At 44.4% G+C, this 57,671-nt stretch carries 53 protein-coding genes (1 of these 53 only partly in view); 28 read left to right on the top strand and 25 right to left on the bottom strand.

What is annotated here, in order from left to right:
- Positions 1-84 precede the first annotated feature (84 nt).
- Both VRU48_RS16965 and VRU48_RS16960 read right to left on the bottom strand, forming a co-directional pair.
- Positions 85-2,493, bottom strand: coding sequence for a M1 family metallopeptidase (locus tag VRU48_RS16965; RefSeq protein ID WP_330109109.1), 2,409 nt, complete (start codon positions 2,491-2,493; stop codon positions 85-87).
- An 11-nt stretch (positions 2,494-2,504) separates the two neighbouring features.
- The gene (locus VRU48_RS16960) at positions 2,505-3,089 is read right to left on the bottom strand and encodes a HupE/UreJ family protein (protein ID WP_330109108.1); all 585 of its coding nucleotides are present in this window, start codon (positions 3,087-3,089) and stop codon (positions 2,505-2,507) included.
- Between the two features lie 127 nt (positions 3,090-3,216).
- Here VRU48_RS16960 and VRU48_RS16955 point away from each other — a divergent pair, with 127 nt between their 5' ends.
- On the top strand, positions 3,217-3,696 hold the full coding sequence (locus VRU48_RS16955) for a DUF6702 family protein (RefSeq protein ID WP_330109107.1): 480 nt from the start codon (positions 3,217-3,219) through the stop codon (positions 3,694-3,696).
- Positions 3,697-3,768: 72 nt separating this feature from the next.
- Here the strand turns inward: VRU48_RS16955 and VRU48_RS16950 are convergent, their stop codons facing one another.
- Positions 3,769-6,204, bottom strand: coding sequence for a TonB-dependent receptor (locus VRU48_RS16950; RefSeq protein ID WP_330109106.1), 2,436 nt, complete (start codon positions 6,202-6,204; stop codon positions 3,769-3,771).
- Positions 6,205-6,598: 394 nt separating this feature from the next.
- On the opposite strand from VRU48_RS16950, the gene VRU48_RS16945 reads away from it, so the two are divergent.
- The 7 genes from VRU48_RS16945 (at position 6,599) to VRU48_RS16915 (ending at position 12,874) form a co-directional block, all read left to right on the top strand.
- A complete protein-coding gene (locus tag VRU48_RS16945; protein ID WP_330109105.1) occupies positions 6,599-7,909 on the top strand; it encodes a polysaccharide deacetylase family protein in 1,311 nt (436 codons plus the stop codon).
- Positions 7,910-8,165: 256 nt separating this feature from the next.
- A complete protein-coding gene (gene upp, locus VRU48_RS16940; RefSeq protein ID WP_330109104.1) occupies positions 8,166-8,810 on the top strand; it encodes a uracil phosphoribosyltransferase in 645 nt (214 codons plus the stop codon).
- A gap of 11 nt (positions 8,811-8,821) precedes the next feature.
- Positions 8,822-9,139, top strand: coding sequence for a low molecular weight protein tyrosine phosphatase family protein (locus VRU48_RS16935; RefSeq protein ID WP_330109103.1), 318 nt, complete (start codon positions 8,822-8,824; stop codon positions 9,137-9,139).
- Between the two features lie 69 nt (positions 9,140-9,208).
- Entirely contained in the window at positions 9,209-9,907 is a 699-nt protein-coding gene (locus VRU48_RS16930) for a YjjG family noncanonical pyrimidine nucleotidase (protein WP_330109102.1), read from the top strand.
- A gap of 63 nt (positions 9,908-9,970) precedes the next feature.
- On the top strand, positions 9,971-10,966 hold the full coding sequence (locus VRU48_RS16925) for a proline and serine-rich protein 1 family protein (RefSeq protein WP_330109101.1): 996 nt from the start codon (positions 9,971-9,973) through the stop codon (positions 10,964-10,966).
- 15 nt (positions 10,967-10,981) lie between these two features.
- Positions 10,982-11,506 carry a DinB family protein gene (locus tag VRU48_RS16920; protein WP_330109100.1) on the top strand — a complete coding sequence of 175 codons (525 nt, stop codon included), beginning with the start codon at positions 10,982-10,984 and terminating at the stop codon, positions 11,504-11,506.
- A 39-nt stretch (positions 11,507-11,545) separates the two neighbouring features.
- Positions 11,546-12,874: a flippase gene (locus VRU48_RS16915; protein ID WP_330109099.1), complete on the top strand. Its 1,329-nt coding sequence runs from the start codon at positions 11,546-11,548 to the stop codon at positions 12,872-12,874.
- Here the strand turns inward: VRU48_RS16915 and VRU48_RS16910 are convergent.
- The gene (locus VRU48_RS16910; protein ID WP_330109098.1) at positions 12,871-13,560 is read right to left on the bottom strand and encodes an FkbM family methyltransferase; all 690 of its coding nucleotides are present in this window, start codon (positions 13,558-13,560) and stop codon (positions 12,871-12,873) included. The genes VRU48_RS16915 and VRU48_RS16910 overlap by 4 nt on opposite strands.
- Before the next feature lie 212 nt (positions 13,561-13,772).
- Between VRU48_RS16910 and VRU48_RS16905 the strand changes: the two genes are divergently transcribed.
- The 5 genes from VRU48_RS16905 (at position 13,773) to VRU48_RS16885 (ending at position 22,373) form a co-directional block, all read left to right on the top strand.
- Positions 13,773-17,879, top strand: coding sequence for a DUF8696 domain-containing protein (locus tag VRU48_RS16905; protein WP_330109097.1), 4,107 nt, complete (start codon positions 13,773-13,775; stop codon positions 17,877-17,879).
- 67 nt (positions 17,880-17,946) lie between these two features.
- Positions 17,947-18,849, top strand: coding sequence for a glycosyltransferase family protein (locus VRU48_RS16900; RefSeq protein ID WP_330109096.1), 903 nt, complete (start codon positions 17,947-17,949; stop codon positions 18,847-18,849).
- 122 nt (positions 18,850-18,971) lie between these two features.
- On the top strand, positions 18,972-20,426 hold the full coding sequence (locus tag VRU48_RS16895) for an alpha-L-fucosidase (protein ID WP_330109095.1): 1,455 nt from the start codon (positions 18,972-18,974) through the stop codon (positions 20,424-20,426).
- Between the two features lie 157 nt (positions 20,427-20,583).
- Complete coding sequence (locus tag VRU48_RS16890) at positions 20,584-20,955, top strand: BlaI/MecI/CopY family transcriptional regulator (RefSeq protein WP_330109094.1); 372 nt, start codon at positions 20,584-20,586, stop codon at positions 20,953-20,955.
- Positions 20,952-22,373, top strand: coding sequence for a M56 family metallopeptidase (locus tag VRU48_RS16885; RefSeq protein ID WP_330109093.1), 1,422 nt, complete (start codon positions 20,952-20,954; stop codon positions 22,371-22,373). The genes VRU48_RS16890 and VRU48_RS16885 overlap by 4 nt, the downstream gene beginning before the upstream one ends.
- Positions 22,374-22,460: 87 nt before the next feature.
- Here VRU48_RS16885 and VRU48_RS16880 read toward each other — a convergent pair whose 3' ends face one another.
- Both VRU48_RS16880 and VRU48_RS16875 read right to left on the bottom strand, forming a co-directional pair.
- Positions 22,461-23,216, bottom strand: coding sequence for a class I SAM-dependent methyltransferase (locus VRU48_RS16880; RefSeq protein WP_330109092.1), 756 nt, complete (start codon positions 23,214-23,216; stop codon positions 22,461-22,463).
- Between the two features lie 87 nt (positions 23,217-23,303).
- Positions 23,304-26,501, bottom strand: coding sequence for a S41 family peptidase (locus tag VRU48_RS16875; protein ID WP_330109091.1), 3,198 nt, complete (start codon positions 26,499-26,501; stop codon positions 23,304-23,306).
- Between the two features lie 68 nt (positions 26,502-26,569).
- On the opposite strand from VRU48_RS16875, the gene VRU48_RS16870 reads away from it, so the two are divergent.
- Positions 26,570-27,850, top strand: coding sequence for a glycosyltransferase (locus VRU48_RS16870; protein WP_330109090.1), 1,281 nt, complete (start codon positions 26,570-26,572; stop codon positions 27,848-27,850).
- Positions 27,851-27,860: 10 nt separating this feature from the next.
- The gene (locus VRU48_RS16865) at positions 27,861-28,610 is read left to right on the top strand and encodes a glycosyltransferase family 2 protein (protein WP_330109089.1); all 750 of its coding nucleotides are present in this window, start codon (positions 27,861-27,863) and stop codon (positions 28,608-28,610) included.
- 115 nt (positions 28,611-28,725) lie between these two features.
- Here the strand turns inward: VRU48_RS16865 and VRU48_RS16860 are convergent, their stop codons facing one another.
- Together VRU48_RS16860 and VRU48_RS16855 are read right to left on the bottom strand one after the other, a co-directional pair.
- Entirely contained in the window at positions 28,726-29,301 is a 576-nt protein-coding gene (locus tag VRU48_RS16860; protein ID WP_330109088.1) for a thioredoxin family protein, read from the bottom strand.
- A gap of 78 nt (positions 29,302-29,379) precedes the next feature.
- Positions 29,380-30,570: a serine hydrolase domain-containing protein gene (locus VRU48_RS16855; protein WP_330109087.1), complete on the bottom strand. Its 1,191-nt coding sequence runs from the start codon at positions 30,568-30,570 to the stop codon at positions 29,380-29,382.
- 159 nt (positions 30,571-30,729) lie between these two features.
- On the opposite strand from VRU48_RS16855, the gene VRU48_RS16850 reads away from it, so the two are divergent.
- Genes VRU48_RS16850 through VRU48_RS16840 form a run of 3 tightly spaced genes read left to right on the top strand, consistent with a single transcriptional unit; the run spans position 30,730 to position 33,328 of the window.
- A complete protein-coding gene (locus VRU48_RS16850; protein WP_330109086.1) occupies positions 30,730-31,392 on the top strand; it encodes a phosphatase PAP2 family protein in 663 nt (220 codons plus the stop codon).
- Positions 31,383-31,796 carry a GtrA family protein gene (locus VRU48_RS16845; protein ID WP_330109085.1) on the top strand — a complete coding sequence of 138 codons (414 nt, stop codon included), beginning with the start codon at positions 31,383-31,385 and terminating at the stop codon, positions 31,794-31,796. Before VRU48_RS16850 ends, VRU48_RS16845 begins: the two co-directional genes overlap by 10 nt.
- Positions 31,793-33,328 carry an ArnT family glycosyltransferase gene (locus VRU48_RS16840; protein WP_330109084.1) on the top strand — a complete coding sequence of 512 codons (1,536 nt, stop codon included), beginning with the start codon at positions 31,793-31,795 and terminating at the stop codon, positions 33,326-33,328. Before VRU48_RS16845 ends, VRU48_RS16840 begins: the two co-directional genes overlap by 4 nt.
- On the opposite strand, the gene VRU48_RS16835 is transcribed toward VRU48_RS16840, so the two are convergent.
- The 6 genes from VRU48_RS16835 to VRU48_RS16810 all read right to left on the bottom strand — a co-directional run bounded on the left by VRU48_RS16835 (position 33,325) and on the right by VRU48_RS16810 (position 40,282).
- Positions 33,325-34,209 (bottom strand): lysophospholipid acyltransferase family protein, encoded by an 885-nt coding sequence (locus tag VRU48_RS16835; RefSeq protein ID WP_330109083.1) that lies wholly within the window; start codon positions 34,207-34,209, stop codon positions 33,325-33,327. The genes VRU48_RS16840 and VRU48_RS16835 overlap by 4 nt on opposite strands.
- 289 nt (positions 34,210-34,498) lie before the next feature.
- Complete coding sequence (locus VRU48_RS16830; RefSeq protein WP_330109082.1) at positions 34,499-35,371, bottom strand: lysophospholipid acyltransferase family protein; 873 nt, start codon at positions 35,369-35,371, stop codon at positions 34,499-34,501.
- Positions 35,372-35,638: 267 nt separating this feature from the next.
- Positions 35,639-36,511, bottom strand: coding sequence for a lysophospholipid acyltransferase family protein (locus VRU48_RS16825; protein WP_330109081.1), 873 nt, complete (start codon positions 36,509-36,511; stop codon positions 35,639-35,641).
- 149 nt (positions 36,512-36,660) lie between these two features.
- A complete protein-coding gene (typA, locus tag VRU48_RS16820) occupies positions 36,661-38,469 on the bottom strand; it encodes a translational GTPase TypA (protein ID WP_330109080.1) in 1,809 nt (602 codons plus the stop codon).
- Between the two features lie 144 nt (positions 38,470-38,613).
- A complete protein-coding gene (locus VRU48_RS16815; RefSeq protein ID WP_330109079.1) occupies positions 38,614-39,342 on the bottom strand; it encodes a porin family protein in 729 nt (242 codons plus the stop codon).
- A gap of 130 nt (positions 39,343-39,472) precedes the next feature.
- Positions 39,473-40,282 (bottom strand): alpha/beta hydrolase, encoded by an 810-nt coding sequence (locus tag VRU48_RS16810; protein ID WP_330109078.1) that lies wholly within the window; start codon positions 40,280-40,282, stop codon positions 39,473-39,475.
- Between the two features lie 173 nt (positions 40,283-40,455).
- On the opposite strand from VRU48_RS16810, the gene VRU48_RS16805 reads away from it, so the two are divergent.
- The 9 genes from VRU48_RS16805 to VRU48_RS16765 all read left to right on the top strand — a co-directional run bounded on the left by VRU48_RS16805 (position 40,456) and on the right by VRU48_RS16765 (position 48,155).
- Complete coding sequence (locus VRU48_RS16805; RefSeq protein ID WP_330109077.1) at positions 40,456-41,160, top strand: esterase family protein; 705 nt, start codon at positions 40,456-40,458, stop codon at positions 41,158-41,160.
- A gap of 90 nt (positions 41,161-41,250) precedes the next feature.
- On the top strand, positions 41,251-42,318 hold the full coding sequence (locus tag VRU48_RS16800) for an ATP-grasp domain-containing protein (protein WP_330109076.1): 1,068 nt from the start codon (positions 41,251-41,253) through the stop codon (positions 42,316-42,318).
- A 27-nt stretch (positions 42,319-42,345) separates the two neighbouring features.
- Positions 42,346-43,452 carry a carboxylate-amine ligase gene (locus VRU48_RS16795; protein ID WP_330109075.1) on the top strand — a complete coding sequence of 369 codons (1,107 nt, stop codon included), beginning with the start codon at positions 42,346-42,348 and terminating at the stop codon, positions 43,450-43,452.
- Between the two features lie 3 nt (positions 43,453-43,455).
- The gene (locus tag VRU48_RS16790; RefSeq protein ID WP_330109074.1) at positions 43,456-44,289 is read left to right on the top strand and encodes a type 1 glutamine amidotransferase; all 834 of its coding nucleotides are present in this window, start codon (positions 43,456-43,458) and stop codon (positions 44,287-44,289) included.
- A 110-nt stretch (positions 44,290-44,399) separates the two neighbouring features.
- Positions 44,400-45,587, top strand: coding sequence for a hypothetical protein (locus tag VRU48_RS16785; RefSeq protein ID WP_330109073.1), 1,188 nt, complete (start codon positions 44,400-44,402; stop codon positions 45,585-45,587).
- 198 nt (positions 45,588-45,785) lie between these two features.
- Positions 45,786-45,947 (top strand): FeoB-associated Cys-rich membrane protein, encoded by a 162-nt coding sequence (locus VRU48_RS16780; RefSeq protein WP_330109072.1) that lies wholly within the window; start codon positions 45,786-45,788, stop codon positions 45,945-45,947.
- Between the two features lie 5 nt (positions 45,948-45,952).
- A complete protein-coding gene (locus VRU48_RS16775; protein WP_330109071.1) occupies positions 45,953-46,540 on the top strand; it encodes a Crp/Fnr family transcriptional regulator in 588 nt (195 codons plus the stop codon).
- A gap of 130 nt (positions 46,541-46,670) precedes the next feature.
- Positions 46,671-47,201, top strand: coding sequence for a YceI family protein (locus VRU48_RS16770; RefSeq protein ID WP_330109070.1), 531 nt, complete (start codon positions 46,671-46,673; stop codon positions 47,199-47,201).
- Between the two features lie 75 nt (positions 47,202-47,276).
- Positions 47,277-48,155, top strand: coding sequence for a pirin family protein (locus tag VRU48_RS16765; RefSeq protein ID WP_330109069.1), 879 nt, complete (start codon positions 47,277-47,279; stop codon positions 48,153-48,155).
- 80 nt (positions 48,156-48,235) lie between these two features.
- On the opposite strand, the gene VRU48_RS16760 is transcribed toward VRU48_RS16765, so the two are convergent.
- From VRU48_RS16760 to porV, 4 genes are read right to left on the bottom strand one after another with little or no spacing between them, the layout of a single operon-like run.
- Positions 48,236-48,421 (bottom strand): hypothetical protein, encoded by a 186-nt coding sequence (locus VRU48_RS16760; RefSeq protein WP_330109068.1) that lies wholly within the window; start codon positions 48,419-48,421, stop codon positions 48,236-48,238.
- 51 nt (positions 48,422-48,472) lie between these two features.
- Positions 48,473-49,093 carry a hypothetical protein gene (locus VRU48_RS16755; protein ID WP_330109067.1) on the bottom strand — a complete coding sequence of 207 codons (621 nt, stop codon included), beginning with the start codon at positions 49,091-49,093 and terminating at the stop codon, positions 48,473-48,475.
- A gap of 2 nt (positions 49,094-49,095) precedes the next feature.
- Positions 49,096-49,575, bottom strand: a complete 480-nt coding sequence (gene ispF / locus VRU48_RS16750; RefSeq protein ID WP_330109066.1) for a 2-C-methyl-D-erythritol 2,4-cyclodiphosphate synthase — start codon at positions 49,573-49,575, stop codon at positions 49,096-49,098.
- Positions 49,575-50,756, bottom strand: coding sequence for a type IX secretion system outer membrane channel protein PorV (gene porV, locus VRU48_RS16745; protein ID WP_330109065.1), 1,182 nt, complete (start codon positions 50,754-50,756; stop codon positions 49,575-49,577). Before porV ends, ispF begins: the two co-directional genes overlap by 1 nt.
- A 407-nt stretch (positions 50,757-51,163) precedes the next feature.
- Here porV and VRU48_RS16740 point away from each other — a divergent pair, with 407 nt between their 5' ends.
- Positions 51,164-52,729 (top strand): SUMF1/EgtB/PvdO family nonheme iron enzyme, encoded by a 1,566-nt coding sequence (locus VRU48_RS16740; RefSeq protein WP_330109064.1) that lies wholly within the window; start codon positions 51,164-51,166, stop codon positions 52,727-52,729.
- Positions 52,730-52,820: 91 nt separating this feature from the next.
- On the opposite strand, the gene VRU48_RS16735 is transcribed toward VRU48_RS16740, so the two are convergent.
- The 7 genes in view from VRU48_RS16735 to VRU48_RS16705 are tightly spaced (at most 46 nt apart) and all read right to left on the bottom strand, a layout consistent with a single transcriptional unit that may run on beyond the window.
- A complete protein-coding gene (locus VRU48_RS16735; RefSeq protein WP_330109063.1) occupies positions 52,821-53,321 on the bottom strand; it encodes an acetyl-CoA carboxylase biotin carboxyl carrier protein subunit in 501 nt (166 codons plus the stop codon).
- Between the two features lie 2 nt (positions 53,322-53,323).
- A complete protein-coding gene (locus tag VRU48_RS16730) occupies positions 53,324-54,130 on the bottom strand; it encodes a DUF4159 domain-containing protein (RefSeq protein ID WP_330109062.1) in 807 nt (268 codons plus the stop codon).
- Positions 54,127-54,828 (bottom strand): 16S rRNA (uracil(1498)-N(3))-methyltransferase, encoded by a 702-nt coding sequence (locus VRU48_RS16725; protein ID WP_330109061.1) that lies wholly within the window; start codon positions 54,826-54,828, stop codon positions 54,127-54,129. The genes VRU48_RS16730 and VRU48_RS16725 overlap by 4 nt, the downstream gene beginning before the upstream one ends.
- 11 nt (positions 54,829-54,839) lie before the next feature.
- Positions 54,840-56,153 (bottom strand): hemolysin family protein, encoded by a 1,314-nt coding sequence (locus VRU48_RS16720; RefSeq protein ID WP_330109060.1) that lies wholly within the window; start codon positions 56,151-56,153, stop codon positions 54,840-54,842.
- Positions 56,153-56,704 (bottom strand): inorganic diphosphatase, encoded by a 552-nt coding sequence (locus VRU48_RS16715; RefSeq protein ID WP_330109059.1) that lies wholly within the window; start codon positions 56,702-56,704, stop codon positions 56,153-56,155. The genes VRU48_RS16720 and VRU48_RS16715 overlap by 1 nt, the downstream gene beginning before the upstream one ends.
- A complete protein-coding gene (locus tag VRU48_RS16710) occupies positions 56,701-57,369 on the bottom strand; it encodes a DedA family protein (protein WP_330109058.1) in 669 nt (222 codons plus the stop codon). The genes VRU48_RS16715 and VRU48_RS16710 overlap by 4 nt, the downstream gene beginning before the upstream one ends.
- Positions 57,370-57,415: 46 nt before the next feature.
- On the bottom strand, positions 57,416-57,671 hold the 3' end of the coding sequence (locus VRU48_RS16705; RefSeq protein ID WP_330109057.1) for an NADH-quinone oxidoreductase subunit N. Its footprint extends 1,115 nt past the window's final position; 256 of the gene's 1,371 nt are visible here — the last part of the coding sequence; its start codon lies off the right edge, out of view; its stop codon occupies positions 57,416-57,418.

Below are 57,671 nucleotides of genomic sequence, written 5' to 3'. Positions count from 1 at the left end.
GACACTGATTGGAAAATGATTCAACCCCATAAAAAAGGCTGTACAAATTTCTTTGTACAGCCTTTTAGTCTTTGCTAAACGCAATTATTTGCTTTTCTTTTCGAGTTGCATTGGGTTTGAGCCAACAGATTGTCCCCTAGCTGGCGCCGCATTGGCCGATCTTACTTTAAACAACTGGAATTTTGACGGCTGTGCGCCCGAACCCCAAGTGTTGTTGCTTTCGTCGATATCCGCAGTTTCGCGCATCGGATCTAGTTTAATCGAAGCCACTTCTTTATCGTATACATAGAATTTAGAAGCTTTTTGCTCGTTTAAGCGCCAAATTTGCGCTGGAATCCTATCTACAAACTTAGAGCCATCCTTAAAGGTAAACTCTACGATAATCGGCATCACCAAGCCTCCTTTGTTGCCAAAGTTCAGTTCATAGAAAAACTTGTTGGCATATTTGGCTTTTTCTTCGGCTGTAAATTCTTCCATTGGCAAACGCGCAGGCTGTGCTGTTTTAGGTGCCAAAGTGGTATCAATTTCTACCAAGCCCCTGTCGTATTTCCAGTAGAAATCTCTAGCGGCCAAATCCTTATCGGTATAAAACTTGATCTTGTTGTCTTCGCGGTTTCTGATCTTAGAAATATCTTCGAATGCATTTACAGCTGGTTTTTCGATTCTGTTGCCCCTGTTGGCACCCATCATACGGCCACCTGCAGGTGCATTTCCGCTTGGATAATCTGCTTTGGCATACCTTACGCTATCCAATGAGATATCGCAGGCATCGGTACCAAAAAACCAGCCTCTCCAAAACCAATCCAGATCTTCGCCACTGGCATCTTCCATGGTTCTGAACAAATCGGCAGGCGTAGGGTGTTTAAATGCCCATCTTCTCGAATATTCCTTGAAAGCGTAATCGAACAGCTCACGACCCATGATGGTTTCGCGCAGGATATTCAATGCCGTTGCCGGTTTAGAATAAGCATTTGGTCCAAAGTTGACGATGTTCTCCGAATTAGACATGATTGGCTCCAATTGATCTTTTGGCAACTTCATGTAAGGCACAATGGTATAAGCCGGTCCTTTTTTGCTCGGAAATTTATTGTCCCAAAGTTCTTCGGTCAGGTATTCTACAAAAGAGTTCAAACCTTCGTCCATCCAGGTCCATTGACGCTCATCGCTGTTTACGATCATTGGGAAGAAATTATGCCCAACCTCATGGATTACTACGCCCAACATCCCGTTTTTGGTGCTTTCGCTATAAGTCCCGTCGGCATCTGTACGACCATAGTTGAAACAAATCATCGGATATTCCATGCCATTGGCGGCTTCAACGCTTTGCGCAACCGGATATGGGTAAGGAATGGTAAAATCTGAATAAGTTTTAATGGTATGGGCTACTGCTCTGGTCGAGAACTTGCTGTACAAACCATAGGCTTCTTTGCCATAAAAGCTCATGCACATGACGTTTCGACCGGCAATAGGTTGAGCCATGGCATCCCAAACAAATTTACGGGAGGCTGTCCAGGCAAAATCACGGACATTGTTAGCTTGGAAAACCCAAGTTTTTTTGGCTTCCGATTTTTTGGCTTCAGCCGCCTTAGCTTCCGCCAAGGTTACCACTTCTACAGGAGCAGTAGTGCTGGTTTTGGCTTTGTTGTACCTGGCCAACTGGGCTGGACTAAGCACCGCGCTGTAGTTGATACATTCGCCGGTACCGCCCACAATGTGATCAGACGGCACAGTCATTTGTACTTTAAAATCGCCAAAAGTTAAGGCAAACTCTCCCCTGCCGGTAAACTGGTGGTTTTGCCAGCCCTGAAAATCGCTGTATACGCACAGGCGAGGATACCATTGCGTCATGGTAAACAAGTAGTTGCCGTCTTCTGGGAAGAATTCGTAGCCTCCACGACCACCACCTGCAATACGATCGGTTATTTTATATTTCCAATCGATATTGAACACGTATTGCTGACCCGATTTTAAAGCCGGGATTTCGATACGCATCATGGTTTTGTTGATGGTATAGTTTAATTTTTTACCGGTAGCATCGGTAATCTTGGCAATAGAAATACCATAACCATTATCAACCGGAGTTGTTGGCGTGGTCATTTTTTCCAGCTGTACATTTGAAGTACCTGCCGGCATTCTGGTACTGCTCTGGTAATTGGCATTGCGCAAATTGTTGTGCTCGTTCTCGTCCAACTGGATCCAGATGTAGGTCAGTACATCGGGCGAGTTGTTGTGGTAAGTAATGGTTTCACTACCGGTTAGGGTCAGCTTTTTCTCATCCAATTCGCACTTGATGTTGTAATCGGCACGTTGCTGCCAATACTTTACGCCTGGTGCACCGCTGGCGGTACGCTGTTCGTTAGGCGTATTTAAAATGGTGCCCAGCTGCTCGAACTTGTTGCCGTGGTTGCTACCCGGATTGTTCAAGATGTTTTGGGCAAAAGCCGCTTGGCCTAGGAGCGCCATTGAAAAGAAGATTTTGTAAAATTTGTTCATTCTTCTATAGTTTAGTTAGGAATTCTTTCTAAAGCCATTTGTAAAGCCAGGCTAAATACGGCTGCCGATAAAAATATAACCCATTCCCTGCGCTTGATCTTCAAAAAAGACAAGGCAAACCAGGTAAGGGCCAAAATAATAATTACAAAAAACACCTGCCCTACTTCCAAACCCAGGTTAAAGCCAAAGAGGCCCCAACCCATATTTTGGTCTTTGGCCAACATCATCCGCACCGAATTGGCGAAACCCATGCCATGGATCAAGCCAAAGAACAATGCAAGATAATAATTTGTATTGACTGCCTTGGCAGAAAAGTCTTTTTTAAAGAGGTTGCTCAGCGCAGTAATAAAAATGGTACACGGAATAAGAAATTCTACCCATTTGCTCGAAAACCTGACCACATCCAACACGCTCAGCAACAGGGTAAGCGAATGGCCAATGGTAAATGCGGTAACCAAAATCAGCACCTGCTTAAGATTACGGGCCGTATAAACCGCCACCAGGGCCAAGATAAAAAGCTGATGGTCTAGCGCATCGAGGCTTACGATATGCGACCAGCCTAGTTTAAAGTAGAACAGAAAATCGGCTAAGGGCATTAGAATGTTAGGGATTTATTCAAAAGAGCTTGTTAACTTTGTTTCAGAGTCTAAATTAGATTCTTTTTTATATTTAAACGAAACATTGTTGCAAATGCAGGCCTTCTATTCAAAATTGTTACTTGTTTTGTTCTTTTTTCTTCCGGCCGGACTGAAAAAGAGCGACAAACATCCTTTGCACGTGAGCACCACCGAGATTAATTTCAACGCGAAAGAGAAAAGCCTGGAAATAACCTGCCGCATTTTTACCGACGATTTCGAAAACGTTTTGGCCAAGCAGTTTAAAGCCAAAACCGATCTTTCAAAGCCAGCCATGCACAAAGCCATGGACGAGCTCATCAAGAAATACATGAACCTGAACCTACAGTATATTTTAAATGGCAAAGCTGCAAAAGCTAGCTATGTAGGCTTTGAAAAGGATAACGAAGCCACCAACGTGTACCTGGAAATCGACAACGTGAGTGCCTTAAATACGCTAACCGTAAACAACACCATTCTCTACGACCTCTTCGACGATCAGATGAGCATTCTGCACGTAGAAAAAGGGGGCGTTAGAAAAAGTACACGCAACAATTACCCCAACCGCGAACTGAGCGTGAGTTTTTAGCGAATAGGCCATGGTCCATGGATGATAGTCCATAGACGAATAGACTATAGTCCATGGACTATGGACCAGCCCCTAGTTATTAATCAAATCATCGTTGTTTACGCCTTTTTTCTTCGACAGGTTTTCTTTCAGCTTGCCAAAATTGTAGGTAAAGCCAAAATAGATGACCCGATATGGCGTAGTTGTAGTAGATAAGGTTCGGAAATTAGCATCTTCGGTATAGGATTTAGCGGTAAACCATTTGTTGAAAAAGCGATTGAAATTAACCGAAGCGGTCAGTTTTTTATCGAACAGCTCGGCACCAATATTAACCTGGTAGTAAGGGAAGGCGTTTACGGTGTTGATCAACGTATAGGCCGGCTTGCCCACACCGCCGTTGCCGCTTAAAAATAACGACTTATAAAAGCTATAGGAGAAAAATCCATACACCTGCCCGCTAAAACCCTGCTCGTGCTGCGTTGGCATAGCGGTATTTTCAATTTTGTTGTAACGAACGGTACCACCGAAACCACTCCTCAATTTTTGGAGATTGGCCGCAAATGTAAAGGTTGCGCTTGCCTCCCGGTTTTTGCCCAAATTGCCATATTGCGTGGTGCTAATGCCATTGGTTTCGTTAAAAGTGGTGTATTGTACAATCATGTTGCCGGTATAGGATGCATTGAGGATAAGCGACATGAAAATAGGTCCCATCAATAAACGATTTTGAAGAGCTAGCGAATGGATGGTCTGTGCGCTGAGATTGGGATTGCCAAAAGAGATATTCAGCGGGTCGTTATTGTTCACAAACGGATTAAGCGTATTGATGTAAGGGCGTTGCAAACGCTTGGTATAGCCAAATACCAAGGTATACTTATCACTCAGTTTGGTATTCATCGAAAAATCTGGAATAAGCGAAGTATAATTTTGCTTTACGTTGGTGTGCGAGCTCAAAAAATCGCCATCTACGGTAGTGTGCTCTAGCCGAAGCCCCGTTCTAAAATTGAGCTTGTTGAGACTGAACGAGAGCGAGCCGTAGCCGCTGTACACCTGCTGCTTGTAGGCAAAATTGTTCGAATTGGAATAATCGGGTTCAAAAGGATCGCTTTCTTGGGTTTTGCTCAAGCTCAGGTAATTGGCATTGGCATCCCTAAAAATGAACTTGGCACCTGTTTCTAACCTCGTCGATTGGGTAAGCGGCTCGATGTAATCGCTTTGCAAAGTATACTCCCTGTTTTTGGAGTAGCTGTCGTTTTGCCTAAACAGGTTGCCGTTGGCCATGGCCATAAGACTGGTATTCAATCCATCGTTTTTGCTAAACTGCCCGTTAAACCTGAAACTGAGCTCCCGATTGGCATTGCCTTTAAATTTCTTGATAAAATCACTGCCTAGCCCAAAAGTCGGGATGCTGTTTCTTACATTTTGCGTAAACAAATCATGTTGTGAAGCCATATTGGCAAAATCGGTAGTGATATTTTGAGTAAACCTGCTTTTGTTGTTGCCACCGCCCACATTGGCATAAGCCACAATGGTTTGCAGGGTATCGATGTTATAGCTCATTTCCAGATTTCCGTCGTTCGAAAAGCGATTGGTTATGCGCTCGCCTTCCAAAAACCTCCTTTGATACGCGGATGGCTGCAAAGGCAAGGTTTCGCTGGTTATGCCCGCCTTGTTGTTGTGGTTTCCACTTAAGAAATACGTACCTGTAATGGCAAACTTGCCTGAGCGTACGCTGAGGTTGGTACTGGTTTGGTAATTGAGGTTAGAATAATAGGCACTCAAAAACCCGTTATAGCCCATAATTCCTTTTTTGGTAATGATATTGATGAGGCCGCCAACACCCTCGGCATCGTATTTGGCCGATGGATTGGTAATAACTTCGATTTTCGACACCACTACGCCCGGAAAGCCCCGCAAGGCATCTTTGGTATTGGCCACAAACATGGCCGTTTCCCGACCGTTGAGCAGCACCTTGTAATTGGTTTGCCCGTTCAGCTGTACATTCCCCTCGCCATCAACGCTGAGCATGGGTATTTTCCTGAAGATCTCGGTCAGGCTTTCGCCTCTGGCCGCTACGTCTTGTTCTACGTTGTAAACCAATTTATCCTTGTCTTGGCTAATCAATTGCTTCTGACCGGTTATCACCACCTGTTTCAGCTGATTAGACATGGGCTTCAGCACATACACTGTTAAATCGCCTGCGTTAGGCTGACTAACTTTGATGGGCTTAACCCATTTGTGGTAACCGAACAAATTGAACGACAAGAGATAGGTGCCCGAATCTGCATGAAGCACAAATCGGCCGGTCGAATCGGATAAGACACTGGCAACAACAGCCTTTGTAGAGTCGGTTTTTAAAAGACTGACGGTTACAAAAGAAAGTGGCTCATGGCTGGCGCTGTCTTTAAGCAAGCCCTGCAATTTGGGTTTTTCTTGGGCTTTCGCCGCTAATCCGAAAAAAGAAAGCAGGATCAAAATTACGAAACAATTCGTAGTTGATGGGCGCAATGGAAGTATTTTTATTCTTTTCATCTTTTTGATTTGGTTTGGTTGCTTAGCCTAATAGACGTCTGAAGTCTAAAAAAGCTCCACCTGCCGAAACAGGCAAGCAACAAGACGAAGATAATACTAATTAATTAATATCAAAACTAATCGATTAGTATTTATTTGGTTAAAATCACCAAAAACTGTTAAATGGTATTAAAAAGACCAAAAAACAGCTTTCTAAATCAATGAAAAAAGCTTTTTAATACTAGGCTTCCTAACGAAGAAGCAAATTGATAGGCGATAAAAAAAAACAAAAATCATGGTTTTCAGGGATGGACGATCTACAGGAAAACCATTACCAAAAATTTATCTTCCCAACTATTTGTTACTTCCATTGTTTCTTTGAAGTTCTTATCTTAACATGATAATCCTCCCTACTATGCAATTGTTAATCTACTGTCCGAAGGTTACCCCCCGCATCAAGTACACATTTAACTTTGTTTTGAGGGAAGTTTTGGGTTGCGATTTCGAATTTACGGGCATTGCCCAAGATTTTTTGGCAAGTGCACAGCCTAAAATCAGTTATGCCGATGAGCCTTTGGCTGATGAGCTTTTCTTTGCCAGCGCTCCCCTGCTCAAACAGCATGCCATTGTGCCTATTGCTATTGAACTTACCGAGTTTGGCGATAAACAGGTACCCTTTGCCGTAGCCGATAGCGCTTTGCCTTTCGATGTTTTTGCCGCTTCTTTCTATTTTTTGAGCAGATATGAAGAGTACCTCCCTTTCGAGGCCGATGAACATGGCCGTTTCCGTGCCGAGCTGAGCCTGCAATATCAACTTGGGCTATTAGCCGTTCCGGTTATCGACAACTGGGCCTTGCTGCTGAAAAACATCCTGCTTAAAAGGTTTCCATCACTTGTTTTTGCCAAGCGAAAGTTCAGTTTTGTGCCGACTATCGACGTTGATCGTGCCTATCATTTTCGTTCGAGTGGCTTGTTAAAAAATACCATCCGGTTTTTCAAGGCGGCCCGGCAACTGAAAACCGACAAAATGCTGTCGATCATCAAAACCGGGCTCGGCAATAACGATCCTTTCGACACTTACGACTATTTGAAACAAATCCATTCCGAGCATGGCTTAAGTCCGATTTTTTTCTTTCTATTGGCCAAATCCAACAACAACGCCTTCGACAGCAACCTAGATCCTAACGAAGAGGTTTTCAAAAGCCTGATTTTCGAAACGGCACAATACGCGAGCATTGGATTGCATCCTTCTTATGCCTCCAACACCGAAACGCACAAGATTAGCGAAGAACTGCAAAACCTGGAGCAGATTAGCAGGCAAAAGATAGATTCATCTCGTCAGCATTTTTTAAAAGTGCATTTGCCCCAAACCTACCTGCAGCTGATTAAAGCCGGTATTAACCACGACTATTCGATGGGCTATGCGTCGCAAGTGGGTTTTAGGGCCGGAACCTGCACGCCGTTTTTTTGGTACGACCTGCAATTGGAAAAGCAAACACACCTTAAAATTCATCCCTTTGCCGTAATGGATGTTACCCTGCAACAGTACCTTAAGCTCAGTCCGCAGCAAGCCATGGCACAAATAGACGAACTGATAGCCAACATCAGACTGGTAGGTGGCACTTTTTCGAGCCTTTGGCACAATGAATCGCTATCGGAAGCCCGCCCTTGGAAAGGCTGGAAAGCTGTTTACGAACATCTGCTCAAACAAGCGGCTAACGCTTAAATCAATTGGCGGTTTTCAGTTAGCAGTTTTCGGTTGACTAATCAATCCGTTTAACGATTTAACCATAGATTCTCAGTTCCAACCGGTCATCAAACCATTTAACAATTCAACAATATACCTCAACCACTTCATATTCTTAATGACTCAACCCAATCGTTTCCTTTTGGCAATTCAACAATAACCTCAATTGCTTCTCTTTCGCAATTAAACCGCCTAACCCTTCAACAATCAAATTGCAATTTGGTATATTTACCCTATGATTTTCGACCTGAGCAAAACTAATTCTATTGCCAATACTTTTATTGCCGAACTCCGCGACGAGCAAATCCAAAAAGATTCGATGCGTTTCCGGAAAAACCTCGAACGCTTGGGTGCTTTTTTTGCTTATGAGATCAGCAAAACGCTAACCTATCAGGAAGTACAGACCCAAACGCCATTGGGCACTGCCAAGAGCACGGTTTTAGAAGACCAACCCGTATTGGCTACCATTTTGAGAGCCGGTTTGCCTATGCAGCACGGTCTTTTAAGCGTTTTTGATCGTGCCGATTGCGCTTTCATCACGGCCTATCGCAAAACCAAAAAGAGTGGTGATTTCATTATCCAAATGGAACACATCTCTGCGCCAGACCTGGAAGGCAAAGTGGTGATTCTGGCCGATCCGATGTTGGCTACGGGCCTGAGCATGGTACTTTGTGCCAAAGAACTCATCAATCGTTATCAGATCAGGAAATTGCATATCATTGCCGCCATTGCCAGTACAGAAGGCGTTAAGCATGTGCGCGCCAATTTGCCCAAGGCCGATTTATGGGTGGGTGCCATAGACGACGAAATGACCAGCAAATCTTATATTGTTCCGGGTCTTGGCGATGCCGGCGACTTGGCTTACGGCATCAAAAGCTAGTCTTTTATCGAATGAACATCCTTTTTGTGTGCAGCCGCAACAAATGGCGTAGCGCTACCGCCGAAACCATTTATCAAAACCATCCTGTGCATCAGGTTAGGTCGGCAGGCACGGCGCAAAGTGCCAGAATTAAGATCAATTACAAACACATCAATTGGGCCGATTTGATTTTTGTGATGGAAAAGAAGCATAAACAAAGGCTATTCGAAAATTTCGAAGCCGAATTGGCGGGCAAGTCTGTCGTGGTGCTCGATATTCCGGACGAATACACCTACATGGACGAGGAACTGATTGCCACCATCGAAACAAAAGTAGCGCCTTACCTTTAATAGCCGATTGCTTTATCCTACCTTTGCCATCGTAACGCCCTGTTTTCAAACCTTCAAAATTTTACGACTGTGAAATTACCGATTAAGCATATTTTCTTCGACCTTGACCATACCATTTGGGATTTTGACCGCAATGCCCAAGAAACATTGATGGAGCTTTATGAAGTGTATCAGCTCAGGGCATTGGGCCTCCATTCGGCACAGGAATTTATTGACCGCTACACCGAAAACAACCATCGCCTTTGGGCACAATACCACTTGGGCCAGATTACCAAGGAAACTCTGCGCGAGGAACGTTTCAGGTCGACCTTTTTGGAACTGGGTGTTAAACCAGAGGCTGTTCCGTTACAGTTTGAAGACGATTATGTAAAGATCAGCCCTACCAAAACCAATCTTTTCGACGGTGCCAACAAAGTATTGGCTTACCTGCAAAACAAATATCAGCTGCACATCATTTCGAATGGCTTTAAGGAAACTACCTTAACCAAAATGGAGCTTTCGGGACTGAACCCCTATTTTACACAGGTTATTATTTCTGAAGATGTGGGTGTAAACAAACCCAACAAAGCTATTTTTGAACATGCCCTGCAAAAAGCAGGAGCCCAAAAAGACGAAAGCATCATGATTGGCGACAGTTTAGAGGCCGATATTCGCGGTGCCCAGGCTTTCGGTTTGAAGGCCATCTTTTTCAATCCTCTAAAAATAAGCAGGCCGGCAGATGTAGAATGGGAAATTGCCCACCTGGAAGAACTGTTGGAACATTTTTAACATTTCTTAACAATTTTCGGTTTAATCTTTGAACTAGGCCTTACACACACAAAACTGAAACAAATGAAGAAGATTATTTTATTGGCCCTGGCACTTTGGAGTGCGCAGCTGGCTTTTGCGCAAAGCAACCGCACCAAAGCCGAAGTTTTTATCGAAGTTGAAGACAGAGGTGCTTTTACCGTTTACCTCGACAATGAATTTGTAGGCTCTACAAACGGCCGTTTTAGGTTCTACGATGTCTACAATGCTTCGCCAACCTTGTCTATTGTACAGGGCAACAAGAAAATCTACAGTGGCAGAATCAATGTCAGACCAGATGAACGTATCGTATTCAGCTATTCGATCAGGCAAGGACTAAGACAAACCAAAGAACTGAACCTGTACAGAAACAGGCAATATGCTTTAGACGATTTCGACGATTATGCCGGCGCCTACAATACGGGCATCGTATCGCCAACTAGACCGGGCAATACCAATGTGGCCAATTTCGAAAACCTTGCAGCCATGGTAAAAAAGGAAGCTTTTGACGATGCCAAAACAAACGTCATTCTGGCTTACACCACCAACAACAGGCTTTATACCGATCAGCTGGCCACTTTGTTACAAGGTTTTACCACCGACGACAAAAAATTGAGCCTGGCCAAAAGTCTGTGGCCGTTAATCGGCGATCCGCAGCAATATTTTTCTTTGGCCAATTCGTTTACCTTTATGAATACCAAAGACGAATTTTTGAACTTTATCAAAAACAATCCTTCATCGCGACAAGCTCGAGGAATGGATGTTGTTACCTTCGAACAATTAAGAAACCAGATCAAGCGCGAGAGCTTTGATGACAACAAGACCAAGCTGTTACAGGTAACTTTCCAGAGCTCGGCACTCAGTACGGCACAGCTTGCCGAACTGCTTAAACTTTATTCGTTTGAAGACAAGGCGCTGGCCTGTGCCAAGCTGGCCTATCCTTATATTGCAGATCCTCAACGCTATTTTACCCTAAAAGACGTTTTTACTTTTAAAAGCAACCAAGATGCCTTGCTCGATTTTTTGAGGCGCCAGCAATAAAGCTTAAATTAAAGCATGAATTTAACCCGGGTACACCGCTCCATTAATCAACTAGTCAATGCCTACCAGCAAAGGCTGCATACGTTTAGGGAGGATAATTTTCAGTTAGCCCCGCCCATGGGTGGCTGGAGCTACAGCGAAGTGTATTCGCATATTTTCGATTCCAGTTTGCTTTCGTTGATGGCCATGCACAACTGCATCAGAAACGAAGGCGAAAACAAGCCTACGGCCCTTGGCGTAAAACTGGTGCTGTTTTTTGGCCAATTGCCACCCGGGAAAAGATACAAGGTGCCCAAACGCATGGCCGATAGGGTGAAGAAAATTACTTTGGCCAATGCCCAACAGTTCATCACCGATTTTGAATTGCAGCTGGCCAAGCTTTATCCGCAGGTTGATGGAGCCAACCCGAAAATCAAAACGAAGCACCCTCGATTGGGCTATTTAAATGCCAGGCAATGGTTGAGGTTTATCGAAATACACCTCAACCATCATTTAAAACAGCTGCAACGCATAGAACGCAACTTTCTGCAACATGCATAATTTTGAAGATAGCCCAAATATTTTCACATCTTTGCGTTTATGAAACTACCGGCCATTAAAGGTTTTGACGAGGAAGCCCTGAAAAAGTATTTCAAAAATACAGGGCTATTGATGTTTGGCCGGGTGGGCAGTGCGGCCATCAAGATGCTGATCAGCATAAAAGTAGCCAACTACCTGTTATCGTACAACAATGGTATCCTGAACACTTCTACCTCTTATATCTTTCTGTTTGCTTCTATTGCCGGACTAGGCTTAGACAGCTTTATTGTTAAAACGCTACACCAGTCGCCACAAAACAGAGACAAGATATTGGGTACGGCTTTTACTTTAAAAGCGATTGCGGGATTGCTCTGTATTCCGGCCATTTTCTTGGCCTGGCAGCTCTTTCCGCTCTCCGACGTGCCTTACCTTATCATTTTTATCCTGTCGTTTAGCGGCTTGTTTCAGTCGTTCACGGTAATCGATTCCTATTTTCAGAGCGAAGTACAGTCGAAATACATCATGCAGGTACAGATTTTGGGTAACCTGTTATCGGCCGGCATCAAATTGTTGCTCATTGTAGGCAAAGCCAGCCTGCTTTATTTTGTGGCCGCCTTTACCTTCGATATCCTGTTGCTCTCGTTTGGCTATATCTTCACTTACCAGCGGAAAGGCCGCAGCATTTTTAAATGGAGTTATGACAGGCAATTGGCCAAACACCTATTGCATTTATCCTGGCCATTGATCATTTCGGGCATTATGGTTTCTATTTACATGAAAATCGATTCGATTATGCTTAAAGAGATTCTGGGCCATAAAGAAGGTACCGAGGCTTCGGGGGCCTATGCCACGGTGGTCAGTTTTAGCGAAGCCCTTAACTTTATGCCGGTAGCTATTGTTACTTCCTTGTTTCCGGCCATTCTCAATGCCAAACGCGACGATGTTGACCGCTACCAGAAACGCCTGCAAAACCTCTTCGACCTGATGGTGTGGCTCAGCCTGGCTTTCGCCATTTTTATCACCATTGCCGCGCCTTATATCTACAAATTTTTCAAACCCGAATACGCATCGGCCGCACCAGTACTTTCGGTACATGTTTGGGGCAGTATTTTTGTGTTTCTGGGGGTAGCCAGCGGCCAGTTCCTGATTGCCGAGGGCTACAACAAACTTACTTTTGTGCGCACCGGATTGGGCGCCGTCATCAACATTGTGCTTAACTTTATCCTGATTCCCAAAATGGGCATGATGGGTACGGCCATTGCAACCGTTATCGCCTATTTTTCATCCACATTCCTCATTATCCTCATTCCGAAAACCCGCAAGCAGGGCCTGATGATGCTCAAATCATTATTGCTGATCAGCACCTTTCAAAAACTGCTCAAAAATTAAGGGTTTAACCGATAAACGCAGGTACGCAACGTTTTGGCAAAAAAGCTGTAGCCCTTTTCTTTAAGGAAAGTATAGATTTTCGAATCTTTGATGGCGTCTACATCAACGTTTTCTTCTACCAAGATTACGCTGGGCTTGTAAAGCTCCCAATTGTTAGACAGCAATACCTGAAAATCGAGGCCTTCTACATCGATGCTCAAAAAATCGATGGTTTGACCTTTAGGCAGGTACTGGTCAAAAACTTCGGCCAGGGGCAATACAGGGATATCGAGCACCTTGATGATTTTATACTTGTTCGATTCGGCATCAACGCGCATTGAAACTTCTTTAGAAAAGCTGTTGAGGGCAGGTTCATTGAAGCAGTAGAATTTCAATTCTCCCCTGGTTTCGCCTATGCCGATGTTCAGGTTGATATCTCTTTTCCTAAAAAGCCTAAAGGCCTTTATCGCATCTGGTGTGGGCTCGATGTTGATGCCTCGCCAGCCTCGCTTGTAAAAGTACTGGGTATTGGAAAACCTAACGGGATGATGGGCACCCACATCCACAAAAAAACCTTTATAATTCTTTTTTTGCTCAAAAAGAGCCTTTAAAATCATGTCTTCTCCGTCTTGGCTGTAAGACCTGCTGTACTGAAAATAATGGACAGGAAGATATTTTGAAAGAATTCGTTTGAGGTTCTTGATCATTAAGCCTTGTTTGTTAAAACCGTTGCCGTAATTATTTTAAAGCCCAATTGCTTTATCGGACACAAAGAAACATTTTTGTTCGGAAAAAATATAACTTTTAAGCTTTTAAATGGCCTGTGCTAAACTTGGGAGCAAAGCGTACCAGCCTAAAGTGGCAACAAACTTGAATATTTCTTTTACATTTACTGTTGATTCACATCCGTATTAAATTAATGTTCGTCAGCAAGCTCTTCCCTCGGTTATTCTTTTTATTGCTTTTCGGCCTCTTTTCTAGTACCGCACTTGCGCAACAACAGCCTATACCCGATTGGGTAAAAGACATTGGAGGCACAGGAGAGAGCAAACTGACGGGTATAGCCGTTGATAAGTTCGACAATGTTTACGTGGCTGGGAACTTTCAAGGCAAGGTCACCGTCGATCATTCAGGCGTATCGCCAGCGGTAGACCTGAATTCTAATGGTAACTACGATATATTTATCGCCAAATACACGGCTGATGGCAAACTGCTTTGGGCAAGATCCATTGGCGGATCAGGCCTGGACCAAGTGAACAATCTTACCGTCGACATTAGTGGCAATGTAATCCTGGGCGCTTCATTTGGGTCGGGCATTATCGATTGCGATCCAGGACCCGGTATTTTCAATGTAAGCAGCGCAGGTGGCGATGACGCCTTGATTGTGAAGCTCGATGCCAATGGAAATTTTTTATGGGCTAAGGGTTTGGGAGGTTTCGGCACCGAACGAGGCCACGTGGTCACTACCGACAACAACGGCAATGTGATTTTTGTAGGCGCATACGGCTCTGCAAGCATAACTTCTGGAAGTTTTACCCTGACCAATAAGGGCGGTTTAGATGGCTTTATGGTTAAATACGACCCCAATGGCAATACTTTATGGGCTTATGCCATCGGCAGTTTTAGCGACGATGAAATCAAGAGCGTAAAAACCGATTCGAATAATGATATTTTAGTGATGGGCTACTTTGTTGGGGGCGTAAACCTCAACCCTAAGGGACCGGCCTATAACCTCTCCAAATCTGTACCTACCTATTTTATTGGCAAGTACAGTACAAATGGCGATTTGGTTTGGGCCAATGAAATCGAAGCATCAGGCTCGCAAACGGTTTCATCTATTGCAGTTGGTCCAACAAACGATGTGTTTTTAACTGGGGTCTATTCGGGTCAGATCGACTTCAAATCGGCCACGAACATGCAATCGCTTACCGCTGTTGGCGCCAAAAACCTCTTTGTTACCCAATACAACAGCAACGGCAGAGTAGTTTGGGCCAGAAACATCCAAGGCAATGCCTCAAATCCGTATAGCTACTATATTACGGCCGATGTGGAGAACAGTGTTTACATCGGTGGCTTTTTTGATCAATCGCTTACCTTTTCCGATGGCACCAACAGCAAAACCATTACCTATCATGGCAACCGCGATACCTTTTTCGGAAAATTTAGTGGCACAGGCGATTACCTCTGGGCATTTAACTTTGGCAGCAGCTGCGTAGGAAACTATGGCCATAAAATAGCTGTCGATTCTAAAAAAAATGTACTGTTAGGTGGCGCCTTTTGCAGCACGGTTGATTTTAATCCGTCCACCTGCGAACTGAACTTAACCGCCAAGAATTTTAGTTCGGATGGCTATATCTCCAAATTCAACCAAGTTAAGCTCACAGGCGATCCTTTGATCATTTCCTTTGCACTAGCCGAGCAGAGTGAACCTGCAGTAATCGACAACGTAAACAAGAGAATAAAAATAAAGGTGAAAGAAGGCACCGATGTCACCAAATTAAGGCCTACTGTGCAAACCGACATTGGTGTGCTTACCCCACTTTCTGATACGGAGCTTGATTTTACCAATCCCAAGCCTTACATCATCTCGTCTAACTGTGTAAATTATATTTGGACGGTTGAAGTAACCGTAGCGGAATCAGGGAAACGGGAAGCCTGCTCTGAAGAAACCGTTAGTTTAAATGGCGAACCCGGAGCACCATCGAATGCCACCTTTCAATGGCAAATCAAAGATAGCAATGGGGATTGGATCAACGCGCCTAACACTTCGAACCAATCAGATTATATTTTCCAGAGCCCGGCCAACAATGGCAATGGCGACTTGATCATTGAATTAAGGCGAAAAGTAAGTGCTAGTGGCAACGACACCTATGATTCTGAATATACCTTGACCCTTCATGCTGTTACCACCAATAACCTCATTAGCACCACACAGACTGTTTTCTGCAACGGAACTGCTACCCTAACTTTAGATGGCACTGCACCGAATGGAGCAAACTCTATCGCTTCGGTTTTTGTGTGGCAACAGAGCAGCAATCAAACAGACTGGACCGACATCAGTAATTCGAATACCGAAGACTTTTCGCCACAGCCATTTACCCAAACCACTTACTTTAGGCGAATCACCAAATCGAATACGTGTAGCGTATGGAGCAATGTCTTGAAAATAGAAGTATACCCAGCGGTTACCTCGGCTCATGCAGGCGCCGACATCCAGCTTTGCGAAACCTCAACGCTGACCTTGGGTGCAAACTTGCCTGCTGCCAATGAAACAGGTACTTGGCAGGTGATGAGTCCTGTGGGCTACAATCCTTTTACGGCAGCCAACCTCAACGACCCTAAAGCCACTATTACTAACATCCCCCAGAACCAGGAAATCATCCTGAGGTGGACCATCAAACAACTGCAGGGCTGCGGCAGTACTTCCTATGCCGAACTCAAACTCTATAACTACGCCAAACCGATTGTTGCTATACCGGCAAGCACCACTATTAACCAAGGGCAAAGCATGGTGATCCCTGCATCCTTTACACCCGACCCCAACACCGCTTATACCTTTAAATGGAGCCCCTCAACCGGACTTGACGACGACAGCAAGTTAAATCCTACGGCAAGCCCTTTACAAACCACTCTTTATACGCTGACCATAAGTTATGGCCAAAACTGTACTGTTGTAGCCAGTACGAGGATTATTGTAGACAAGACAACCCAATTGGATGTGTGCTCCGAAAATACCTTCACGCTAACTGGCGATACCAATAATGATATTCAACCTATTTTTCAATGGCAAAAACTGGTGAATGGCAATTGGACCGATTTACCTGGCGAAAGCCAACAAAACCTCAGCCTAACTGCCGATCAAAACACTGGAAACAGTACAATTCAATTTGATTACAGAAGAAAGGTAACCGTTGGCAACATGATTTATTACGACTCGAAATATGAGGTTGCTGTTGCGTCAACTACTTTCAATAACCTGATTGGCGCAAGCGCTACAGTTTTTTGCAGCGGTACGGTAAACAATTTGCAACTAACAGGCAACAACCCAAGCGGTGCCTCAAATGCTACGATTAGTTTCAGTTGGGAGCAAAGCATTGATGGCGCTTCATGGCAGGCCATAGCAGGCAGCTCGAAAGACCTGACCGTTAACTCGCTTTCTCAAACCACTTATTTTAGGAGAACCACAAAAGCCACTAATTGTACAAGTTTGAGCAATATTTTAAAGATAGAGGTGTATCCTGTGGCAACCATTGCCAATGCAGGGCCAGATGCAAGCTATTGCAACGTGAGCAGGGTAACGCTCGATTCCAACCCTGTTTTGCCCAATGAAACCGGAAGTTGGCAGGTTGTTTCTCCAATCGGCTATCAGCCATTTACGGCTCAAAATGTAAATAACCCGAAGGCTACCATCAACAATTTGCCGCAAGGCCAACCGGTTAAATTAAGGTGGACCATTGATAATCCGGATTGCCAAACCTCCAGCAGTTCGGAGCTCACACTCATGTCTTATCCAGCCTTGATTTTACAGGCGCCAAGCCAGCAGTTTGTTGATTTAGGCAAAACCATTAATCTTGGCGTAAGTGCCAATTTAAGCAGTAATATTCCCTACACTTTTGTATGGAGCCCTCAAACTGGTCTCGATCAAAGCGATGTGCTCAGTCCAAATGCCAGCCCTACCGAAACCACCACCTATACGCTACAGGTTAATTACGGCGATGCTTGTATCAAAACCATTTCGGTAACGGTTAGGGTGGTCAAAGAAATCCAAATACCCAACGCCTTCTCGCCCAATTTGGATGGCGTTAACGATACCTGGGAAATCAAGAACCTTGACAGCCACTTAGGCTCCAAGTTGACGGTTTACAACAGGAATGGCACTATGGTTTATCAGGCTTTCAATTATGCTGGAGGCTGGGATGGCAAGCACAAAAACAAACCCTTGCCAGTGGGGGTATATTATTACGCCATTGCGCTCAACGACAAAAAATCGACTATCTATACCGGCAGCGTTACAATTATCAGGTAGAATCAAACAACTTATCCAAGCAAAGGATTCATCTCCTATCTTTGTGGCTACTTAACAACCCCATTTAATGCAGCACTTTGCGCCTATAGCCCTTTTTGTATACAACCGTCCCAAGCATACCGAGCGGACCCTAAAGTTTTTGCAACAGAACGAATTGGCATCGGAAAGTAGGCTTTTTATCTTTTCGGATGGGCCCAAAACCGCAGCCGACGAAGACAAGGTGAAAGAGGTAAGGGAGTTCATCAAAAAGGTAGAGGGCTTTAAAACTGTCGAAATTATTGAAAGTCCAACCAATATGGGACTGGCCAATTCGGTTATTGCGGGTGTTAGTCGGCTTACCCAAACCTACGGACAGGCCATTGTTTTCGAAGACGACCTGATTTCATCGCCCTATACCCTCACCTATTTTAACGAGGCGCTAAACCGTTATCGCGACGAAGAGAAAGTAATGCACATTGGGGCCTACATGTATGCGCTTAAGGACGAAAGCCTGCCCGAAAGCTTCTTTTACAGGGCGGCCACCAGCTGGGGCTGGGCTACCTGGGCAAGGGCTTGGCAACATTTCGAACCCAACATTGATACTTTGCTGGCGCAATTCGACTCCAAAAAGAAACACGCCTTTGCCATCGAAAACACCATGAATTTCTGGAAACAAATGCAGGATTTCAAGAACGGCAAAAACAACTCCTGGGCTATCCGTTGGTATGCTTCTATTTTTTTAAGAGGCGGATTGACCTTAAACCCTTCGCAATCGTTGGTCAACAATATTGGCCACGATGGCAGCGGCATCCATTCGGGACTGAGCGATATTTACAACGTTATCATCAACCCCAAACCCATTAAGCAGTTTCCAACCCTCATTGCCGAAAACGAGCAGGCTTATCAGGCCATTAAACACTTCCTGGCCAATCGCAAAGGCAGTTTGTGGGCAAGGATCAAGCGTTTTATAAAAGAGAAACTGAATTCATAAGCAACGCTGGAGTAGTTTTGGAAGTGCATGCTTTTTCCAATATCCTTTGATGAAAAGCCAATATAGTTTAATGGCCATCCAAAAATTAGGGTTAAGTTTGAATAGCTACCAAATCTATTCCCATGAACAAAATACTGATTTGCTGCCTTTTCGTGTGCAGCTTTGCTTATGCCCAAAAACCCATCAAGCCTTATGGTGCCACACCGTCTAAAAGACAATTGGCCTGGCACGATGTAGAAGTTTACGGCCTTATCCATTTTACACCAACCACCTTCGAAGACAAGGAATGGGGTTATGGCGATGCCGATCCGAAAATTTTCAATCCGACTAATTTTGATGCCGAACAGATTGTAAAAGCAGCTAAGGCCGGCGGTTTAAGGGGCATCATCCTCGTGGCCAAACATCACGATGGCTTTGCCTTGTGGCCAACCAAAACCACGTCCTACAACATTTCTAAAAGTCCGTTCAGAAACGGCAAAGGCGATTTGGTGAAGGAAGTACAGCTCGCCGCGCAAAAATACGGCCTCAAATTCGGCGTGTATTGTTCGCCATGGGACAGAAACAACCCACAATACGGCACACCGAACTACCTGGCCATTTACCAGGCGCAGCTTAAAGAACTGTACAGCAATTACGGTCAGCTGTTTATGAGCTGGCACGATGGCGCCAACGGTGGCGATGGTTATTATGGCGGTGCCCGCGAGAAAAGAAGCATTGATAACACCGTATACTACGACTGGAAAAATACCTGGGCCATTACCCGTAAAATGCAACCCATGGCCAATATATTTAGCGATGTAGGCCTTGATGTAAGATGGGTGGGCAACGAAGAGGGACATGCAGCTGAAACCAGCTGGGCCACTTTTACACCCATGCCTCCACAAGGCAAAAACGTGGCCGTTCCGGGACAGGCCAACTATCCAGAAAGTCCGGCCGGAATTAGGAACGGAAAATTCTGGATGCCTGCCGAATGCGATGTGCCTTTGCGAAGCGGCTGGTTTTTTCATGCCAAGCAAAAACCTAAAACGCCCGAAACCCTATTCGATCTTTATTTGAAAAGCGTTGGCCATGGCGCAGCCTTAGATTTAGGTTTGGCACCCGATACCAGAGGCCTCTTGCACGACGACGATGTGGCCGCCCTGCAAACCTTCGGACAGATGGTTAAACAGACTTTTGCCCAAAACCTGGCCAAAGGCGCCAGCATCAAATCGAGCAATACCAGAGATAAAACCCACGGCCCAGCCACGCTTTTAGATGGCAATAAGCAAACTTTTTGGGCAACTGCCGATAATGTGCACCAAGCCAGTTTAGAAATCAGCTTAAAAGCCCCTCAAACATTCGATATCATTAGTCTGCAGGAGTTTATTCCCTTGGGCCAAAGAATAGAAGGCTACAACATTGAAGTCTTAAAAAACAATACTTGGGAGAAAGTTTATGATGGAACGAGCATTGGGGCCAAAAGACTTATCAAATTGCCTGAACCCGTTACGGCAAGCAAAGTACGCATCAACATTACCCAATCGCCGGTATGTTTAACGCTTAGCGAAATCGGACTATACAAAAAGGCAAACCTGTAAATACATAAGCCTAGCCCTAACAACAGGCCAATCTTTATCGATTGGCCTGTTTCTTTTTTAACCGTTTGCTAGACTAGCTGGAATAAAATATTTCAGGAAACATTTGCAATTTCAGAATTTATTCTACATTTGTAGAGTTAACTCTAAATACGTAGACATGAGCTTATCGAAAACCGAAGAACAATTAATGGAAATCATTTGGAAAAAAGGCGAAATTTTCATGAAGGAAATTATAGAAACCTACCCCGATCCGAAGCCTGCAACGACCACCATTGCTACTTTACTGAAAAGAATGCAGGTAAAAAAGTTTGTCGGCTATCAACTTTACGGCAATTCGAGGGCTTATTTCCCACTGATCAAAAAAAGCGACTACTTCTCCAAGCATGTAAACGGAATGATCAAGGATTATTTCGACAATTCTGCCTTACAGTTTGCTTCCTTCTTTGCCACAAATACGAAGTTAAGCCAGAACGAACTGGAAGAACTTAAGAAAATTGTAGAGGCCCAAATCAAGAAAGGAGAATCATGATCACGTATTTGGCAAAATTCATCCTATGTTCGATACTATTTTTCATCGCTTATCTTTTCCTGCTGGAAAAAGAGAAGATACACCGCTTTAAGAGATTTTATTTGTTGGCCAGCCTAACTTTAGCTTTGGTCATCCCGCTAATCAGCATCAGTCAGTCTTCTACAGCTTTGCTGCATGAAACATCGACCTATTTAAACAATTACAATAGCCCATTCGATACGGCAGCACCCATCGGCCAAGCTTCCTTTGTGCAACAGCCAAGCAACAATTGGCCTTATCTTTTGGCCGCTGGCTACGCAGGGATTACCATCTTATTGCTTTTCAGATTTGGCCGCAACATTTATCGCCTTTGGCTACAGATAAAAAGGAGCAAAAAGACAACCTGGCATGGCACCAAGATCATCCTCGACGAAAAAATTACTGTGCCATACAGCTTTATGTCGTATATTTTTGTCAACCAAAGCGATTATGAGCAGCAACAGATCGCCGAGGAAATCCTGCAACACGAGTTGGCTCACGTTCGGCAAAAGCATTCTATTGATGTGCTGCTTGTCGAATTCCTGCGTATTTTCTTTTGGTTTAATCCGGTGCTCTATTTTTATCGCAAGGCCATTCAAACCAACCATGAATATTTAGCCGATGAAAATGTAATCGAGCTCTTTCAGGATATTTCAAGCTATCAGCTGATTTTGTTGCAGCATATCTCTAAACAAAATCGATTGACATTAACCAGTCAATTTACTTACCTAACCATTAAAAAAAGATTAATTATGATGAACAAGACCCTTAACCAAAAAATTGTGCTAGGAAAGCAGTTTTTATTGATTCCAACACTTGGCCTTGCCCTATTTTTGTTCAGCACAAGAACAGACGCACAAGTAAAATTCAACAGCAGCAAGCAAGCAGCACCCGGATCGACCACCCAGACCACTTCTACAAAAGATGGCGTTTCTTTAGCGGAAATGAAACAATACAGCGCTATCGAGGATAAGTATACCGCCAACAAATCAATCCAACTTCAAAAGGTTACAGCCGAAGAAAAACAATTACTAGAATCCATTTATACCCGAATGTCGGTTGCCCAGCAAAGAGAAGTAAAGATTATCTTTATTCGACAAAGAAGATTACAGCAAAAAACTCCATCGGCGACACAATTTGAAGCTTTTAAAAATGCCAATGAATATGGCGTATGGATCAATGATAAAAAAGTGGCCAATACCGAATTAGCCAATTACCAGGCCAACGATTTTAAGCAGGTTACGGTGAGCCGATTATATGGCAAGGCGAAGGAAAACAGAACCTACGCACAACAGGTAGATTTAATGACCACCGACTATTTTAACGATTACCTGGCTAAAACAAAGCCCCAACAAAATATCATGCTAGCGAGATACATGATTGCCAAGAACAGTAAATAGGCTAAAAATAGCTTTGCCCATCTTTCTAGCACACTCCGTTAAGATGGGCAAAGTTTTTGATTTTTAATCAGATATTATCGGCCTACGTTACAGGGTCGATTTTTTTGCTTCCAGGATAATATAGGGCGACAACTGTTTCGAATCGAAAGGAAAGATCTTACTGAATACCTTTCCGCCTAGCCAGATTGCTTTTTTAAACAACCTTACGCCAGCCGATTTTTCTTTCTCGTTTTCCAGCCATACGCTAAACCGGCCAAAATAACGCGACTGCAGTACTTCTAAACCTGCATCCTTGCAAATTTGGGCCAGCAATGCCGGATCCATGCAATCGATGTTGTGCTTATCGTAATTGGCCTTGTCGAAGTTCTTTTGGAACCAGCCGTTCAATGCCTTAAAATTAGGCAGGGTAATGAATAGGCTTCCGCCTGGTTTTACAAAGGCAATGTGTCGGTTAATGATATCGGCTGTATCGTTAAAATGCTCTATCAAACCGCAGCTCAGCACCAAATCATATTGCTTTTCGGGCACATAGCTGAACAGATCCGTTTCGATGATATGGATATCGTTTTTTTCGAGCCCGTTTACTTGGAGCAGTTGTTCGGTAATTGGCGGATGCACAAAATAATCGAGCAAGGTAGCCTCCAATTTGAGGTATTTTCTTAAAAAAACGGCATAATAGCCCGGAAATCCACCCAGCTCAATCGCGGTTTTAACCTTATTTTTTTCGCTGAGTTCGGCCAGTTGGCGATGAAAAAGATAGTTTTCAGGAATAACCACCGATAAATCAGTTTTGCTCTCCCAGTACTTTACCCAAAAATCCCTATCGGTTAATAAATTCGACATTATTCCTTTGTGCTATTGTTACTACTATTGTTGTATTGTTAAATTGTTTGCCTGAAGGCTTGTTTAATTGTAAGTATTGTTAAATTGCTACTTTAGATCCTTCATAATCTCGGCTACGGCTTTTTCCAGTTGCGGATCTTTGTTCTGCAGGCGGTCTTCGAAGGTATTTTTCACATAAATATCAGGTTTTACGCCTTCCTTTTCAATGTTCTTGCCGTCCATGGTATAGCAGCCCCACGATGGCAAACGATACGACGAACCATCAACCAAGCCTTTGGCTGAAGTAAAAATAATCCAGCGGTAGCTTTCCGTACCAATGATCTTGCCCAGTTTCAATTCCTTAAATCCGGCACCGGTCATTTCGGCATCGCTCAACGATTGTTCGTTAATCAAGAGCACAATAGGTTTCACGGCTGGCGCAAAGTTGCTTTGAGGCGACATTTTGCCTCCGCGGTATTTCCATTGCAGGTATGGCCTTTGCGAAAGGAAACGCAATACCTCGTCGTGCACATTGCCACCCGTATTGTAGCGCAAATCCAAAATAATGGCGTCTTTGTTGTTTTCTTGTTCTACCATATCGAGCAGAAAGCGTTCTAACTCGCCACCGCTCATGTTTTTCATATACGAATAAGCGATACGGTTATTGCCCCATTTAGCCACATTATCTCTGTTTTGGGCAATCCACTCGTCGTACAGGTTGGTTCTTAAAGCGCCAGCACTTTGCGGATGCACGTTTACATAGATTTTTTTGCCGTTGCGCATCAAGCCCAAACTCATTTCGCGGTCTAACGACGGCTTGCTGAAATAATAGTCGCGGTCCATTTTTTCGTCAACCTTAACACCATTCACTTCTACCAGTACATCTCCTTTTTGAATGTTCTCTCCGGCTAAAAAGGCATTGCTTTTAGCCACCACACGGGCTACTTGATAAGGCTTTTCATTATCGAATAAAATACCCGTTTCGTTGGTGATGTAATTCAGGTTCTTGCGTTCTTCTGCGCCAAAGCTGTTAAAGCCCATGTGCGACGAGTTGAGTTCGCCCAGCATATCGTTCAGCAAAATCCTCAAATCGGTACGGTTATTTACATAAGGCAGGTAAGCAGCGTAACGGGTTTTCATTTTTTCCCAATCCACGCCATGGAAATTCTCATCGTAAAAGTTTTCGTCGAGGCCTACCCAGGTTTCATAAAACATCTGGTTAAACTCGGCATTCAGGTTTCTGCTGAATTTATAGCCGTGGTCTACCTTGTCTAGTTTGTTGGCATCCGGATTATATTTATTGATGACACCACGGCTCAACACATAAAACTTGCCGCCGTTTTCTATCAGGTTAAAATCGCCACCGTCGCTTACCTTTTCGTTTTTGTTGTTCTCAAAAGGCTCCAACACAGTACGATATACCGACGGAGCGCCACCATCTTGGTTGGTGCTATAGTACACAAAAGTCTTGTCGCCTTTGGCAAAAACGTCAATCAGGTATTGGCTGCCAAAATTAGGGCTAACCTGTTCAATGCGGTCCAATATGCGTTGCGTATTGATGGTTATTAGTGCAGGTGCCTTTGGCGTTGGCTTGGTTTCGGCTTTCTTTTTAGCCGTATCGCTGGCCTTTTCGTTCTTTTGGGCAGGTGCTGCAGGCTTTACTTCTTTAGGCTCGGCAGGTTTGTCTTCCTTAAAAAGCTCGTCGAACTTATCCGAGCGGAAAGGCGTGTCGTAATTGTTCAGCGCCATGCGGTACACATGCGGATCGACAAGACCGGTTGGGTACGAAGGCTTGGTACGCGAACTGATGAAGTAAATGTATTTGCCATCTGGCGACCATACCGGGTTTGTTTCCGTCACCCCCGTATTGGTTAGGTTAATGGTTTTATCTTGTTTGATATCGTGTACCAAAATGTCTTGCTCAAAGTTGCGGAAAGCCGTAAACAACACATATTGATCGTTGGGCGAGAAACTTGGCGAGGCATTTTGAATGGCCCAAAACTCGTCTTTTACGATGGTTTTGCTTTCAAAGGTTTTAAGGTCGAGCAGGCGCAGCTCGTTGCGTCCGCTGAGGTAAACCGCCAGGGTTTTGGTTTTGTTAAAGGTAATGTCGCGGTTGTTGGCTTTGTCTTTGGTTAGCTGTTTGGCTGTTCCTTTGCCATCGCCGGTTATGGTGTACCAGTTTTGGTAACCGTTAAAAGTTTGGTTAAACAAAATGGTTTTGTTGTCGGCCAGCCATTTCACTTCCAGTGCGCGTTCGCCACTGTTGCTTATTTTTCTGATGAATTTGCCATCGATATCGCTCACAAAGATTTCGCCCCTCGATATAAACACAAACTTTTTGCCATCGGGCGAGGCATCAAAAGCCGAAATATTTCCGCGAACGTCGTATTCCTGTTCTTTGCTCAGCACTTGGTTACGCGTTGAAGCAATGTTTACCTTCTCGGTTTTTTTGCTGGCTACATCGTACACATACAGCTGGTAGTCTTTCTCAAAAACCACCGTTGTACCATTGGCAGCCACAAACGGACGTTTGATAGAAGTTTCGAAGCGGGTAAGCGCCGTTTTTTTGCCGTTTACGAAGGTGTAGAGGTTGTACTCTTCGTTGCCCTCGTCTGAAGCAAAAAACACATTGCCTTTTTGATCTACGCTGGCCCAAAAATCCTTGCCAATGTAATCGGTGTAGCGTTTATAGGCCTTGGTTTTAGGGTTGTACGACTGGATATCGGGGTTAAATGCCCCTTTGTAATGCTTGCGGTTGGCGAAGTTCTTGCTCTCCCAGGTATCGTTAAAGAAAAGTTCGCCGTTTGGCGCTTCGGCAATATTATGCGTAGTATTGAAATAATTGTCGAACAAACGAACAGCGGTTCCGCCGTTGATGCCCACTTTGTAGCTCGAATAAGAATTGTACCTGCCCGAGGTAAAATAAATGGTTTTCGAATCCCAGCTCCAGCCATCCACCTCGTCGGCGGCATCGTTAAAGGTCAGCTGCTTGATTTCGCCACCGGCCATCGGCATCAGGTAAACATCGTAATTGCCAAACTGGTTAGACGAGAAAGCCAGCCATTTGCCATCGGGCGAAACGCGGGCGTTGATTTCCTCGCCAGGCATAGCCGTTATGCGCGAAGCTAGGCCTCCTTTTACGGCCACTTTCCAAATATCGCCGTCGTAACTGAATACGATACTTTGTGCATCGGGCGTTAATGAGGGATAAGCAGCAAAATAAGTTTGGTCTTGTGCTTTGGCAAAACCTGGAAACAGCAACAGCAAAAATGCCATTGCGCCGAACATATTCTTCTTCATCATTTTGTTTATTGGCTTTAAGGGTTGAAAATACGCAACTATTTTACAATCCTAAACAATAAAATGTATTTTTGATTGATTTGAAAGTAGTACACTTAAATACCTACGACGGAAATGGAGGCGCCGGAAGGGCCTGCTTGCGGCTGAGCAATGCGCTTAACGCAAATGGCATCAGCTCGAAGGTAATCGTGTATTACAAGTTTGGGCAAAACCCAGCCATCGACACGTTTAGCAAAGGCATTTTTGCCAAGCTGCATGCCGTTTTCAATATCATGGCCGAACGTTACCTGGCCAAATTCCTGACCAAAGCCGTTAAAACGCCATTCTCGCTACAATGGTTTGGCAAATCGATCAAAAACCATCCCGACCTGAAGGCTGCCGACATCATCCACCTACACTGGGTAAACCATGGCTTTTTGTCGCCAAAAATGCTGGCCGAATTAGACGAGCTGGAAAAACCCATTGTATGGACTTTCCACGACAGCAACGCCTTTACGGGTGGCTGCCATGTGCGCTACAGCTGCGAGCATTTCCATAGGCAATGTGGCAACTGCCCTATTTTGAGTTTAAGCGGCCCTAAGGATATTTCGCACAAAACCTGGCTGCGCAAGCAAAAGGCTTATTCTGAGCTTAATTTTCATGTAGTTGCCCCCAGCCATTGGATGGCCAACTCGGTCAAGCAAAGCAGCCTGCTCGGTTTAAGGCCAACTTCGGTTATTCCGAATACCATAGAAACGGATATTTTTAAGCCCTATGTAAAAGCCGAGGCCAAGAAGGTTCTCAAAATAAAACCCGATCAGTTTGTGATCATGAGTGGTTTTATGCCCTCCAAAAACGACAAGCACAAAGGCACGCAATATTTGCTGGATGCGCTTAACGAATTGGCCGCGAGGCCCGAGGTACCCAAAGAAAAAATAGAGTTGGTTATTTTTGGCAACAAAGACGAGAAAAACCTGCCCGAATTTCCTTTTAAAACGACCTTTTTGGGCACCATTGGCAAAGACGACCACCTGGCTAAATGCTACTCGGCCGCCGATGCCTTTATTACGCCATCGTTGGAAGATAATTTGCCCAATACCGTCATGGAAAGCCTGGCTTGTGCCACACCGGTGATTGCCTTTAAAACGGGCGGCATTCCGGATATGGTTAAGCACTTGCAGAATGGCTATTTGGCCGATTACCAATCGGCAAGCGACCTGGCCGACGGCATAGAATGGCTATTTTTGCACGAACAGCCCGAAGAAGTACAAAAAGAAGCCAGAAGAAGCATACTGACCTATTTTGCACCTCCGGTAATTGCCAGCCAACACGAAGAATTGTATCATAAACTCATCAGCGCCCTACCCCAATAACCAACCAGCCATGCATCCCAAACTCAGCGTCATTACTATCGTTTACAACAATGTTGCCGCCATTGAGCGCACCATGCTTTCGGTGCTTAACCAAACTTATCAAAACATTGAATATATTGTAATAGACGGCAATTCGAGCGATGGCACCACTGAACTGATTGGCAAATACAAAGACCGCTTGGCCAAATTTGTTTCGGAAAACGATAAGGGCATTTACGATGCCATGAACAAGGGACTGGCGCTGGCCACTGGCGATTATGTGCTTTTTATGAACTCGGGCGATGAAATTTACGCCCCCGAAACGGTAGAAGAAGTCTTTGCCTCGGCTCCATCGGGCGATATTTATTACGGCGAAACCGAAATGTACGATGCCGATTGGCATAGCTTGGGTCAGCGCCGCCACGAAGCGCCCGAAAAGTTCGATTGGCACAGCTTCAAATACGGCATGAACGTGAGCCACCAGGCCATCTACATTAAGCGCAGCCTTACCGAACCTTATGATTTGCAGTACAAATACAGCGCTGATATCGATTGGATTTTAAAGGCGGCCAAAAAATCATCAAATATTGTGAATACACATTTGTATGTAGCCAAATACCTGGTGGGTGGCATGTCTAAGCAAAAACACCTCGAAAGCCTCAAGGAACGCTTCAGGATTTTGAGCAAATATTATGGCTTCATCCCGAATCTGTTCAACCATTTTCTGATCGCACTTAACTTAGCTTTCTACTACATCAAGCACCGCCGCACCAACGATTAAAGCCGTGAATTAGAAAAGATCGCCTTCTAAAAAGATAGTTTGCAGAAGGGGTGCACCAAGAGCAACATGCCTAAAAGAAAAGATGCCTAGCGGTGTAGCTAAGCATCTTTTAAAATTATTCGCCTTTATACTTCGGATCGTTCTTTCTGAAACGAGCGGCTATTTTGGCTAATTCATCATCTGTTAGTTTAGTAGTTAGCTTCAATGATTTTACAAAGGAATCTACTTCTTCTTTAGCGGCAGGGCAACCGATGATGTTTTTTCCTCTCACTTCCATACCCACACCTTCAGGCCTCAAATGCGAATCGACTAACAACTTGCCATTCGTATCGAAGATAAACCAAACCGGAATACCAAAACCATCGCTGTTGTATTGTTTAAGCATGGCATCTGCACCCGGGTTTTCGGTTTTCTTTAACTCCGCATTATTTTCCATAACTGTTAGGTGCTTAACCACAAAACTCTTGTCGAAGTAGGCCTTCACTGCCGGATCGTTCATGCTATCGTCCATTTTGTGGCACCAGCCACACCATGAAGCGTGAAACAGAATAAACACTTTTTTCTTTTGAGCTTTGGCCTCTTTAATGGCATCCTTCAAAACTGTTTCGGCCGAAGGAGGTGTGCTTTGCGCAAAAGCCATGTTTACCGATAGCATGGCGACAAAAGCAATAAATAAGGTTTTGATTTTCATACGATTAGTTTTCTACGAATTTAATATTTCAGATTTGATTTACAGCTTATTCCTTCAATATTATTAACCACAATCAGCTTATGGTTTGGGATATTGAAAAGGCATCCCCGCCAAATACCGGCTCACTTTACGGTAGGGATAATCGCCTCCGCCCTTATCGGCAAACACCACAATAATGGTTTTGGTTAAAGGATCTACGTACAAGCGCTGACCCAACATGCCTTCTGCGGCATATTCGCCGTTAACACCTTCCTGTGGCAGCCACCACAAATAATTTTGCGTTGTTTTTTGCCAGCCCTTACTGGTTACCGGTGTGCTGTCTTGCATTTTAATGGTCTGCAAAACCCAATGTTGAGGAACCACTTGTTGGCCATTGTATTGCCCATCGTTCAGGTATAAGCGACCAACCTTTGCCAAATCAGTAGCCGTAACCTGAAAGCGACTTGCCGTATTGGTCAGTCCGTTTACATGGTCGAGGCCCCAGCTGGCCCGGTATTGGGTACCGATACGTTGCCACAAGCGTTCCTGAAAGTATTGGGCCAAGCTCTTTTTGGTAGCCTTTTCAACTACCCAACCCAACAAAATGGCATCAATGCTTTTATACTGCCAAGCCTGTCCGGGATAGCCCACCCGTTTTACCTTCAACAGTTCGCGCTTCATATCGTCGGTGTAGTAGTATTTGGCTTCGTCGGAGAAGAAAGCATTGATGATGCCTCCATTGGTATCGCGAAAGGCCAAACCCGATTTCATGGTAAACAGGTCGCGCAAGATTAAGGTGCTATAAGCCGAATTGGAACCAAGCTCTGGAATATAGTTGAGGATGGGGTCGTCGAGGCTTTTGATGCTGCCATCGGCCAATGCCTGGCCCACCAACACCGAAAGCATACTTTTAGCCACCGAAAACGTAGTAACCAAGGTACTGTCGCTATAGCCTTTATCATATTTTTCATACAAAATACTGTCGTTCCTGATGACCATAAACAGATTAACCCGACCTGCCTTGAGGTAATCTTTTAATGGCAGGTAGTGATGCTGCCCATCAAAAACCTTGAGCGTATCCAAATCGTTGCGTTGCTTAGCCAGCCTGATGAAATGGAAAGCCGAATCGCTCGGTTGCACATAAGCCTGCGGAAAAATCTTGTAGGTTTCGGCATCGGGTGTACGATAGCGCAACACTTTAAACAGTACCGGTTGCCAAATAAACAGGATGGCCAAGCCAAGCACCACAATGCCTAGCAAAGTGAGCAGGCTATATTTAATAATTTTCACAAGCTTGTTATTTGAATTGCTAAAATAACAAACTCCAACAACTTGCCATAGGCCTGCAACGATGGCCGGTCTGGACCTACAGCCCAAAACAGTTAACACAATATTCAAACAGCCTTAACGCTCTACTCATCAAGGGCAAATACATTTGCTAAAACATTTATGTTCAGGCAAATCAAACAACATCGGCTCTATTTTGCACTTGTATGGCTTACCCTTGCAGTGGGCATTATTCTCCATCTGTTGTTTACCAAAACAACCTGCTTTGTATGGCTCAATGCTTTCCATACTCCATCGCTAGACTTCTTCTTTGCTTTATTTACCTTTTTAGGCGATGGCATTTTTGCCCTCTCGGTAATCCCCTTGCTCTTTCTTTTTGCAGACCGAAAAAAAGCCATCTCGCTTTTGTTCGCTTTTTTAACTTCTGCCTGTCTGGCTCAAGTTCTCAAACGGATCTTCCAGCAGCCAAGGCCTAAGCTTTATTTTGAGGAAACGGCTTTTCAGTATCTACACTACGTTAATCATATTACCTTGCACAGTTCTTATTCTTTTCCATCTGGACACACCACCTCAGCATTTGCCCTGGCCACCATACTGGTTCTATCTTTCAAAAAAATGCGCTTGGCAGTACCCTGCTTTTTATTTGCCGTTTTGGTCGGGTATTCGAGAATTTACCTGGCCCAGCATTTTCTGCTCGACGTTTTAGTTGGCGCGGCCATAGGTACCCTTTGTGGCCTATGGGGTTATTATGTGGTGGTTGACCTGCAGGCTTTCGGATCATTCAAGAAAAAAACTGTTACCAAACCTGCTACGCTATGGACATAACACGATTGACCACCCTTACCGCTAATAAAAAAATCCAACAGTTCTTCAAGTTTGGCCTGGTGGGATTTTCTGGTCTGGCCATAGATTTTGTCATGACCTACCTCTTAAAAGACCAATTGCATATCGACCAGTATTTGGCCAACACCATTGGATTTGGCACGGCAGTAATTAACAACTATTTGCTCAATAAAATCTGGACTTTTAAGAACAAAGACAAAAACCACGCTAAACAGTTCATCAGATTTGCACTTATTGCAACCATTGGCCTATGTTTAAATACGCTATGTATTTTAGGCCTGCAACAGCTCCACATTCCGTTTTACCCGGCTAAATTGATGGCCATAGCTGTGGTATTTGTGTGGAATTTTACGGCCAACGCCACCATCACCTTTAAGGAACATTGAAACAATACCCCAACAAATTATGGATTTTGGTGGGCTCGCTTACCATCTTCCGTTTGCTGGTTGCTCTTTTTTTAGAATTGGGCAACGACGAAGTATATTACTGGACCTACGCCCAGCACCTGCAATGGGATTATTTCGACCACCCGCCAATGGTGGCCCTCTCAGTTTGGCTCAGTACGTTTGGCAACTTGTTGCATCCTGAAGTTTTTGTAAGACTAGGCGCCATTGTTGCCTCGGCAACCAGCACTTTACTCATTTACCGGCTCGGTCAAACGCTTTACAACGAACGCGCTGGTTGGTACGCCAGCCTGCTTTACAGCGCTTCTTTTTATGGCAGCTTAATTGCCGGCACTTTCATCTTGCCCGATAGTCCGCAAATGCCCTTTTGGCTGGCAGGTATTTTGCTATTGTTCAAAATCAACAAAGCTAACCAGCACAACTTGCCTACGGCTAAACTATGGTGCTGGTTTGGCTTAATAGCAGGCATCTGTACCCTGTGTAAAGTACATGGCCTGTTTTTATGGGTTGCTGTTGGCCTCTTTGCGTTGTTGGTTAACCGCAACTGGCTAAAGGACCGATGGCTCTACCTAGCGGGGCTGATTAGCCTCATCGTGATTTCGCCCATCCTCATCTGGAATATCCAGCATCAATTTATCACTTACACCTACCACGGTAGCAGGGTAAGTTTGGCCCATGCCCGATTAAATTACCTGGCATTCGCCAGAGAAATATTCGGAGAAATATTTTACAACAACCCTGCTGTTTTTTGCTTGACATGGATAAGCATTTGGCAGCTTTACAAACGCAGGTTCTCCATCGATAAAAAAGAAATGTGGTTGCTGCTTTGCACAACCCTTCCTTTAATTTTTACTTTGCTGGTATTGGCCTTATTTAGGGAAACCCTGCCCCATTGGTCGGGACCGGCCTACAGTGTGCTTCTTCTGGTGGCTGCCACCAACTTGGCCAAAACACATGCTCCAGGCACACCCAAAATCATTGTGGGGGCCATGGCCTTCTTCTTTGCTGTAGCAATTACAGGCATTGTATTGATCAACTGTTATCCCGGCACCCTTAATCCGCAGCAAAACCCCTTGCAATGTGGCAAAGGCGATATTACTTTGGATCTATATGGCTGGAAGGAAGCCGGATTGAAATTCGATTCGCTTTATAGGCAAGATGTGGCGCTGCAAAACATGCCGGCCAAAGCGCCCATCATCATCAACAAATGGTTTCCGGCGGCGCATATCGACTATTATCTCTGCTCGCTAACCCAGCAAAGCACCTGGGCTATTGGCAATTTATTCGACCTGCACCAATACCAGTTTTACAATGCCTACAAACGGCAATTGGCCAAAGGCGATTCGGCTTATTATGTAATTCCTTCTAATCTTTTTGACCAGAATAGCCTCAGTTTTAACCAAGGCTTGTTTACCAAAGCCGATGCGCCGGTTATGATTCCTTTGTACAGGAACAAATTGTTATGCAGGTATTTGTTGGTTTACAGATTGAGGGGATTTAAAGGCTACCCCTAAGCACTAAGCGCGGGCTTTTGATGCTTCCATCGCCGGTGGCTCCATAACCAATAGGCAGGTTCTTCAAGAATGATTTTCTCGAGCAGGCGAACATGCAGCTCGGTGATTTCAAATTCGGCAGCCGCAGCCGGGTCTAAACAAAGTGGCACGCACTCTACTTCATAATATCCTTTTTTGAGCACGGTGGTTTTCAGGTAAAATACCGGTCGATTGGTTTTTTTGGCAATCTTCTCAATGCCCAGCTGCACTGCACTGGGTTGGCCCAAAAAGGTAGTCCAGTAGTTGAGTTCGTCTTTAGAGGGCGACTGGTCGTTGCCAAAACAGAACACAGTAGCTTCTGTTTTATTAGCCTGCAAAGCTCTTAGCGTTTGATTCATGGCAATCATCTTATTGCCAAACCTGCTGCGCACCTTGCGTAGCCAACAATCGAAAACCACATCTTTTAAGGGCTTATAAATGGGGTAGTTTTGGGCTGAAATAGCTAATCCGAACGATAGGGTTCCCCACTCCCAATTGCCATAATGTGCTGAACAGATCAGTACGCTTTGCCCTTTTTTAAAATATTCTTCCAACACCTCGATATTCTTAAAACGGAAACGTCGTTGCAGTTCGGCCTTTGAAATAGACCTCATCTTGATGATTTCTACCACCAGTGCCGTAAGATAGGCATAGTACTTCTTCTCGATACACAACAATTCGGCCTCGCTCTTTTCAGGAAAAACCTTGCGCAAATTTGCCCGGACTATCTTTTTCCGATAGCCGAAAACAGCGTAAACGAAGAAATAAAATATCCACGCAATGATATAAAGTACAGATAACGGCAATAAAGACAATAGGGTTAACAGGAATATTCCAAAATAGGACAAGACCCTTGCAAGCATAGATGTTAATAGTCTAGGTGAATGTTTAGCTTTAAAACCAAAAAAAGACTTTAGGCATCGCTGCAATTAATTTACACAATATGAAGCCTATAAAATCGTTTTAGAAGCTTATGCAATTACCATGCCCAAATGAGACTTGGGCTTAAAGACGAAAGGTAGAAGGCCGAAGGCGGATGACTGGAAGGTAGATGTACTCTTGATACTTGATACCGATATGAACCATGGTACTGGTCTTCAACCTCCAGACCATGGACCATGGTCTATTGGACTATCGACTATCGACTGTTGACTACCCCCGCTTATATTTCCAGCGGCGATGGCTCCATAGCCAGTAGGCAGGCTCCTCGATAATCATTTTTTCTAAAAACCGGATGTGCAGTTCGGTGATTTCGTATTCGGCGGTATTGGCTGGCTCTAAACAAATGGGTACACAATCCATTTCGTAATAGCCTCTTTTAATTACCCTGGTTTTGAGGTAAAACACCGGACGATTGGTTTTTTTGGCTATTTTTTCGATACCCAGCTGCACCGAGCTCTCCTGGTTGAGAAAGGTGGTCCAATAATGCGATTCGTCTTTAGAGGGCGCCTGATCGTTGGCAAAACAGAATACGCTGGCCTCGCCCTTGCTGCCCTGCACGGCCCTTAAGGTTTGGCGCATAGCGATGGCCTTGTTGCCGAACTTGGTTCTTACCTTATAAAACCAATCTTCGAAAGTGGCATTGTTGAGGGGCTTGTAAATGATATAGTTTTGCGCACTGCCAGTCAGGCCCAGGCTCAAGCCCGCCCATTCCCAGTTGCCGTAATGCGCGGTACAAATGAGCACGCCTTCGTTTTTTTGCCAATAGGCCTCCATCAGGTCCAGGTTTTTGAATTTGAAGCGCTTTTGCACTTCCTTTTCAGAAATGCTGTCCATCTTCACGATTTCTACCATCAGCGAAACCAGGTAGCGGTAAAATTTCTTCTCTATGGCAATGATTTCCGCTAGCTTTTTATCGGGAAATACATTTTGCAGATTCTCTCGGGCAACCTTTCTGCGGTAGCCAATTACATGATAAAGCAACAAATAAACCCCATCGGCCAGGAAATAAAGTACCGACATGGGCAAAAGCGCCAGCAGTTTTAAAAAGAAAAGACCAATGTGAGTAAATGCCTTTTGTACCATGGAATTAATTTCAAGGCAACAAAATTAAACATTTCTCTTGCCTCGTCCATCGGTTTGACACTCCATTATGCAGCCAAGCCTCAATTTTTTACATTTTGTAGAGATTTGCTTAAAGGTTAAAGAGGCGGATGGCGGGAAAGGTAGAAGGCAGAGGCTAAAGGGGAGAAAAAACAAGAAAGACAGGATGGAGGCAAATCGTAGCGTTGCACCAGACTATAGACTTCCGACTAAAGACTATGGACTATTGTCTATGGACTAAATCCACCCCTAACTCCGTCTGTGCTTCCACCGGCGATGGCTCCATAACCAATAAGCCGGTTCCTTACGGATCATTTCCTCCAAAAAGCGGGTATGCATTTCGGTAATTTCAAACTCGGCAGTTTCTTGCGGATTTAAACAAAGCGGCACAAATTCGGCCTCGTAATATCCTTCTTTTACTCCGGTTACGTTAAAATAGAAAATTGGCCGGTTCGTTTTCCTCGCAATTTTTTCGATCCCCAACTGAATGGAACTTTCCTGATGGAGCAAAGTAGTCCAGTAATGCGATTCGTCTTTGGAAGGCGCCTGATCGCTGCCAAAGCAAAAGATACTGGCTTCGCCTTTGCTGGCCTGTATGGCCCTTAAGGTTTGGCGCATCGAAATGAGCTTGCTCCCAAACCGGCTTCTCGCCTTTTGAAACCAGTCGTCAAACACCGGATTGTTTAAAGGCTTATAAATAGGATAATTTTGGCCAGAAACTGCCAAACCGATCGCTACCGAACCCCACTCCCAGTTGCCATAGTGCGCGGCGCACAGCAACACCCCTTCTCCTTTTGCGAAATAAGACTCCATCAGTTCCGATTTCTTGATCTGGAAACGTTTTTCCAGCTCCTTTTTCGAAATCGAACTCATTTTAACGATCTCCACCACCAAAGCAGCCAAATACTTGTAGAACTTCTTTTCTATCAGCTTGCGTTCTTCGGGGCTTCGCTCTGGCAGAGCCAGCTGCAGGTTTTCCCTCACCACTTTTAGGCGATAACCGATTACCCGATAGAGCAGAAAATACATTGCCTTGGCCAAAATATACAGAATTGGCATCGGCAACAGCGACAGCAAGTTTAAAAAAAAGATACCGATATGGTTAAGCGCTCTTCGAAACATAAATTATTTAAGGCCACAAAGTAATGCATTTACTGGCCACATTCGTCTGCTTGTGGGCCCATTATCACATTGCCTCACAATTTTTACATAAAAAACCCCAATCTCGACATCAATCAGGATTGGGGCTGTTATAATCTTTAATCGTTTACTTACGATTGGAACTTTTTAGCGTTGATTTTGCGTTCGTTCTCTGTTAAATAGATCTTACGCAAACGCATGCTTACCGGTGTAACCTCGATATATTCGTCGGCCTGGATGTACTCCATCGATTCTTCCAACGAAAATTTGATGGCCGGAGCGATACGCACGTTGTCGTCGCTACCCGAAGCACGCATGTTGGTTAAGGCTTTTCCTTTAACTACGTTTACCACCAAATCATTGTCGCGGATGTGCTCGCCCATGATCTGTCCTTCGTAAACATCAACACCCGGATCAACAAAGAAACGGCCTCTGTCTTGTAGCTTGTCGATTGAATAAGCCGTAGTCTGGCCTTTTTCCATCGATACCAATACCCCGTTCAAACGACCAGGAATAGTACCTTTCCAAGGCTCATAAGCTTTGAAACGGTGTGCCATGATGGCTTCTCCGGCAGTTGCGGTTAATACGTTGTTACGCAAACCGATGATACCACGTGATGGGATTTCGAATTCCAAGTGCTGCAAATCGCCTTTTGGCTCCATGATCAGCAATTCGCCTTTACGTTGGGTTACCAACTCGATTACTTTACCGGCAACATCGCCGGGTACGTCAACAATCAGGGTTTCGATAGGCTCATGTTTCTTGCCATCGATTTCCTTAACGATTACCTGTGGCTGACCCACTTGGATTTCGTAGCCTTCGCGACGCATGGTTTCGATCAATACCGACAAATGCAGGATACCTCTTCCGTATACCAACCATGAATCTGGAGATTCAGTCTCAACCACTTTAAGGGCCAAGTTTTTCTCCATTTCTTTATACAAACGGTCTTTGATACGTTGCGAGGTTACCAATTTGCCTTCTTTACCAAAAAACGGCGAGTTGTTGATGGTGAACAACATGTTCATGGTAGGCTCATCGATTTTGATTACCGGCAGTTGTTCTGGTGCATCGAAATCGGCAATGGTATCGCCAATGTCGAAACCATCAATACCTACCACGGCACAGATATCGCCCGAACCAACTTCGGTAGTTTTTACTTTACCCAAGCCTTCGAACGTATACAATTCTTTTACCCTCGATTTAACCATTTTGCCATCGCGTTTGATCAAAGTAACCGGTTGGCTTTCTTTGATGGTGCCACGGTGTACGCGGCCAATGGCGATACGGCCTACAAATGACGAATAATCCAATGAGGTAATCTGCATTTGCAAAGTACCTTCGTTTACCGGTGCTGGCGGAATGTTTTCGACCACGGCATCCAATAAGGCAAAAATATCTGTCGTTGGTTTTTTCCAATCGGTGCTCATCCATCCTTGTTTAGACGAACCGTAGATTACCGGAAAATCCAATTGCTCTTCTGTAGCTTCCAAGTTGAAGAAAAGTTCGAAAATCTGCTCGTACACTTCTTCCGGACGGCAGTTTTCCTTGTCAACCTTGTTTACCACCACAATTGGTTTCAACCCTAGCGAAAGCGCTTTTTGGGTTACGAAACGGGTTTGTGGCATGGCGCCTTCAAAAGCATCGCAAAGCAAAAGCACGCCATCGGCCATTTTAAGTACACGCTCTACCTCACCGCCAAAGTCGGCGTGGCCCGGTGTATCAATGATATTGATTTTTACATCCTTGTATTTTACAGAAACGTTTTTTGATACGATGGTAATTCCTCGCTCGCGCTCCAAATCGTTGTTGTCCAGTATCAACTCGCCTGTTTGTTCGTTATCACGAAAAATAGAACAAGAGTGTAAAATCTTATCAACCAAAGTGGTTTTACCGTGGTCAACGTGTGCTATAATAGCTATGTTTCTAATCTTTTGCATACAATGCGCCTCTAAATTTGGCGCAAAGATAAGGTTTTTTATTGATTTTTTAGGACAAAAGCCCCAGAGATAACGGATTATATTTTTGTTAATTTTTGGGAATCAAGGTTTTGCCAAAAAACAGCTACAACGAGTGGATCAGGCCTAGAAATCCAAGCCTAGGGCAAATGTACCCGTCAGCATTCTCGTATCGATATTAACCTCTTTTTTAAAAACCGGCAACATGCCATAGCTGCCGCGAAGATCTATAAAAAAAGCAGTGCCGTTTTCCAACTTATGCCCTACCTTAAGCCCGAACAGTCCGCTGGCATTAAACGAATTCACAAAGCCCAGTTCTCCGTTCACGTCGGCCTTTCCATTTCCCGGGCCTGCCGTAACTTCGGGATAATCCATTTTAGCCGCCTTTCTAACGGCAATGCCTGGCGCCAAACCCAGGTAAACACTCAAAGCCGTAGGTTTGCTTGAAGGAATAACGTAATAGCTGACCATGAGAGGCAACTCTACATAATCGATCATAAACTTATAATAATCATAGGCCTGCTCAACGCCTTTATCGCCAATCAGCAATACGCTGTTGTTTGGCCTCCTGTAGGCTGTACCCCTTGAATTATACAAAAGTTCGGCATTCAGCGCAAATTTCGGGTTCAGCTTATAGGTTGCGGTTATGCCAGCCATGGCCGAAATCCTGAAATAGTTCTCGAAGGAGTCGTAGCTTACGCCACTTAGCGCCATCAGCATATCCTGTTTATTGGTAAACGCAGAGATGTTGAGCCCGGCCTTAAATCCGAAACCCAATTTTTTGGTTTGTTCCTGGGCATTTACCTGGCCTAAAGCAAGCAACAGCACGGCGAGCATTAATAGATTTTTCTTCATGAAACGAGCGGCTTTAAATTCGGCTGCTAAAATAGAACTATTTTGTTAGTTTAAACTAAACTAGCAAAGCAATCTCCCGTAACTTAAAAATAGTCGGTTATTTAGAAAGTGATTCTAAAGATGTTCGGGCTTATTTGCCAAAAGCCCATTCCAAGAAAGCAGGCATGGCTTTGGCCCAAGTAGGCACATCGTGTTTGCCACCTACCATTTCGTAATAGAAAATATCATGCGGACGTTTGTAGCCCTTTTGCATCAATTCTTTCACTACATCGATGGTATCGTCTATCGAATCGATAATGAAGTTGTGGTTGCGATCGGCCAACTCGTCGTCGGTTCCGGTCATGAGCCAAAATTTAAGTGCCGGATTGGTTTTGCTTTCGCGGATCATTTGGTGCAGAATGCGGTCGTTGTCGGTATAACCTGCACTCAGGTCTTTTTTACGCCACCAGAACGAGCCCGAAAATACGCCAACGGCATCAAAATAGTTATCGTTGTTCCAGGCAATATCAAAAGCGGTTAGACCCCCCAAAGAAAAACCCGCAATAGCTCTTTTGCCATTGATGGTTGCTTTCACCTCGCTTTGCACATAAGGCAACAGCTCCTTAATGACGAAATCGGTATAGGCTTGGGCTTTTGAACCCCGTTTTTTAAAATCTGGTCGGCCAGCTACGCCATATTCCTGTACGCGCTCCGTGCCCGCCTTGATGCCTACCACAACCGTTGGCTCAATCTTCCACTTCTCGTAAAGATTGTTCAGCATGGGCTCCATTTGCATCTGGGCAAGGTCTTGGCCATCGTTAAGTAGCAAAAGGTTAACCCTTTCGTTGCCCATTAAATTATCGGGACTGAAAATTTCGATTTCAACCTCTCTCTTTAAATAAGCCGATTGGAACTGGTGAAGCGTTTTAATAACAGTGGGTAGTAATAAGGTGGTGTACATGGTCAACAAATAGCGTTCTCACTAAATCAGGCGCAAAAATACGAATCTTGAAAAACAATTAATCCACATTACCCATTTTTTACTTAACATACAGATTTGCAAGCTTTAATTGATTTTATTTTTTTGTGTTTGGTTCCGATTTTCATATCTTAAAGCAATCTAAATACAATACCGTGAAAGAAGAGCTCAAAAAGTGGCACAGCCCTAACCTAAACCTCGACATAGAAACCCTCGTCTTCGGACATGCCGGCTACCCTATCCTGCTTTTTCCGACGAGTATGGGCAGGTACTATGAAAACAAGGACTTTAAATTAATCGAATCCGTACAAGGCTTTATCGATGCGGGCAAAGTAAAAATCTATTGCCCCGACGGCATCGACAAGCAAAGTTGGTACAATAAAGACATCCATCCGGCCGATAGGGTGAAAAACCACATCTGGTACGACAAGTTTCTGCTCGAAGAACTGGTGCCTTTAGCCAAACACGAAACCGGCCACCACAAGGTCATCACCTCTGGCTGCAGCTTTGGTGGCTACCATGCCGCCAACTTCGCCTTTAGGCATCCCTGGGCAGTAAGCCATTTGTTTAGCATGAGCGGTGCCTTCGATATTAAGGGCCAACTGGATGGCTTTTTTAACGACGACGCCTACTTTAACAATCCGGTTGATTTTCTGCCCAACGACATGAACCCCGAACTGTGGCAAATGAAAATCGTGCTAGGCACCTCCGACCGCGACATGTGCCGTGCCGACAACGAGCGCTTATCAGGCATATTGCACCAAAAAGGCATCAACCATTGGCTCGACATCAGGCCCAACGCCGACCACGACTGGCCAATTTGGAGGGAAATGTACCCCAACTATTTAGCACAACTCTAAAAAACATAGACATCAAAGATCATGATTACTTAAATCATGATTTGGCCTTACCAAAGGCTCCATCACCATTGAAAATCAAATTATAACAGGATGAAAAAGATTGGAATTTTATTTGGCCAGGAACGCTCGTTTCCACAGGCCTTTGTTGACAGGATTAACCAAAAAGGCGAAAAAGACATTACCGCCGAGTTCGTCAACATTAGCAAGGTGTTTCAGGCCGAACAGCCCGAATACGCAGTCATCATCGACCGCATTTCGCAGGATGTGCCTTTTTACCGTGCCTACCTCAAAAACGCGGCCATGGGTGGCACGGCAGTTATCAACAACCCTTTTTGGTGGAGTGCCGATGAGAAGTTTTTCAACAACGCACTGGCCGAAAACATTGGCGTTCCGGTACCCAAAACCGCATTGATTCCCTCGCGCGAACACCCCGATGATACGACCGAAAAATCGTTCAGCAACCTGGTAATGCCTTTAGATTGGGATGCGATTTTCGAATACACAGGCTTTCCGGCCTATATGAAGCCTTTTGACGGCGGCGGCTGGAAAGAAGTATACAAACTGCACGACAAGCAAGACTTTTTCGACAAGCACAGCCAAACCAAACAAGCTGTGATGATGCTACAGGAAGAAATCATTTTCGAAGAATATTTCAGGTGCTATTGCATTGGTGGCAAATATGTGCGCATTATGCAGTACGAGCCCCGCAACCCGCACCACCTGCGCTATGTAATTGACGGACCAAAACCTGATGCCAAATTGCTCAAAACCATCGAAGATTACACTTTAAGGCTGAACAAATACTTGGGCTACGATTTCAACACCGTTGAATTTGCCGTTCGCGATGGCATACCTTACGCCATCGACTTCTGCAATCCGGCACCAGATGCAGCTTTAGAAAGCGTAGGTGCAGAAAACTTTGAGTGGGTGGTAGAAACCGCGGCCACCTATGCCATAGAAAGAGCCAAAGCACAAAAAACTGGAAAAGACAACCTCACCTGGGGCGAGTACATCAGAACTTCGGCCACAGGCAGCCCTTTAACGGGTCCAGCCAAACCTGCAAGCAGTGCAAAAGCCAAACCAGCCACCAAATCATCCCCTAAAGAAACCACAAAAACAAGCACAGCAAAACCAAAAAAAGCACCAGCAAAAAAATAATTGGGATTTTTTATTTAATAAGGAGATATGATGATGAACGAATTTACGCTCGGAATAGAGGAAGAATACATGGTAGTTGATCCCGTTACCAGAGAATTGACCTCCCACGATCAGAAAATTGTTGAATCGGCACAGAAGATTCACAAAGACCAGGTAAAGGCCGAAATGCACCAGGCCGTAGTAGAAGTAGGCACCGGCATTTGCCACAACACCGCCCAGGCGCGGGAAGAGATTTCGCAATTGCGCTATACCGTATCGCAACTGGCCGGCGAACAGGGTCTGCGCATCGGCGCGGCGGGCACGCACCCTTTTTCGCATTGGGAAAAGCAGCTCATTACCGAACATCCGCGTTACAGCGAAATTGTAAACGAGCTGCAGGAAGCGGCCCGTTCAAACCTTATTTTCGGCCTCCACGTACACGTAGGCTTCCAGTCGCGCGAAATGGCCATCCACATCGCCAACCAAGTACGCTATTTCCTGCCACATGTATTTGCGCTTTCTACCAATTCTCCATTTTGGGAATCGAGAAACACAGGCTACAAATCTTTCAGGACTAAGGTGTTCGACAAATTTCCGCGAACAGGCATACCCGACATCTTCAACAGCATAGAAGATTACGACAACTATGTCAAACTGCTCATCAAGACCAAATGTATCGACAATGCCAAGAAAATCTGGTGGGACATCCGCGTGCACCCATTCTTCGATACCATCGAATTCCGCATCTGCGATTGCCCGATGCTGATTGACGAAACCATGGCTTTTACGGCACTTTTTCAGGCATTATGCGCCAAACTTTATAAATTGCGCCTCCAAAACATGGAATTTATCAGCTACTCGAGAGCACTGATCAACGAAAACAAATGGCGTGCAGCCCGTTATGGCATTGATGGCAACCTCATCGATTTTGGCAAGGAAATGGAAATCAACTGCCGTAACCTTGTCCTTGAGCTATTGGATTTTGTTGACGATGTAGTTGACGATTTGGGCAGCCGCGAAGATATCAATTATGTACACCAGATCTTGGCCAATGGAACCGGAGCCGACAGGCAATTGGCCGTTTACGAAAAAACAGGCAGCTTCGAGTCGGTGGTAGATTACATCACTACCCAAACTTTAATAGGCGCAAAATAAAAAATGATTAAAAGAAATATAAAAGTAGCAGTTATCGACATGAACAATGGCTTCCCCAACCAGGGGATGCGCGGCATACAAGAACTGCTACGAACTTACACCCAACAAAACCAGTTAAATTTAACCTTCGATTTATTTGATTTAAGGCAAAAAGGAGAAATACCAGGCACAGAATACGACATCTACATTTCGAGTGGTGGCCCAGGCAGTCCGTTTGATGGAGAAGGCGAAAAATGGGAACATGACTTTTTTACCTTGCTAGACAGCATTGAAACCTTCAATGCGCAAAACGAGCACAAGAAGCATGTTTTCCTGATTTGCCATTCTTTTCAGCTGGCTTGTCGCAAATATGGACTGGGAACGGTAACCAAAAGGAAATCGAATGCTTTCGGAATTTTCCCGGTTAGCCTGACCGAAGACGGCACGCACGAACCGGTATTTAGCGGCTTGCCCGACCCGTTTTATTCGGTTGATAGCCGCGATTGGCAGGTAGTGGAACCCAAACTGGAGGATTTTGAAGCCAAGGGCGCACAGATTTTAGCCATAGAAAAAGAACGGCCACACGTAGCCTTAGAACGTTGCATTATGGCCATTCGCTTTTCCGAACAGATCATCGGCACGCAGTTTCATCCCGAAGCCGACCCGATTGGCATGAAAATGTATTTGCTCCAAGAAGAAAAGAAAACAGCGATTACCAACAACCACGGCGAGGAAAAGTACCACGATATGCTGAACAGTTTGGAAGATCCCAACCGGATTACCTTAACCCAAAGCATTATTTTGCCTAATTTCTTAACCCAGGCCATCAATACTTTAGATGAGGCAAAAGCGCAATAACAAGCCACAAAGGCTTTTAACTTTTTTGTAGCAGGCCATATGCTGAGGTGCCTAAGGTGGTAAAAAACCAGTATAGCTGTACAGGTAATTCGAATTAAGCAACATCCATTATGATCCAAAAATATCGCCAAGCATTTAACGCCGCCTTTACGGCCGAAAAATATCAGCAGTTTTTACAGGAACTGGGGAAAGGGTTTCCTGAAATTCCGTTTCGAGTAGCAGAAACGCCTATTTTTATACCTGCAGCACTTCAAGAAAAGCTGATTGCCGCAGGCGAAGAGATTATTGCGCTGATTAAGCAGCCCAACTTTAAGGAACTGACGCAAAAATCGATTCCTGCCGAATGGAATGTGCCCAACGAAACCGGTCACCCACATTTCTTGACTTTTGACTACGGCTTGTGCAAAGACGAAAACGGAGCAGTGGTGCCCATGCTCATCGAAATGCAGGGCTTCCCTTCGCTGTATGGCTTCCAAACGCACCTGACCCATACGTTTAAAAGTGTTTTTGGAATCGACGAGCAACTGAGCCCCTACTTTAACGGCTTAAACCAGGCTTCCTATTTCGACCTGCTCAAAAAAGTAATCATCGGCCAGTACGAGCCTCATGAAGTGGCCTTGATGGATTTGGATGCACCCAACCAAAAAACAGCCATCGATTTCTTTGTAACCGCTAAGCATTTGGGTATTCCGGTTTTGGCACTGGAAGAAATCAAAAAAGAAGGCAAGAAATTATATTACGAAAAAGACGGGCAAAAAATCCAGCTGAAACGGATTTACAACCGCTTGATTTTTGACGAGATTGGCGAAAATACCGCAATTTTCGAGCAATCCTTTGATCCGCGCGAAGAACTAGACATTGAATGGATTACCCACCCCAATTGGTTCTATCGCATCAGCAAATACACCATGCCTTTCTTGCAGAGCAAATTTGTACCTGAAACACATTTTCTCCATACCTTGAAAACCATACCTAGCGATTTGGAAAACTATGTGCTCAAACCCCTGTTCTCTTTTGCTGGCATGGGTGTGATTATCGATGTAACGCCAAACGATGTGGCGCAAATCAAAGATCCCGAAAACTGGATATTGCAACGAAAAGTAACCTACGAGCCGCTTATCCAGGCACCAGATGCAGGCGTAAAAGCCGAAATCAGGATGATGTACCTTTGGCCCGAAGGCGAGGAGCCTCAGTTGTGCATTAACTTGGCCAGGTTAAGTCGTGGCAAAATGATTGGCGTCCGCTACAACAAGGATTTTGATTGGGTAGGCGGCACGGTGGGCTTGATGGAAAAATAATTGATTCGTTGGCTGATTAGAGGATTAGCTGGTTGGTCATTGGTTTATTGTTAAATTGCTTAAATTGTTATGGGAGAATCAGAAATCATTTCACTCCATCATTCTCTCATTCATTCAGTCAGTCATTCAATAATTCAATCATTAATTAATTTGACAGTAATCTGAACCGCGCTTCATAAATAATCGTAATTTTGCATCATGGATATTCAGTTTATCTTAATGATTGTGGTTTTTATCATCGCGCTGTTTTACATCGGTCGATTGATTTACCGTTCCATTTCTCCAAAAGCTGGATCTTGCGCTTCGGGTTGCGGCAAATGCGGCGCCAACTTCTCTAATATTCCGGAGCCTAAAAAATAAGTCCCATGCTGGAGAAATTTCAAGCCTACCTGCAAGAACGATTAGCCATTACCGACGAGCAGGCCAAGGAAGCCGTGAGCTGTCTCAAAACCAAAAGCTTTAAAAAAGGCCAGATTCTTTTAAGTCCCGGCGATTTGAAATCAGATTCCTATTTCATTAACAGCGGTTTGTTGCGTTGCTTTTCCATCGACGAGAAAGGCAAGGAGCACATCATTCAATTTGCGCCAGAAAACTGGATGATTTCGGAAAGGAACAGTGCTGTATTTAACGAACCTTCTTTTTTTTACATCGACGCCATAGAAGATACCGAAGTGGTGGTGGTGAAGAAGGATTTTTTTCCGGCTATTCAATATGTCGTGCCCAAAATATTGGAGCTTAACATCCTGATGCTGCACAATTCCATCCGCTTTATGCAGAAAAGGATCAATATGCTGCTGGGTGCAACTGCCGAAGAACGCTACCTCGATTTCATCAAACTCTATCCCAACCTTACCCTGCGTGTACCGCAATGGATGATTGCCTCCTACTTGGGCATTACCCCAGAATCGCTGAGCCGTGTACGCAAGGACCTCGCGAAAAAGCATTTTAAGTAAGCTACACTTGCGAAATTTTAAAAACTTAGCAAGTGTATGCAAGAATTACTTACCATACATCAATGCCCAGGAAAACCAGGCGCCTTAACTTTGTGTTATAAAATTTAAACAACTTAAAAAACATAAAGTTATGGCAACTACTAAATGGACATTAGATCCAACCCACAGCGAACTTCAGTTTAAGGTAAAACACTTGATGATTACTACCGTTACCGGCAGTTTGAAATCTTTCTCATCAGAATTAACTTCAGAAGGCGACGATTTTTCGAGCTCGTCTATATCTTTTAAAGGAGATATAGATTCTATCGATACCGGAAACAAAGACAGGGACAACCACTTAAAAAGCGCCGATTTCTTCGATGCCGAAAAATTTCCAGCTATCGAATTTACTTCTACCTCGGTAGAAAAAGACGGCGACGATTATATCGTTAAAGGTGATTTGACAGTTAAAGGCAATACCAAACCCGTAAAATTAACTGCCGAATTTGGCGGCATTGCAACCGATCCTTGGGGCAACACCAAAGCAGGCTTTACGTTAAGTGGCAAAATCAATCGTGCCGAATTTGGCTTAACCTGGAACGCAGCCTTAGAAACCGGTGGCGTAATGGTAAGCGAAGACGTAAGAATTTTAGGCGAACTACAGTTCGTAAAACAAGCGTAAGCAATACGCGATTAGCGTAGGGCGTTAAGCGTTAAACCAACGCCAAACGCTCCACGCAAAACTCTAATCTTTTCAATGATGAAAGCAAATGTAAAAAAAGTAGCAGCAGTGTTAAATCCACCTGCACCGCACATGGTAGGCGATGGTTTTAGGGTACATAATTTCTTCCCTAGTGGCTATCGACTGAACATGAGTCCGTTCTTTATGCTCGATTACAATGCGAAAATCGAATTTTCCGCACGCAACGAACCTCGTGGCGTTGGCGTACACCCGCATCGCGGCTTCGAAACCGTAACCATTGCCTATCATGGCGCCGTAGCGCACCACGACAGTGCCGGCAATTCGGGCACCATTTATCCCGGCGATGTACAATGGATGACAGCCGCCAGTGGCATACTCCACAAGGAATACCACGAAGAAAACTACAGCAAAAAAGGTGGCCCTTTTCAAATGGTACAGCTTTGGGTAAACCTGCCTGCCCAATACAAAATGAGCACGCCAAAATACCAGGGCGTAAAGCAAAGCGATATGCAAAAATTGACCTTGCCAAACGAACAGGGAATTATCGAGGTCATTGCAGGCGATTACCAAGGTACCAAAGGCAGCGTAACTACGTTCAGTCCCATTGAAATGTACAATGCCCGACTGAACAAGGGAGCCCAAACTACCTTCAGTTTTCCGGCCAATTACAACACCGGTTTTGTAGTGATAGAGGGAAGCATTAAGGTAAATGGAACAGAGCAGGCCAGCACCAACCAGATGGTTTATTTTGAGAACGAAGGCGAAAATATTGAGCTGGAAGCCTTAGAAAACAGCATCGTTTTGATACTCAGTGGCGAACCCATCAACGAGCCGATTGCGGCTTACGGGCCTTTCTTAATGAACAAGCCCGAAGAAATACAACAAGCCATTGCCGACTACAACGAAGGCAAATTCGGTTATCTTGAAGACTAAATTACCTTGATGGTTTTTTAAGAAGTCGGCCATTGCATATTGCATGGTCGACTTTTTATAGAAGTTATTTTTGCTCGAGCCTAATAATTATTCGGCTTGAGTTTTAAAATAACAAATGGCAGCAAGGCCAAACCAATGCCTATTCCCATGATAAATCCCAACAAGCCATCTGAAATTTTTAGGCTTACGAATGCCACCAATGCAGCCGAAATCAATAGAAGGCCAATTGGCATCAGAATAAACAGTTTTCCAAATCGTTGTTTCATTTTGCTGAATTTAAATGGTTCACTATATTACAAGAACAGGTTAAGAAAAACCTAATCCTCGTCTACAAAATAGTTGATTTCCAAAAACCGATCGAGCGCGGCTTTGTCGTCTTTCTTTGCTTTCATTTCCTTTAAAACACCACCAACCTTGAGCTTCTTTTCAGGCAGTTTTTCTTTGCCTCGTTTGTTGCCAATAATGAATGTTTCCGAATGTTGCTCGTCTCTGATTTCGTAAATATCGTATTCGTCAAAAATCGGCACCATCACCAATGCTTTCCCGGCAGGAATAAAGATGAAGCCATTGAGTTCGGAATTCGAATCAATCAGGTGCGGTATGCCGGTAATCACCGTATTCGCGCCAGTAACGCCCTTGGTTTTTACCATAGACGGCAACAACCAGTGCGGCTTATACTTGTTGTAATTGGCTTGCAGGTCTTTATCAAACTTCGACACGATGTCTTGCTTGGCCTCTTCGTCGAGCGCAGCAATAGCCAGGTCCAAAAACAGGATCGCTTTTTGCTTTTCGAAAAACAAACCGGCTACTTTTCCTACTTCAGACAGGCTGACAATCTCATCGTTAGGCTTGGTTAAAACATTATAAAACCTGCCTCCATTATCTAAACTGCCAATGGCTTCGGCCGAATTTTTAAATGTGATGATCTTTTCCATCATGCTTAAGATTTCTGGATTAGGCAAACGGCGTAGGCAACCACGCCTTCTTCCCTGCCTATAAATCCCATTTGCTCGTTGGTAGTGGCTTTGATCGAAATATCTTCCACATCTATCCCTATCGCTTCGGCAATGTTAGCCTGCATCTGCGGGATATGCGGATTTATTTTAGGAGCCTCCAGGCATAGCATCGCATCGACATTACCGATCTGCCAGCCTTTTTCCTGCAACAGCTTTACCGTTTCCTGCAACAGGATGATACTACTGATGCCTTTCCAACGGGGATCGGTATTCTTAAAATGGAAGCCGATATCCCTCAGGTTGGCCGCGCCCAAAAGCGCATCGCAAATGGCATGCAACAACACATCGGCATCAGAATGGCCATAAGCACCTTTATGATGCGCCAAATTTACGCCTCCAATTACAAATGGATGATTGTCTTTTAATTGGTGTACATCAAAACCAAAACCTACCTTGATTTTCATTATTTCGTATTTCCGAAGTTGAACAGCAGGCTAAACCTTAAAGTATTAGCCAGCGGACTTTTTTGTGGATTGGCCAGCAGATAGGCGAAATCCATATTGAAGATATTATATTTTAGGCCAGCGCCCAAAGTTACATAACGACGATCGCCTTTTTGTGGCGATTCGTAAAAATAGCCTGCTCGAAGGGCAAACTGCTGGTTATACCAATATTCTACGCCGGTGCTGATGCTAATTTCTTTCAGTTCCTCGCTAAAGCCACCTGGGGCATCGCTAAAAGAACCAAATATACCGGCCGGAACCGAGCGGTCGGGATCGCGACCCGAAATAATATTGCCGTTCGAATCTCTGATCGGCTGCGTTGGCACCATCAGCTTATTGAAATCGAGGGCCAGGGTAAATTGGTTATAATCGTCGATGATTAACGTAGAAGCACCCCCGATTTTCATATTGGTTGGCAAAAAGAATTTCTCCCCGCCATCTACATAGCCAATTTTGGTTCCGATATTGGAGAAGTTGGCACCTGCCCCGATAATGGCATCCTTGCCAAACATCACGGTCTGTTTTCTGTAATAGGCCGAAACATCCACTGCAAAGGCTTTGCCTGCACGCGTCTGCTGTCCGGCGGCAAACTGGCCCGACGAGAGGTTGGAATAGATAAAGCGACCTGTAGTACCCAAAGCAAACTCGTCGCCAAAACGGCGCGAATAAGTCGCATCGAACGCAAACTCATTCGGACTGTAAATGCCCAAATCTTGTTGGTTGGCATCGGTTAGCTGAATTTGGCCCAAAGAAAAATAACGCAAGGAGCCTCCCAATGTGCTTTGGTCGTTGATTTTATAAAATCCGCTGATGTACGCGAGATTGATATCGGGCACAAGGCTTTTTAGCCATGGACTATAAGAAGCCGAAAAGCCATAAGGCAATTCTAAAAAAGCCAATTTTGAAGGATTGATGCTCATGGCATTGGCATCCGGCAATGCCGCTACGCCAGCCTCGCCCATCGCACCTGCCCTAGCATCGGGCGTAATCAGCAAAAAAGGAACCGCCGTAATGATATTGTTTGACTGACTTCCATTGGTCTGCGTACCCGGTTGCACCACTTGTGCCTGTAGCCTTGCGCTCAAAAACATGGCTATAGAAAACATGCCTAAAGCTGTTGCGCTAAAGTACTTTAATCTCATCAGTTGAAACAGATATATCAGGTATGCAAGTTAACATAGTGTTTACTAATTTCAAAGCATTAATCTATTTATGACTTTTAGCAGCTGCAACTTGTTAGCAAACAAACGTATTTTTTAATTAAATGTTGTTATAGCCAATTAAACGCATAAAAATAGATAAAGAAATGATCTGTTGCATTGCAAAGCATCGAGTTGGCACGCAATCTAAACAGCGATACAGCACTTAATACATTTAGCCACAATAAATTAGGGAAGTTTACGTTTGTAGGTATTGTTCTGTTATTGGAGCAAAGGGTGATGCCTGTTTTTTGGAGTTTAACTTATAAGCAACTAAAAAGTAAGATTTTTTTTGGTGGCCCGCCCTTTTTACGTAATTTTAACGGTTAAGTGTTACAAAGGCACATTTTATGAAAAAAACATACTTATACTCTTTTGCATTCTTGATCAGCTTTACCGTTTTTGCTTCTTGCAAGTCTAAGAACAGCGGCGCGGTATCGAACAAAACCGGATATGCCTACAACAAAAAGGAAAACGGCGGGTTCGAGGTAGCAAATAAGTACAAACGTGGCCCAGGGCCAGGATTAGTGGAGATTGAAGGTGGCGAGTTCATCATGGGTGGCAGCGCGGTTGATATCCCGGGCCAAGACATGAGCAACTACAACTACAAACGCGAGGTTACGGTAAGCTCTTTTTACATGGACGACACCGAAGTTTCGAACACCAACTGGCTGGAATACCTGAACTGGATCAAAAGGAACTTCCCTACCGATGCACAATATTACTACGAAGAATTGCCTGATACATTGGTTTGGCGTAGTCCGCTTTCGTTTAACGAGCCTTATGTAAACAACTACTTAAGACATCCGGCTTACCAAGACTATCCGGTAGTTGGCGTAAGTGCCAAACAAGCCGAAAGATATTGCGCTTGGAGAACCGATATGGTAAACGAAAAGCTATTACGCGATAAGGGCTACATGAATTCTTTTGCCATGGTTAATGGCACAGCGAAAAATTCTAACGCCACTACCGTAACCAAAAAAGATAAGCCTTTTAATACTGATGTTTATCTGAATGGCCAATATGACGACAAGGGACCGAAGGCCATGAAAGATCTAAATCCGGCTGCTACAGGCGCAACAAATGCCACCAACAGCAAAAACGGCCCGACCAGAAACGTAAGATTGGAAGATGGTGTAATTCTGCAGCCTTTCCGCTTGCCTACAGAAGCCGAGTGGGAGTATGCCGCTTTGGGCCTCATTGGCAATACCCAATATGAAAACGTAAACGAGAAAAAAATCTATCCTTGGAATGGCTTGGGCATTACTTCGGCCAAGAAAAAAACGAGGGGATTGATTTTGGCCAACTTTAAAAGAAGCAAAGGCGATTACATGGGTGTTGGTGGTTCTTTGAACGATAAAGCCGCTTTTACCCAAAACGTAAAAAGCTATATACCTAACGATTTCGGTCTTTACAATATGGCTGGAAACGTAAACGAGTGGGTAGCCGACGTATACCGTGCCGCTACTTTCGAACAGGCCGACGCTTTAAACCCATTCAGGGGTAACCAATTCCAAAACAAAGACAGAGATCCTGTAAACAGCCAATTAAAGCAAAACAAATACGGCAAGCCTGAAATGGTAAAAGCCAACTCTGGTGTTAAACAAACCTGGGAAGAGCTACAAGCTGGAAAAGCGGCCGGCACCAACGGCAGTGCGGCCTACAATGCCGATCAACGCGGTTACCGCGACGAGCAAAGTGCCCTGTATGGCGTTACGACTTTGGTAAACGATAAATCGAGGGTTTACAAAGGCGGCTCGTGGAACGACCAGGCACAATGGTTAAATCCAGCAGCCAGAAGGCATTTGCAAGAAGACGAGTCTACTGCAGATATCGGTTTCCGTTGTGCCATGACCATGTTGGGCCCATCAGAAATCAAATCGGGTGGCAAGCCTCAATTCAAGTCAGGCAAGTAAGCCAAAAAGACATAACAAGAAGGCCCGAAAATCTGAGATTTTCGGGCCTTCTTGTTTTACACTTGCGAAGTTTTAAAAACTTCGCAAGTGTTTAGCTAAAGCTAACGAGCAATTCGTTTTTCTCTACTTTATCGCCTTGTTTTACCGCTATCTTCTTAATTACGCCATCTGTAGGCGATTTGATCATATTTTCCATTTTCATGGCTTCGAGTACCAACAAGCTATCGCCTTTCTTTACTTCGTCGCCTTCGCTGGCCAATACGTTTAACACTAGTCCAGGCATTGGCGCCATTACCTGCTGTATTTTATTGGCGGCCAGGTTATCCATGCCCAACTGCTTCAGCAACTGGTCAAATTGATCTTTGATGCTAACCGTATACAAGCTGCCGTTTACCTTAACCGTAGCAGTTTTCTCTTCTTTGTTCAGTTCTACCAATTCTGTAGTGTACGATTTGTTCTGATAAAGTACGTGAGCAGTATTCCCGTTCAAGGGAAAACTATCCAATGCCACTACCTCGTTATTGATTTTTAGCGATTGGTTATCGGCCTCGATCTCAAAATCATACTTGTTGTTTACTTTTACTTGATACATGTTTATTGGGTTAAAGCATATTGCACTAGGTTTGCGCCCATTTTTAGCGCCTTGGTTCTACTTTCTTGCGTATCGCTAGGGTAAGTGCCGTAATCTTCCCAGCCGTTGCCCAGATCGCATTCGTAGGTATAATAGCAAACCACCCTGCCCTGCCAGATCAGCGCAAAGCCTTGTGGCCTTTTGCCGTCGTGTTCGTGTATTTTGGGCAGGCCTGCCGGAAACTTGAATTTCTGGTTGTACAGCTTATGGTCGGCGGGCAGTTCTACAAAGCTCAGCTCAGGAAAAACCTTTTTCATTTGGGGTCTGATAAACTTGTCGAGGCCATAATTATCGTCGATGTGCAAGAAGCCCCCACCGATTAAATATTTTCTCAGGTTCGCGGCTTCCTGATCGTTAAAAATCACGTTGCCGTGGCCAGTCATGTACACAAAGGGAAAATTGTACAGCTCGGCACTGCCTACTTCCACAATGCCCTCGTCTGGGGCAAAATTGGTATTGATATTTTTATTGCAGAATTCGATGAGGTTGGGCAAGGCCGTTCGGTTGCCGTACCAATCGCCGCCCCCACTGTATTTTAGCTTACCCATTTTATAAGTTGGGGCTTTGAAACCAGTTAGACAGACTAAAGCTGAAAGACCAAAGACTAAAGTGCAAAGGCGGAGGGCTGGTTTAAGGTTAAAGGCCGAGGGTTTAGGGTGAAAGGTTAAAGCCAAAAGACTAAAGCTCAAAGGCCAAAGCGCAGACACGCCACGTTTTAGGCGTGAGGCCCAATCGTCAATCGTCAATCTCAAATCGTAAATCAGCTTCATCTGTTGATATAGTTAAGCTCGAAACAGGCATACAAGGCCGCCGTTTCCGTTCTCAGGCGCGTTTGTCCTAAAGTTACGGGTTTGTAGCCAGTTTGCAAAGCGAGCTCCAGCTCTGCAGCCGTAAAATCACCTTCGGGACCAATCAGCACCACATACGATTGATGGGGCTGTACCAAATCTTTGGCATAAGCTTTATCGCCATCCATGCAATGGGCAATCAGTTTATTGGCTGAAGTTTCCTTTTTGAGGAAATCGGTCAGTGCCATGGCCGGATTTAGTAGCGGATGATAAGCCGTAAGCGATTGCTTTACCGCCGAAGTAATTACCTTATCGAGCCTTTCTTCTTTAACGATGCGTCGTTCGGAACGATCGCAAATGATGGGCGTAATTTCGTCAATGCCAATTTCGGTTGCCTTTTCTAAAAACCACTCCAAACGATCGATGTTTTTGGTGGGTGCCACGGCAATGTGCAGGTGATGGTTACGTTTGCCATATTCCTGTTGGCTGCTAACTACCTTCAGGTCGACATGCTTTTTGCTCACCGCACTGATTTCGGCTTCGTAAAAACCGCCACGACCATCAATAAGCTGTACTACATCGCCTATACCCAACCGAAGCACCTTGCTGCAATGCTTGCTTTCTTCTTCGTTAAGCGTATAATTGGCCGATGCAATATCTGGTGTATAGAAGATATGCATAATGTAGGAAATTAATGGTTATCAACCATATCGCTTTTGCGGATCACCAGCTCGAGCTTGATGGTTTCGATGTTTTGCTCCGTTTTTTTAAGGATGGTGAAAAGGTAGCCATAGCATTCTTCACTATCGCCAACCTCCGGAATTTTGCCAAAGGCGTGCGAAACCAAGCCACCTACAGTATCAAAATCTTCGTCTTCGGGCAAATCGTGTGGCAAATGCTCGTTTACATCGTAAACTGTGGCATAAGCATTAATGATAAACTCGGTATCTGAAATCTTTTCTACGGTTGGCTTTTCCTCGTCATATTCGTCTTGGATCTCGCCCACAATCTCTTCCACAATATCTTCGAGCGTAACCATACCGGCTGTACCGCCAAACTCGTCGATTACAATGGCAATCTGGATGCGTTTTTGCTGCAGTTCGCTCAACAGGTCGTTGATTTTTTTGGTTTCGGGAACGAAGTAAGGCTTACGGATGATATCGGTCAAAGCCCACTCTTTTTTGCCTGCCAATAATGGTAAAATATCTTTGGCGTGCACAATGCCGATAATCTTATCGATGATCTCGTCGTAAACCGGCATACGCGAATAGCCTTCGGCAATGATTTTCTGTACCACTTCCTCTTTTGGCGTATCCAGTTCGATACTCGAAATCTTGGTACGAGGTACCATGATGTTTTTCACCACGCGCTCGTTAAAATCGAATACGTTCTTGATCAGCTCGTGCTCGTTGGTATCTAAGGCACCGCTTTCCTTGCCCTGATCTAACAGGTATTGCAGTTCTTCGGTGCTGTGCAGCGATTCGTGTCCATCGGCGGTATTGATGCCAAAGAGTTTAAGCACAATCCTTGCAAAACCGTTGAGCAACCAAATGAAAGGCCTACCAATAAAGTAGAAGCCCTGTAAAGGCAAGGCAATAAACAAGGTAGTAGCCACTGGCCTTTGGATGGCCAATGATTTCGGTGCCAATTCGCCAAACACGATGTGCATAATGGTAATGATAGAAAAGGCAATAACGGTTGATGCCGAGCTGATGAAGGTTTCGCTCATGCCCAGGTTTTGCAAGCCATCGTGGATCAAATCGTGCATCACACGTTCGCCCACCCAGCCCAAGCCAAGCGAAGCCAAGGTAATGCCCAGCTGCGTTGCGGCCAAATAACCATCCAGGTTATGGATGATGTGCTTGGCCATTTTGCCCACGCGGCTTCCAGATTTTGCCTTAATCTCAATTTGGGAACCCCGAACCTTAACGATAGCAAATTCTGCGGCCACAAAAAAGCCGTTCAGCGCAACTAAAAAGAAAGTCCAGAATAGATCCCAGCCCATTAAGCTAATTTTCCAAATGTTTTGTTATATAATTCGATGCTCTCATTAATTACCTTATGAGCGTATCGCACCCCTAAGAGGTGTTCAATCGTTACCTTTTTCTCTTCTAAAGCCTTATAATCCTGAAAGAACTTTACAATTTCCTTCATGGTATGCGGTGGCAGTTCGTGCAAGTCGTTGATGTAGTTTACCGACATGTCGTTTTTGGCCACTGCAATAATCTTATCGTCCTGTTCGCCATTATCTACCATGTGCATTACGCCGATTACCTTGGCTTCGATGATGGTCATTGGGTACACATCTACCGAACACAGCACCAAGATATCCAATGGATCGTTATCGTCGCAATAGGTTTGTGGAATAAATCCGTAGTTTGCCGGATACATTACCGAAGAGAACAACACCCTGTCTAACTTGATCAGGTTAGAATCTTTATCGATTTCGTATTTTGCTTTTGAACCTTTAGGAATTTCTATAATTGCATTCACAACCTCCGGTGCGTTTTTGCCCGGAGAAACACTATGCCATGGATGATAGCCGTCTTTACTCATTTTTCTTCTTCATTCTCTGTTTCATCTGTCTCGCCAGCACCCAAAACCTGCTTTTTCACAAAGGTGATAATCAGCGGAATGGTGGTGATGACAATGAAACCTATTATTATATAAACCAAATATTCTTCAATTTGTGTGGCAAATTTCTTGCCTAAAAAATATCCCAACAAAGTTAAGGATGCTATCCATAATATTGCGCCAACAATGTTATAAAGTGCAAACTTTTTTACATCGAGCTTAACAACGCCTGCAAAAATAGGCGCAAATGTACGCACAATCGGCACAAACCTGCCCATGATGAGGGCAAAAGCGCCCTGTTTGCGGTAATAGCGTTCGGCGGCCACCAGGTATCTTTTCTTAAAAAAGAAGGTGTCTTTGCGGTTGTACAATACCGGACCTGTTTTGCGACCGAACCAGTAACCCGTAAAATTGCCGAGGATCGCTGCAGCACAAAGTCCCAGCACCAGCACGGTAATATTGACATCGAGCCTGCCTGTAGCTACAAACATGCCTGCCAAGAACAACAGATAATCGCCGGGTAAAAAGAAACCGAAGAAAAGCCCGGTTTCGGCAAAAATAACGAACAATACCAGATAAAATCCCCCCTCTTTGAGCAGTTTTTCAGGGTCTATAAAATGCTGTACTGAATTCCAGAATTCTTGCATAGTTCAATTATTCGTAAAACTACAAATAATAATCTACATCATTATGCTATATCAAATTTAAAATAAGCGATGGATAAACGCCTATTAGCAAGGTTACAATAACGGCAAGCACCAATACGATTTTATACTGCGACGGCGCTTCCAAAGAAATTTCTTCGCCTTCTTTAAAGTACATGGCAACAATTACCCTAAAATAGTAGTAGAAGCCCACCAAAGCGTTTACAATGGCGATAACTACCAAAACTACCTGATAGTTGTCCATCACGTTCATAAACATGAGGTATTTGCCCATAAAACCAGCG

Source organism: Pedobacter albus (genome assembly GCF_036324255.1).
GTDB lineage: Bacteria > Bacteroidota > Bacteroidia > Sphingobacteriales > Sphingobacteriaceae > Pedobacter > Pedobacter albus.
This window is presented reverse-complemented; position numbering and strand designations above follow the sequence as displayed.

Bases quoted from the DNA above. Each gene is read 5' to 3' on its own strand.
- VRU48_RS16765 (WP_330109069.1), top strand. From the start codon at position 47,277: ATGATGAAAGCAAATGTAAAAAAAGTAGCAGCAGTGTTAAATCCACCT.
- typA (WP_330109080.1), bottom strand. From the start codon at position 38,469: ATGCAAAAGATTAGAAACATAGCTATTATAGCACACGTTGACCACGGT.
- VRU48_RS16865 (WP_330109089.1), top strand. From the start codon at position 27,861: ATGCATCCCAAACTCAGCGTCATTACTATCGTTTACAACAATGTTGCC.
- VRU48_RS16830 (WP_330109082.1), bottom strand. From the start codon at position 35,371: ATGGTACAAAAGGCATTTACTCACATTGGTCTTTTCTTTTTAAAACTG.
- VRU48_RS16895 (WP_330109095.1), top strand. From the start codon at position 18,972: ATGAACAAAATACTGATTTGCTGCCTTTTCGTGTGCAGCTTTGCTTAT.
- VRU48_RS16890 (WP_330109094.1), top strand. From the start codon at position 20,584: ATGAGCTTATCGAAAACCGAAGAACAATTAATGGAAATCATTTGGAAA.
- VRU48_RS16775 (WP_330109071.1), top strand. From the start codon at position 45,953: ATGCTGGAGAAATTTCAAGCCTACCTGCAAGAACGATTAGCCATTACC.
- VRU48_RS16900 (WP_330109096.1), top strand. From the start codon at position 17,947: ATGCAGCACTTTGCGCCTATAGCCCTTTTTGTATACAACCGTCCCAAG.
- VRU48_RS16770 (WP_330109070.1), top strand. From the start codon at position 46,671: ATGGCAACTACTAAATGGACATTAGATCCAACCCACAGCGAACTTCAG.
- VRU48_RS16730 (WP_330109062.1), bottom strand. From the start codon at position 54,130: ATGAAGCTGATTTACGATTTGAGATTGACGATTGACGATTGGGCCTCA.
- VRU48_RS16740 (WP_330109064.1), top strand. From the start codon at position 51,164: ATGAAAAAAACATACTTATACTCTTTTGCATTCTTGATCAGCTTTACC.
- VRU48_RS16960 (WP_330109108.1), bottom strand. From the start codon at position 3,089: ATGCCCTTAGCCGATTTTCTGTTCTACTTTAAACTAGGCTGGTCGCAT.
- VRU48_RS16715 (WP_330109059.1), bottom strand. From the start codon at position 56,704: ATGAGTAAAGACGGCTATCATCCATGGCATAGTGTTTCTCCGGGCAAA.
- VRU48_RS16760 (WP_330109068.1), bottom strand. From the start codon at position 48,421: ATGAAACAACGATTTGGAAAACTGTTTATTCTGATGCCAATTGGCCTT.
- VRU48_RS16880 (WP_330109092.1), bottom strand. From the start codon at position 23,216: ATGTCGAATTTATTAACCGATAGGGATTTTTGGGTAAAGTACTGGGAG.
- VRU48_RS16735 (WP_330109063.1), bottom strand. From the start codon at position 53,321: ATGTATCAAGTAAAAGTAAACAACAAGTATGATTTTGAGATCGAGGCC.
- VRU48_RS16790 (WP_330109074.1), top strand. From the start codon at position 43,456: ATGATTAAAAGAAATATAAAAGTAGCAGTTATCGACATGAACAATGGC.
- VRU48_RS16910 (WP_330109098.1), bottom strand. From the start codon at position 13,560: ATGATCAAGAACCTCAAACGAATTCTTTCAAAATATCTTCCTGTCCAT.
- VRU48_RS16860 (WP_330109088.1), bottom strand. From the start codon at position 29,301: ATGAAAATCAAAACCTTATTTATTGCTTTTGTCGCCATGCTATCGGTA.
- VRU48_RS16810 (WP_330109078.1), bottom strand. From the start codon at position 40,282: ATGTACACCACCTTATTACTACCCACTGTTATTAAAACGCTTCACCAG.
- VRU48_RS16875 (WP_330109091.1), bottom strand. From the start codon at position 26,501: ATGATGAAGAAGAATATGTTCGGCGCAATGGCATTTTTGCTGTTGCTG.
- VRU48_RS16815 (WP_330109079.1), bottom strand. From the start codon at position 39,342: ATGAAGAAAAATCTATTAATGCTCGCCGTGCTGTTGCTTGCTTTAGGC.
- VRU48_RS16945 (WP_330109105.1), top strand. From the start codon at position 6,599: ATGCAATTGTTAATCTACTGTCCGAAGGTTACCCCCCGCATCAAGTAC.
- ispF (WP_330109066.1), bottom strand. From the start codon at position 49,575: ATGAAAATCAAGGTAGGTTTTGGTTTTGATGTACACCAATTAAAAGAC.
- VRU48_RS16920 (WP_330109100.1), top strand. From the start codon at position 10,982: ATGAATTTAACCCGGGTACACCGCTCCATTAATCAACTAGTCAATGCC.
- VRU48_RS16885 (WP_330109093.1), top strand. From the start codon at position 20,952: ATGATCACGTATTTGGCAAAATTCATCCTATGTTCGATACTATTTTTC.
- VRU48_RS16935 (WP_330109103.1), top strand. From the start codon at position 8,822: ATGAACATCCTTTTTGTGTGCAGCCGCAACAAATGGCGTAGCGCTACC.
- VRU48_RS16850 (WP_330109086.1), top strand. From the start codon at position 30,730: ATGTTCAGGCAAATCAAACAACATCGGCTCTATTTTGCACTTGTATGG.
- VRU48_RS16710 (WP_330109058.1), bottom strand. From the start codon at position 57,369: ATGCAAGAATTCTGGAATTCAGTACAGCATTTTATAGACCCTGAAAAA.
- VRU48_RS16965 (WP_330109109.1), bottom strand. From the start codon at position 2,493: ATGAACAAATTTTACAAAATCTTCTTTTCAATGGCGCTCCTAGGCCAA.
- VRU48_RS16915 (WP_330109099.1), top strand. From the start codon at position 11,546: ATGAAACTACCGGCCATTAAAGGTTTTGACGAGGAAGCCCTGAAAAAG.
- VRU48_RS16800 (WP_330109076.1), top strand. From the start codon at position 41,251: ATGAAAAAGATTGGAATTTTATTTGGCCAGGAACGCTCGTTTCCACAG.
- VRU48_RS16755 (WP_330109067.1), bottom strand. From the start codon at position 49,093: ATGATGGAAAAGATCATCACATTTAAAAATTCGGCCGAAGCCATTGGC.
- VRU48_RS16720 (WP_330109060.1), bottom strand. From the start codon at position 56,153: ATGGGCTGGGATCTATTCTGGACTTTCTTTTTAGTTGCGCTGAACGGC.
- VRU48_RS16825 (WP_330109081.1), bottom strand. From the start codon at position 36,511: ATGTTTCGAAGAGCGCTTAACCATATCGGTATCTTTTTTTTAAACTTG.
- VRU48_RS16905 (WP_330109097.1), top strand. From the start codon at position 13,773: ATGTTCGTCAGCAAGCTCTTCCCTCGGTTATTCTTTTTATTGCTTTTC.
- VRU48_RS16950 (WP_330109106.1), bottom strand. From the start codon at position 6,204: ATGAAAAGAATAAAAATACTTCCATTGCGCCCATCAACTACGAATTGT.
- VRU48_RS16780 (WP_330109072.1), top strand. From the start codon at position 45,786: ATGGATATTCAGTTTATCTTAATGATTGTGGTTTTTATCATCGCGCTG.
- VRU48_RS16795 (WP_330109075.1), top strand. From the start codon at position 42,346: ATGATGATGAACGAATTTACGCTCGGAATAGAGGAAGAATACATGGTA.
- VRU48_RS16925 (WP_330109101.1), top strand. From the start codon at position 9,971: ATGAAGAAGATTATTTTATTGGCCCTGGCACTTTGGAGTGCGCAGCTG.
- VRU48_RS16785 (WP_330109073.1), top strand. From the start codon at position 44,400: ATGATCCAAAAATATCGCCAAGCATTTAACGCCGCCTTTACGGCCGAA.
- VRU48_RS16835 (WP_330109083.1), bottom strand. From the start codon at position 34,209: ATGCTTGCAAGGGTCTTGTCCTATTTTGGAATATTCCTGTTAACCCTA.
- VRU48_RS16725 (WP_330109061.1), bottom strand. From the start codon at position 54,828: ATGCATATCTTCTATACACCAGATATTGCATCGGCCAATTATACGCTT.
- VRU48_RS16845 (WP_330109085.1), top strand. From the start codon at position 31,383: ATGGACATAACACGATTGACCACCCTTACCGCTAATAAAAAAATCCAA.
- porV (WP_330109065.1), bottom strand. From the start codon at position 50,756: ATGAGATTAAAGTACTTTAGCGCAACAGCTTTAGGCATGTTTTCTATA.
- upp (WP_330109104.1), top strand. From the start codon at position 8,166: ATGATTTTCGACCTGAGCAAAACTAATTCTATTGCCAATACTTTTATT.